At 34.5% G+C, this 42,411-nt stretch carries 44 protein-coding genes and 1 tRNA gene; 25 read left to right on the top strand and 20 right to left on the bottom strand.

The features are described from left to right. Positions 1-68 precede the first annotated feature (68 nt). Positions 69-1,754, bottom strand: coding sequence for a M23 family metallopeptidase (locus tag ACIQ6Z_RS01980; protein ID WP_396209257.1), 1,686 nt, complete (start codon positions 1,752-1,754; stop codon positions 69-71). Positions 1,755-1,946: 192 nt separating this feature from the next. On the opposite strand from ACIQ6Z_RS01980, the gene ACIQ6Z_RS01975 reads away from it, so the two are divergent. The 3 genes from ACIQ6Z_RS01975 (at position 1,947) to rny (ending at position 4,310) form a co-directional block, all read left to right on the top strand. Next, complete coding sequence (locus tag ACIQ6Z_RS01975; protein WP_396197158.1) at positions 1,947-2,237, top strand: hypothetical protein; 291 nt, start codon at positions 1,947-1,949, stop codon at positions 2,235-2,237. 7 nt (positions 2,238-2,244) lie between these two features. Further along, the gene (locus ACIQ6Z_RS01970; RefSeq protein ID WP_396197157.1) at positions 2,245-2,538 is read left to right on the top strand and encodes a cell division protein ZapA; all 294 of its coding nucleotides are present in this window, start codon (positions 2,245-2,247) and stop codon (positions 2,536-2,538) included. Between the two features lie 209 nt (positions 2,539-2,747). Further along, positions 2,748-4,310, top strand: a complete 1,563-nt coding sequence (gene rny / locus ACIQ6Z_RS01965; RefSeq protein ID WP_396209256.1) for a ribonuclease Y — start codon at positions 2,748-2,750, stop codon at positions 4,308-4,310. Between the two features lie 57 nt (positions 4,311-4,367). Here the strand turns inward: rny and xerA are convergent, their stop codons facing one another. Next, positions 4,368-5,267: a site-specific tyrosine recombinase/integron integrase gene (xerA, locus tag ACIQ6Z_RS01960; RefSeq protein WP_396209255.1), complete on the bottom strand. Its 900-nt coding sequence runs from the start codon at positions 5,265-5,267 to the stop codon at positions 4,368-4,370. Positions 5,268-5,342: 75 nt separating this feature from the next. Beyond that, complete coding sequence (locus ACIQ6Z_RS01955; protein ID WP_396209254.1) at positions 5,343-5,816, bottom strand: hypothetical protein; 474 nt, start codon at positions 5,814-5,816, stop codon at positions 5,343-5,345. Between the two features lie 370 nt (positions 5,817-6,186). Here ACIQ6Z_RS01955 and ACIQ6Z_RS01950 point away from each other — a divergent pair, with 370 nt between their 5' ends. Both ACIQ6Z_RS01950 and ACIQ6Z_RS01945 read left to right on the top strand, forming a co-directional pair. Continuing rightward, positions 6,187-6,597: a type II 3-dehydroquinate dehydratase gene (locus ACIQ6Z_RS01950; RefSeq protein WP_396209253.1), complete on the top strand. Its 411-nt coding sequence runs from the start codon at positions 6,187-6,189 to the stop codon at positions 6,595-6,597. A gap of 50 nt (positions 6,598-6,647) precedes the next feature. Further along, positions 6,648-9,113 (top strand): DUF5686 and carboxypeptidase regulatory-like domain-containing protein, encoded by a 2,466-nt coding sequence (locus tag ACIQ6Z_RS01945; protein WP_396209252.1) that lies wholly within the window; start codon positions 6,648-6,650, stop codon positions 9,111-9,113. Between the two features lie 31 nt (positions 9,114-9,144). On the opposite strand, the gene ACIQ6Z_RS01940 is transcribed toward ACIQ6Z_RS01945, so the two are convergent. From ACIQ6Z_RS01940 to ACIQ6Z_RS01925, 4 genes are all read right to left on the bottom strand, one after another. Beyond that, positions 9,145-9,912, bottom strand: a complete 768-nt coding sequence (locus tag ACIQ6Z_RS01940; protein ID WP_396209251.1) for a sulfite exporter TauE/SafE family protein — start codon at positions 9,910-9,912, stop codon at positions 9,145-9,147. 85 nt (positions 9,913-9,997) lie between these two features. Continuing rightward, complete coding sequence (gene murA, locus ACIQ6Z_RS01935) at positions 9,998-11,308, bottom strand: UDP-N-acetylglucosamine 1-carboxyvinyltransferase (protein ID WP_396209250.1); 1,311 nt, start codon at positions 11,306-11,308, stop codon at positions 9,998-10,000. Positions 11,309-11,313: 5 nt separating this feature from the next. Beyond that, a complete protein-coding gene (locus tag ACIQ6Z_RS01930; protein WP_396209249.1) occupies positions 11,314-12,015 on the bottom strand; it encodes a DUF4290 domain-containing protein in 702 nt (233 codons plus the stop codon). 4 nt (positions 12,016-12,019) lie between these two features. Continuing rightward, positions 12,020-12,304, bottom strand: a complete 285-nt coding sequence (locus tag ACIQ6Z_RS01925) for a DUF493 family protein (protein ID WP_396209258.1) — start codon at positions 12,302-12,304, stop codon at positions 12,020-12,022. Positions 12,305-12,431: 127 nt separating this feature from the next. On the opposite strand from ACIQ6Z_RS01925, the gene ACIQ6Z_RS01920 reads away from it, so the two are divergent. From ACIQ6Z_RS01920 to ACIQ6Z_RS01900, 5 genes are all read left to right on the top strand, one after another. Next, positions 12,432-12,971, top strand: a complete 540-nt coding sequence (locus ACIQ6Z_RS01920) for an AAA family ATPase (protein WP_396209248.1) — start codon at positions 12,432-12,434, stop codon at positions 12,969-12,971. Between the two features lie 39 nt (positions 12,972-13,010). After that, positions 13,011-14,909 (top strand): ATP-dependent DNA helicase RecQ, encoded by a 1,899-nt coding sequence (locus ACIQ6Z_RS01915; RefSeq protein WP_396209247.1) that lies wholly within the window; start codon positions 13,011-13,013, stop codon positions 14,907-14,909. After that, positions 14,896-15,843, top strand: coding sequence for a methionyl-tRNA formyltransferase (gene fmt, locus ACIQ6Z_RS01910; RefSeq protein ID WP_396209246.1), 948 nt, complete (start codon positions 14,896-14,898; stop codon positions 15,841-15,843). Before ACIQ6Z_RS01915 ends, fmt begins: the two co-directional genes overlap by 14 nt. Positions 15,844-16,021: 178 nt before the next feature. Next, positions 16,022-16,300 (top strand): HU family DNA-binding protein, encoded by a 279-nt coding sequence (locus ACIQ6Z_RS01905; protein ID WP_396161425.1) that lies wholly within the window; start codon positions 16,022-16,024, stop codon positions 16,298-16,300. A gap of 112 nt (positions 16,301-16,412) precedes the next feature. After that, positions 16,413-16,976: a YqgE/AlgH family protein gene (locus ACIQ6Z_RS01900; RefSeq protein WP_396209245.1), complete on the top strand. Its 564-nt coding sequence runs from the start codon at positions 16,413-16,415 to the stop codon at positions 16,974-16,976. On the opposite strand, the gene ACIQ6Z_RS01895 is transcribed toward ACIQ6Z_RS01900, so the two are convergent. After that, a complete protein-coding gene (locus ACIQ6Z_RS01895; protein WP_396209244.1) occupies positions 16,969-17,808 on the bottom strand; it encodes an aminotransferase class IV in 840 nt (279 codons plus the stop codon). The genes ACIQ6Z_RS01900 and ACIQ6Z_RS01895 overlap by 8 nt on opposite strands. Before the next feature lie 49 nt (positions 17,809-17,857). Further along, positions 17,858-18,250 (bottom strand): START-like domain-containing protein, encoded by a 393-nt coding sequence (locus ACIQ6Z_RS01890; RefSeq protein ID WP_396209243.1) that lies wholly within the window; start codon positions 18,248-18,250, stop codon positions 17,858-17,860. Positions 18,251-18,396: 146 nt separating this feature from the next. On the opposite strand from ACIQ6Z_RS01890, the gene ACIQ6Z_RS01885 reads away from it, so the two are divergent. From ACIQ6Z_RS01885 to ACIQ6Z_RS01860, 6 genes are all read left to right on the top strand, one after another. After that, positions 18,397-18,470, top strand: a tRNA-Met gene (locus ACIQ6Z_RS01885). 337 nt (positions 18,471-18,807) lie between these two features. After that, positions 18,808-19,029, top strand: a complete 222-nt coding sequence (locus tag ACIQ6Z_RS01880; RefSeq protein WP_396209242.1) for a hypothetical protein — start codon at positions 18,808-18,810, stop codon at positions 19,027-19,029. Between the two features lie 119 nt (positions 19,030-19,148). Beyond that, positions 19,149-21,347 carry a TonB-dependent receptor gene (locus tag ACIQ6Z_RS01875; protein ID WP_396209241.1) on the top strand — a complete coding sequence of 733 codons (2,199 nt, stop codon included), beginning with the start codon at positions 19,149-19,151 and terminating at the stop codon, positions 21,345-21,347. 53 nt (positions 21,348-21,400) lie between these two features. Beyond that, a complete protein-coding gene (locus ACIQ6Z_RS01870; protein WP_396209240.1) occupies positions 21,401-22,228 on the top strand; it encodes a DJ-1/PfpI family protein in 828 nt (275 codons plus the stop codon). 308 nt (positions 22,229-22,536) lie between these two features. After that, positions 22,537-23,070: a CIA30 family protein gene (locus ACIQ6Z_RS01865; protein ID WP_396209239.1), complete on the top strand. Its 534-nt coding sequence runs from the start codon at positions 22,537-22,539 to the stop codon at positions 23,068-23,070. A gap of 40 nt (positions 23,071-23,110) precedes the next feature. Next, the gene (locus tag ACIQ6Z_RS01860) at positions 23,111-24,055 is read left to right on the top strand and encodes a tRNA dihydrouridine synthase (protein ID WP_396209238.1); all 945 of its coding nucleotides are present in this window, start codon (positions 23,111-23,113) and stop codon (positions 24,053-24,055) included. A 2-nt stretch (positions 24,056-24,057) separates the two neighbouring features. Here ACIQ6Z_RS01860 and ACIQ6Z_RS01855 read toward each other — a convergent pair whose 3' ends face one another. Next, the gene (locus tag ACIQ6Z_RS01855) at positions 24,058-24,405 is read right to left on the bottom strand and encodes a hypothetical protein (protein WP_396209237.1); all 348 of its coding nucleotides are present in this window, start codon (positions 24,403-24,405) and stop codon (positions 24,058-24,060) included. Positions 24,406-24,454: 49 nt separating this feature from the next. Further along, positions 24,455-25,825 (bottom strand): histidine--tRNA ligase, encoded by a 1,371-nt coding sequence (hisS, locus tag ACIQ6Z_RS01850; protein WP_396209236.1) that lies wholly within the window; start codon positions 25,823-25,825, stop codon positions 24,455-24,457. A 169-nt stretch (positions 25,826-25,994) separates the two neighbouring features. Here hisS and ACIQ6Z_RS01845 point away from each other — a divergent pair, with 169 nt between their 5' ends. Beyond that, the gene (locus ACIQ6Z_RS01845) at positions 25,995-27,236 is read left to right on the top strand and encodes an ABC transporter permease (RefSeq protein WP_396209235.1); all 1,242 of its coding nucleotides are present in this window, start codon (positions 25,995-25,997) and stop codon (positions 27,234-27,236) included. Between the two features lie 46 nt (positions 27,237-27,282). On the opposite strand, the gene prmC is transcribed toward ACIQ6Z_RS01845, so the two are convergent. After that, positions 27,283-28,164 (bottom strand): peptide chain release factor N(5)-glutamine methyltransferase, encoded by an 882-nt coding sequence (prmC, locus tag ACIQ6Z_RS01840; protein WP_396209234.1) that lies wholly within the window; start codon positions 28,162-28,164, stop codon positions 27,283-27,285. 3 nt (positions 28,165-28,167) lie between these two features. Beyond that, entirely contained in the window at positions 28,168-28,701 is a 534-nt protein-coding gene (locus ACIQ6Z_RS01835) for a GNAT family N-acetyltransferase (RefSeq protein ID WP_396209233.1), read from the bottom strand. A 161-nt stretch (positions 28,702-28,862) separates the two neighbouring features. Between ACIQ6Z_RS01835 and ribD the strand changes: the two genes are divergently transcribed. The 3 genes from ribD to ACIQ6Z_RS01820 are packed head-to-tail and all read left to right on the top strand — an operon-like array spanning position 28,863 to position 31,122. Then, positions 28,863-29,906: a bifunctional diaminohydroxyphosphoribosylaminopyrimidine deaminase/5-amino-6-(5-phosphoribosylamino)uracil reductase RibD gene (gene ribD, locus ACIQ6Z_RS01830; RefSeq protein ID WP_396209232.1), complete on the top strand. Its 1,044-nt coding sequence runs from the start codon at positions 28,863-28,865 to the stop codon at positions 29,904-29,906. Further along, on the top strand, positions 29,899-30,504 hold the full coding sequence (locus ACIQ6Z_RS01825) for an HAD-IA family hydrolase (protein ID WP_396209231.1): 606 nt from the start codon (positions 29,899-29,901) through the stop codon (positions 30,502-30,504). Before ribD ends, ACIQ6Z_RS01825 begins: the two co-directional genes overlap by 8 nt. Beyond that, entirely contained in the window at positions 30,505-31,122 is a 618-nt protein-coding gene (locus tag ACIQ6Z_RS01820; RefSeq protein WP_396209230.1) for an IMPACT family protein, read from the top strand. It begins immediately after the preceding gene. Between the two features lies 1 nt (position 31,123). Here ACIQ6Z_RS01820 and ACIQ6Z_RS01815 read toward each other — a convergent pair whose 3' ends face one another. Further along, a complete protein-coding gene (locus ACIQ6Z_RS01815) occupies positions 31,124-31,525 on the bottom strand; it encodes an acyl-CoA thioesterase (protein ID WP_396209229.1) in 402 nt (133 codons plus the stop codon). 203 nt (positions 31,526-31,728) lie between these two features. Here ACIQ6Z_RS01815 and dnaA point away from each other — a divergent pair, with 203 nt between their 5' ends. The 3 genes from dnaA to ACIQ6Z_RS01800 are packed head-to-tail and all read left to right on the top strand — an operon-like array spanning position 31,729 to position 34,334. Then, the gene (dnaA, locus tag ACIQ6Z_RS01810) at positions 31,729-33,156 is read left to right on the top strand and encodes a chromosomal replication initiator protein DnaA (protein WP_396209228.1); all 1,428 of its coding nucleotides are present in this window, start codon (positions 31,729-31,731) and stop codon (positions 33,154-33,156) included. Further along, a complete protein-coding gene (locus ACIQ6Z_RS01805) occupies positions 33,157-33,603 on the top strand; it encodes a low molecular weight protein-tyrosine-phosphatase (protein WP_396209227.1) in 447 nt (148 codons plus the stop codon). Then, complete coding sequence (locus ACIQ6Z_RS01800; RefSeq protein WP_396209226.1) at positions 33,600-34,334, top strand: SAM-dependent methyltransferase; 735 nt, start codon at positions 33,600-33,602, stop codon at positions 34,332-34,334. The genes ACIQ6Z_RS01805 and ACIQ6Z_RS01800 overlap by 4 nt, the downstream gene beginning before the upstream one ends. Position 34,335: 1 nt before the next feature. Here the strand turns inward: ACIQ6Z_RS01800 and ACIQ6Z_RS01795 are convergent, their stop codons facing one another. From ACIQ6Z_RS01795 to dapF, 4 genes are all read right to left on the bottom strand, one after another. Beyond that, positions 34,336-34,977 carry a peptidoglycan-binding protein LysM gene (locus tag ACIQ6Z_RS01795; RefSeq protein ID WP_396209225.1) on the bottom strand — a complete coding sequence of 214 codons (642 nt, stop codon included), beginning with the start codon at positions 34,975-34,977 and terminating at the stop codon, positions 34,336-34,338. Between the two features lie 192 nt (positions 34,978-35,169). Next, entirely contained in the window at positions 35,170-36,210 is a 1,041-nt protein-coding gene (mltG, locus tag ACIQ6Z_RS01790; RefSeq protein WP_396209224.1) for an endolytic transglycosylase MltG, read from the bottom strand. A gap of 18 nt (positions 36,211-36,228) precedes the next feature. Next, on the bottom strand, positions 36,229-36,753 hold the full coding sequence (locus tag ACIQ6Z_RS01785; protein WP_396209223.1) for a GNAT family N-acetyltransferase: 525 nt from the start codon (positions 36,751-36,753) through the stop codon (positions 36,229-36,231). Positions 36,754-36,785: 32 nt separating this feature from the next. Then, on the bottom strand, positions 36,786-37,568 hold the full coding sequence (dapF, locus tag ACIQ6Z_RS01780) for a diaminopimelate epimerase (protein WP_396209222.1): 783 nt from the start codon (positions 37,566-37,568) through the stop codon (positions 36,786-36,788). A gap of 122 nt (positions 37,569-37,690) precedes the next feature. On the opposite strand from dapF, the gene ACIQ6Z_RS01775 reads away from it, so the two are divergent. Together ACIQ6Z_RS01775 and ACIQ6Z_RS01770 are read left to right on the top strand one after the other, a co-directional pair. After that, the gene (locus ACIQ6Z_RS01775; protein WP_396209221.1) at positions 37,691-39,064 is read left to right on the top strand and encodes a Do family serine endopeptidase; all 1,374 of its coding nucleotides are present in this window, start codon (positions 37,691-37,693) and stop codon (positions 39,062-39,064) included. Between the two features lie 125 nt (positions 39,065-39,189). Then, positions 39,190-40,638, top strand: coding sequence for a glyceraldehyde-3-phosphate dehydrogenase (locus ACIQ6Z_RS01770; RefSeq protein WP_396209220.1), 1,449 nt, complete (start codon positions 39,190-39,192; stop codon positions 40,636-40,638). Between the two features lie 40 nt (positions 40,639-40,678). On the opposite strand, the gene ACIQ6Z_RS01765 is transcribed toward ACIQ6Z_RS01770, so the two are convergent. Next, entirely contained in the window at positions 40,679-42,082 is a 1,404-nt protein-coding gene (locus tag ACIQ6Z_RS01765; protein ID WP_396209219.1) for an APC family permease, read from the bottom strand. Between the two features lie 90 nt (positions 42,083-42,172). Continuing rightward, positions 42,173-42,411, bottom strand: a 239-nt coding sequence (locus tag ACIQ6Z_RS01760) for a hypothetical protein (protein ID WP_396209218.1), incomplete at its 5' end; no start/stop codon positions are given.

Below are 42,411 nucleotides of genomic sequence, written 5' to 3'. Positions count from 1 at the left end.
CAAAAGTGATTGCAGAACACAAACAAAGAAAGAAAAATAAGCCGCTTTTTTTCAAAATATGAATTTTATTATTTAAAAAAGTAAGATTCAAAGGTAGTAGAATTTTGTAAACTATCGGTCACGACAATCTTTAAATCATTTCTTCCTGAAACGCAAATGCCATCGTCTAAATTGTGCAGCAGCTTATTTGTTTTATAATCATATTCTAATAAAATCCATTTTCCATTCAAATACCCCTTATATGAAGCAATATCAGAATGCAAATCGGTGGCACAAACACTTATTGTTTTTTGCTCTTTCAACGTTTTACCTTCCACAAAATTTACATTATAAATACGAGGTGGTGTAGTATCTTGTGCTAGCTTATAAGTACCCAAAGTTTTAATTTTGGTAGAAAAAGTATTCCCTTTGCGTGTAGTTTTATTAAATTCCAATTTATATCCTTCCAATGTAGCAATATAGGTTTTGCTCAATTGCTCTTCATTTAATCCGGTAACCTCATTAAAGGTCAGTGTAATGTTTTTGTGAACAGGAACACTATCATCGTGAAGTGTTACCACATCACCATTGACATCAAAATTCATATAAAAATTAGCATAAAAAGCATTTTCTGGCACATAAACCGATACTTTATTTTTTTCAAAAATAGATTCTGTTTTGGCTTTTACAAAAAAGGGTGTTTTTTGTATTGTTTTTTTTATAGAAGGCACCTGAGATCCATATTCGATAGGAATAATTAGTTCTATCTTATTTTGATGAAAATCATACAATTCTACACGATAAGTATAATTGGCATTGGGAACAATTTTTAATGTCCCGTCTTTATTATTACCGGCTACAATTGAAAGCGGATAATTGTTCAACTCAAATAATTTTTGAACACGTTGTCCCATATCATGAAAACGTTCGTAATCGATGAAATTATTAATATAACGCGATTCGTCAAAAGCAAATGTATCAAATCCATATTGATATTGTAACACCCCATTGAGGTAAGCTTTAACTTTATACAATCCGTTTTTGTTATAGGCATTGGTACAATAATCATAAGCATTGATACCAAAAGCAATTCTTCCATTCGCCTTTACTTTAGTGCAAAGGTACGTACCATCGGATTGCTTATTGAATGAAATATTGATGGGTTTTTGTGCATTATTTACCAACGTAGAATCGAGTGGATATACCACAACACCTTGGATAATGGGCTTTCGTTCGTCCTTAATTATTTTTTTAAATCCAAAATGCAAAGGATTAATAATTTGCTCCGATTTGGTATCTCTAAATTCAAAATGCAAATGCGGCGCTCCACTCCCCCCTGTATTCCCTGTAAAAGCAATGATTTCGCCTTTTTTAACCGGTAAATCTGCAGGATAAAAATACATTTCCACTTCAAACGAGCGCTCTTGATACTGCTTCTTTTTAATGACCTCTTGAATCGCACCGTTAGCATTTTGCAAATGGCCATATACAGAGGTATACCCATTGGGATGGGTAATATAGAGTGCTTTTCCGTAACCAAAGGGAGAGATTTTTATTCGAGAAACGTAACCGTCAGCGGTCGCATATACGGGTAATCCCTCTTTACCAGCAGTTTTAAAATCCAATCCCGAATGAAAATGATTACTTCGCAATTCACCGAAAGATCCGGAAATATCTAAGGGTATGGCTAGGGGCGACTGAAAGGCATCTTGGGGATAATTTTCTTGACTGAAAACAAAAAAAGGAACTAATAAAAAGGCTAATACAAATTTCATAACGCTGCAGTTTAGTGCTAAAATAGTAAAAAAAAATAAGTTTGCCACAAAAAGTAGTTAGGTAAAAACAATCGACTAATTGTCAATTACTTAGTGCAAAATAAAATTTAATTACAAAATTTAACAAAAACTGTTGCTATTTTTGAATACTAATGCTAACTTTGTGACTTATTGAAATGAATTTCATCGTTAATGAATGGATTATCCGAATTAATTGATTCTCTAGAAGTTAAGTTTTTCAAGCTCAATCAAAAGTTGATTCAGTTGGAAAAGAAAAACTCAGAATTACAAGAAGAATTGTTGCTTTCAAAAAAAGTGCAACAGCAACAGGCAGTTGACCTAACTTCTTTTCAAAATCAATTGGATACCCTTAAAATGGTGAATTCGTTATTAGGCAGTGAAGAAAATAAACGAGAAACAAAACTCAAAATAAATTCATTAATTCGAGAAATCGATTATTGCATAGCCCAACTTTCTGATTAGAAAGCATATGAGTGAGAAACTAAAAATTAAAATATCAATTGCTGACCGCGTATATCCATTAACAGTGGAACCCTCGCAAGAAGAAGGCCTTAGAAGTGCTTCTAAAAAAATTGATGCCATGATTAAACAGTTCGAGCAAAGCTATGCCGTAAGAGACAAACAGGATGTTTTAGCCATGTGTGCGTTACAATTTGCTGCACAAGTGGAACAAAAACAAATTACAACTTCTCAAACTAGTGAAACCGCTATGGTTAGATTGCAAAATCTAGATAAAAAACTGAGTGAGTTACTTGCAAAATAAATACGTTCTTACAACATAAATACGATACTGCCTACATTAGTATATATTTGATAAACTCAACACTAAGAATTTAAACGAGTGAATCTTTGCAACTATAACAGGCCCTTTAGTGGGAAGTTTGAACTGCGAGTTAGCTTAAATCTTGTATAACCGAGTTTATACAAACAGCTAATGTAGGCTTTTTTATATAATTTTTTTTTAAACATACCATGGATATAGTAAGTATAGTTATAGGGTTAGCGGCAGGTCTTGGAGGCGGTTTTGGCGGAGCAAAATTTTTAGAAAGAAGCAATGTTTCTAATCTAATTAAAAACGCTAAAAAGGAAGCAAGCTCTATTTTAAAGGATGCTAAAGTTGAAGCTGAAGCGACTAAAAAAGAGAAAATTCTTCAAGCAAAAGAACGCTTTTTAGAATTAAAAGCAGAACACGAACAAGTAATACTTGCGCGCGACAAAAAAACAGCTGAAGCCGAAAAAAGAACCCGAGATAAAGAATCTCAAATTTCGAACGAATTGGCAAAAGCAAAAAAAATAAACGACGATGCAGAAGCTAAAATCACAGAATACACCACAAAAATTGAGATTTTAGAAAAGAAACAACAAGAAATTGATCGTTTACACAAAAGCCAAGTAGAACAATTGGAAACCATATCAGGTTTATCAGCTGAAGAAGCTAAAAACCAATTGGTGGAAAGTTTAAAAGCAGAAGCAAAAACAAGTGCCATGTCGTTCATTCAAGATACGGTTGAAGAAGCCAAAATGACGGCGCATCAAGAAGCAAAAAAAGTAATCATCAGCACAATACAACGTGTAGGAACCGAAGAAGCAGTAGAAAACTGTGTATCGGTATTCAATATTGAATCGGATGATGTTAAAGGTCGTATTATTGGTCGTGAAGGTCGAAACATTAGAGCCTTAGAAGCAGCAACAGGTGTTGAAATCATAGTAGACGACACTCCAGAAGCCATTATTCTTTCTTGTTTTGATCCTGTTCGAAGAGAAATCGCACGATTGGCTTTACATAAGTTAGTAACCGACGGACGTATTCACCCAGCACGTATTGAAGAAGTTGTGGCTAAAACTGCCAAACAAATCGATGAAGAAATTATCGAAACCGGAAAACGTACGGTTATTGATTTGGGAATTCATGGACTTCATCCTGAATTGATTAAGGTCGTAGGTCGAATGAAATACCGTTCATCATACGGTCAAAACTTATTACAACACTCTAGAGAGGTCGCAAAGTTGTGTGGTATTATGGCCGCTGAATTAGGCTTAAATGTTAAACTAGCCAAAAGAGCTGGATTGTTACACGATATTGGAAAAGTACCCGATACTGAAAGTGAATTGCCTCACGCTATTTTAGGGATGCAATGGGCTGAAAAATACGGTGAAAAAGAAGAAGTTTGTAATGCCATTGGAGCACACCACGATGAAATCGAAATGAAATCATTAATCTCTCCTATTATCCAAGTTTGTGATGCGATTTCTGGTGCAAGACCTGGCGCAAGACGTCAAGTATTAGACTCTTACATCCAACGTTTGAAAGATTTAGAAGATATTGCCTTTGGATTCAACGGAGTTAAAAATGCCTACGCTATTCAAGCCGGTAGAGAATTACGTGTGATTGTTGAAAGTGAAAAAGTATCTGATGATGCTGCTTCCAACTTATCGTTTGAAATTTCTCAAAAAATCCAAACTGAAATGACCTATCCAGGCCAAGTAAAAATTACGGTAATTCGTGAAACAAGAGCTGTAAATATCGCTAAGTAACAGACTAATATTTATCAATAAATAAAAAATCGTATTATTCATTTAATACGATTTTTTTTATTTCCTCGGATGGTAATTGTGCAATACTTCCGACAAGAATTTTCGATCCAAGTGCATATAAACTTCTGTAGTTGTAATTGACTCATGCCCTAACATCATTTGAATGGAACGCAAATCAGCACCATTTTCAAGTAAATGAGTCGCAAAAGAATGCCGAAAGGTATGCGGACTAATTGTTTTGTTCAAATTGATTTTTAATGCCAAATCTTTTATTATGGTAAATATCATGGCACGCGTTAATTGTTTTCCTCTACGATTCAAAAACAACGTATCTTCAAAACTTTTTTGAACAGGCAAATGCACACGAATTTGATTTACATATAAAGCAATCAATTTAATCGTTGTTTTTCCTACGGGAACGAAGCGTTGTTTATTACCTTTTCCTGTAATTTTGATAAATCCTTCTTCAAAAAATAAATCGGACAATTTGAGTGTTATCAATTCCGATACCCGAAGACCACAACTGTATAATGTTTCAAGCATGGCTTTGTTGCGCTCCCCTTCTGGAGTGGATAAATCTATGGCCAGAATTAACGCATCAATTTCATCGGTAGCGAGTGTATCTGGTAATTTTCGACCGGTCTTTGGCACTTCTATTAATTCGAGGGGTGTATCGTTTCTGTAGTCTTCAAAAATGAGGTAACTGAAAAAACTCTTGAGGCCAGAAATTAAACGCGACTGACTTCGTGGATTTACCTGAGACGCCATTTCATAAATAAACTGTTGGATAACCTCTTCTGAAATTTGGATGGGCGAACAGTCGATTTCTTTTTGGATTAAAAACAACACCAACTTTTCAACATCGAATGTATAATTGGCAATGGTATTTTGAGACAAACCACGTTCCAACTTTAAATAATTTTGATATTCTTTGATATAGGAGGCCCAGGTTTTCATATTTCAAATATAAAGAAAATAGCAGAAAAAAAAATCCCGCTATAAGCGAGATTTTTTAATTATTTTAGTTACAAATTAGAATTTGTAATTAAATCCAAAGTTTAATGTGTTTAAAGATGAACCATCAAAAGAGATACCTTTATATCCTGCAAAAATCTCAAATTTTTCAGTTTGATATCCTAATTTAGGTTGATACATCATACCACTTTCAATTCCGCTTGGAGCTAAACCAACAGCGTAACCTAAATCAGCACCTGCAAAAATACTCTCAGAAAATGAATATTGTGCAGTTGCAGCTACAGGCATGAATGAAGCAGCATCACCACCACTTTTAGCATTATACATACTGTAACCAGTTGTTACACCTACAGCAAATTCATCAGAAACCGCCCAAGTATAAGCAATATCCAATCCTAAGTTTGTAGAATAAAAATCCTTGTAATCTCCCATAGGCATACCTAAGTTAACACCCGCTTTAAAACCACCGTCTTGAGCATTTGATGCTCCAAAGGCCATAACTGCAATAGCAGCAAATAAAACTTTTTTCATGATTATAATTTTTAAAGTTAATAATAACAAATTTATAGATTATTTTTGAAGTTATCAACATAGTTAAATAAGTTATTAACAAGTTTTCAACATATTCATCAAACTTCTGTTATTAAAAAAAGTCTTATTTTTCAGTAGTTTATATGAATTGTAAAAAATAAGTTATTAACAAACTACAACCTTGTAGTTGTACCTATATTGTGTAAAAAAACAGCAATTTATATAAGAAACTACATTCTATCTACTCTATTTCACACTCCAATTCGCCAAACTTTTATTAAAAAAACGGCTTTACTTACTCCTTTTTTCTAATTTTACAAAAACCAAATTAATTTGTAAAAGATCATCTTTTTAACCCAACATTACAACTATGAAATTACTCATTATTAATGGCCCTAACTTAAATCTATTAGGAACACGAGAAACGGATGTCTATGGGACAGAAACTTTTGAATCCTATTTTGAGAAACTTTGCACTCAATTTCCTGCTATCGAATTAAGTTATTACCAAAGCAACATAGAAGGTGAACTTATTTCGAAAATTCAGGAGGTTGGATTTAGTTATTCAGGTATTATTTTGAATGCGGGTGCTTATACACATACTTCTATAGGTATCGCCGATGCAATTAAAGCCATAACCACACCTGTAGTAGAAGTACACATATCAAATACCTTTTCCAGAGAAACCTTTAGACACCAATCTTTTATTTCGCCACACGCAAAAGGAGTTATTATTGGTTTTGGCCTTAAAAGTTATGTATTAGCCGTTCAATCTTTTTAATTTCATACAACCTTTTATTATTTATTATCGTCTATAACAATAAACCATTTATGCAAAAAATCTTACTTACCCTTACGCTATGTTATTCCTTAATTTCCTTTGCTCAAATAAAAGGCACGGTGAAAGATGAAAACGGAAAACCCTTACCTTATGTAAATATTTTTATCGAAAACACATACATTGGAACCACTACGAACGAACTGGGAAACTACGAACTCAATAGCAAAGACCAAAAAAACATACCCCTCATATTTCAACATTTAGGTTTCAAAACACAAAAGCACATTATTGCAAACACAAATATTCCTTATCAACTGGACATTATTTTATTGGAAGAAAATTATGAATTAAAAGAATTGGTCATCAATACTTCAGAAAATCCAACCAACGAAATCATTAAAAATGCTATTACAGCGCGAAAAAAGAACGCTGCCAAAACCGATAAATTTGAAGCTTATTTTTATTCAAGAGGAATTTTTAGGGTCAAAGATATTCCCAAAAAATTCATGGGAATTGAAATTGGAGATTTTGACGGAAACCTTGATTCAACGAGAAGTGGTATCATTTACCAATCGGAAACCGTTTCCAAAATAAAATTTGAAAAACCAAACAACTTAAAAGAAGAGATAATCGCTTCAAAAATAGCAGGAAACGATAATGGTTTCAGTTATAATACAGCATTAAACACAAATTACGATTTCTATGAAAATTATGTAAACTTTGGCATCAACATGGTGTCTCCTATAGCAAATAATGCCTTTAATTACTATAAATACAAATTAGAAAGCACTTTTTTAGATGAAAAAAGCCAGCTAATCAATAAAATTAAAGTCACCCCAAGACGTGATAAAGAGCCAGTTTTTGAAGGCTATATATACATAGTAGAAAATTCTTGGGCTATATACGGAATAGATTTAGACATCAAAGGATATCGTATGCAAGAGCCTATCATGGAGAACATGAAATTAACACAAAATTTTAGCTATAATGCTACAACAAAAATATGGGCAAAAAATATCCAATCCATAGACTTTAGTGCCGGAATTTTTGGTATGAAATTCACCGGAAAATTTACTCATGTATTTAGCAATTACCAATTCAAAGATGCCTTTGACAAAAAAACCTTTGGAAAAGAACTCGTTACTTTTGCTGAAAACGCAAACAAAAAAGAAATCAATTTTTGGGATACGGCCCGACCGGTGCCCTTAACATCAGAAGAAGTTAAAAACTACATACAGAAAGACAGCGTACAAACCATTCGGAAATCTAAAACTTACTTGGATTCAATTGACGCAAAAAACAATCGTTTTGAATTAGAAAAAATACTTTTGGGCTATACGTATAAAAATAGTTATAAAAAATGGAGCTTAAATTACCAAGGCATTTCAAATTTAGAATCATTCGGATTTAATACGGTTCAAGGATACAATTTAGATAGTGGTTTTTCGTATCGAAAATGGAACGATGAAACCGGAAAATACACCTATATTAGCTCGATTTTTAATTATGGCCTTTCAGAAAACAGACTCCGAGTAAAAGGCAATTACTTCCATCGTTTTAACAACCACAACAATGCTTACTTGTCAATTTCAGGGGGGAGTAGTATCAATCAATTTAACGGGGCAGAACCTATTAGCAGTATTGTGAATACTGTAAGTACATTGTTCTTTACGAATAACTTTATGAAGTTATATAACAAGGAATTTGCAGATGTTAATTATGGAAGGGAGGTAGCAAACGGTTTATTTATATCAGGCAAACTGATTTATGAAAATCGACGAGCTCTACTCAATACAACAGAATATACGCTCATAAAAAGTGACGATTTATATACTTCAAATGACCCATTACAACCTTTGAATTTTACGTCAACACCTTTCAATCCTCATCATATTTTCAAATTTCAATTGGGCACTAGAATTCATTTTGGGCAAAAATATATTTCCCGTCCCGACGGAAAAATCAACATTCAAAATGACAACTATCCGGTAATTAGTTTGAACTATGAAAAAGCATTTGGTACTACTCACAAAAACTATCGATATGACTTAATAAACGCGGTTGTAGACTATTCAAAAACAATAGGAAATAAAGGTGATTTTGAATTGCGAATTAAAGCGGGTAAATTCTTTGGTGCTAAAAATATTGCTTTCGTAGACTTTAAACACTTTAACGGTAATCTGACACATGTTAACATCATGAACAATTCATTAAATGCTTTCAATTTACTACCTTATTATAGTCATTCTACAAATGATGCCTATATTGAAACGCATATAGAGCATAATTTTAAAGGATACATCATGAATAAAATTCCGTTGTTGAACAAGTTACAGTGGAATTTAATTGGTGGTTTTCACCAAATAAATATTCCAAATTCCAAACCTTACCAAGAACTAACTATTGGCTTTGACAATATTGGTTGGGGTAAATTTAGAATGTTACGTATTGATTATGTTCGAAGTTACCAAAATGGTTTTCAAGGAGATGGCGTAATGTTTGGCTTGAAATTGTAAGACTAAAAAAGCACCTCAATGAGGTGCTTTTTTATTTTAAAAATACATCATATCCAAAACGAAGTAATGCAATTCCAACTACAATTAAAAAGAAAATTCGAATAAATCCGTTACCTTTTGAAATAGCTAACCGGGCGCCCAACCAAGATCCCGTTACATTGCTTAGCGCCATGGGAATAGCTATTGTCCATATGATTTTTCCTTTCAGGACAAATAAAGTAATGGAACCAAAATTAGTGGCCAAATTAACAAGTTTTGCATACATATTGGCTTGTAAAAAATCAAACCCTAAGATGGCAATAAATGCCATTATCAACAAACTTCCGGTTCCAGGACCAATAAATCCGTCGTAAAACCCTAAAAAAACACAAATAACAATACCGTAAATGTATGTTTGCTTTTGCGTTAATTTTTCGATTTGAAACTGTCCAAAATCTTTTTTGAAATAGGTATACAATAGCAACAAAATCAAAATGAAAAAAAGCAACGGTTTCATGAAATCATTTTGCATAATATTGAGCAAACTTGAACCCAAAAAAGCAAATCCAAACGACACAAAAGCCATAATTAAAAACAAGCTCCAATTTACTTTTGTTGTTTTTAAATACTGATACGCCGCCATACTTGTTCCACTAAATCCGGGGATTTTCAGAGTTCCTATAACAGATGCAATACTAATATTGGGCAAAAGTACTATGGCTATGGGCGTTTGAATTAAGCCACCACCTCCTACAATTGCATCAACAAAACCGGCTACAAATGAGGCAAGGCAAAGAAAAATAATGATATAGGTTTCCATTCTCCGTATTCAGTGATCTTAGTTTTACGTGTTCGACACTACAATTGGATTACGACAAACGCATTACCAAACACTGCACACTGATTTATACTCTTACAATATCGGCACCAATGGCTCGAAGACGTTCGTCTATGCGCTCATAACCTCTATCGATTTGCTCAATGTTTTGAATTGTACTTGTACCTTTAGCCGTTAATGCGGCAATAAGAAGTGAAATACCAGCACGAATATCTGGAGAACTCATAGATGTTGCTTTAAGTTGCGATTGAAAATTATGCCCCATGACTACCGCTCTGTGCGGATCACATAACATAATTTTTGCCCCCATATCAATTAACTTATCGACAAAGAACAAACGACTTTCAAACATTTTTTGGTGAATCAATACGTCACCGTGAGCTTGCGTACAAACGACAAGCACTATACTAAGCAGATCAGGTGTAAATCCAGGCCAAGGTGCATCAGCAATCGTAAGAATCGATCCGTCGATATCGGTCTTAATTTCATAGCCGTCTTTATGAGCCGGAATATAAATATCATCTCCTTTACGTTCTAATGTAATTCCTAATTTGCGGAACACATTTGGAATTTGCCCTAGATTATCCCAACTCACATTTTTGATGGTAATTTCGCTTCGCGTCATTGCAGCTAATCCGATCCAAGATCCAATTTCAACCATATCAGGTAAAATACGGTGCTCGCAACCGCCTAATTGGGTTACACCTTCAATAGTTAGTAAATTTGAACCCACCCCAGTGATCTTAGCGCCCATGGAGTTCAACATTTTACACAATTGTTGTAAATAGGGCTCACAAGCTGCATTGTATATGGTAGTAGTTCCTTCAGCTAAGACAGCTGCCATTACTATGTTTGCGGTTCCGGTTACAGAAGCCTCGTCTAAAAGCATGTAGGTTCCTTTTAATCTACCGTCTATTTCTACACCATAAAAATGGTCTTCTCTTTCATATCTAAAAGTAGCCCCTAAATTAATAAAACCCTCAAAATGAGTATCCAAACGTCTTCTTCCAATTTTATCTCCTCCAGGTTTTGGAATATAACCACAACCAAAACGAGCCAATAGCGGCCCCACAATCATGATCGAACCTCGCAAACTTCCACCTTCTTTTTTGAACGCTTCGGTTTTTAAATAATCTACATTGACTTCATCAGCCTGAAAAGTATAATCACCAGGACCATTTTTCTGAATTTTTACGCCTAAATTTCCGAGTAACGTAATCAATTTATTTACATCAATAATGTCTGGTATATTCGTTACACGAACCCTTTCCGAGGTTAGTAATACTGGGCATAAAACTTGTAAAGCTTCATTTTTAGCACCTTGAGGAGTAATTTCTCCTTTTAACGATTTACCCCCTTCAATTTTAAATGTTCCCATGCTGATTAACTATTTTTTTTGAATGTGTTTTTATTATTTTTATTGAGATGATTTTTACCGTTGGTATTCTTTTTTAGAATCCCGGGTTTGTTTGCCGTAAATTGTGTTTTATTGGATACTTTTTTATTAACTTTCATCAAATCTTGCGTGTTTGAAAGCTCTTCATTTGATTTGGAAAGGTTTAATTTACCGCCCGAAAGTTCCATCAAATGCTCAAAAATTACCTCATCAGTTACAGTGTCTTTATTCCAACTCAAGTAACATTTTTTCATATGGTTGGCAATAACCAAAACCAAAGCGTTTTTCAATTCACTATCATCCCAGCTATTTGCTACATCAATCATATATTTGATGTTATTCCCATAAAAGCGGTATTTAGGAAAATTTTGTGGATAATTTAGTCTATCGGGTTTTTGGGTTAATATGTCTTTAGAAGGAATCGGATAAGGCGAATCTACATCTAAATTAAAATCGGACATAATAAACAACTGATCCCATAATTTGTGCTGAAAATCGAGAACATCTCTCAAATGTGGGTTCAAAGATCCCATCACCGAAATTATATATCTTGCTGCTTTGTTTCGCTCTTCTCGATCTTCAATTGCAGTCGCCTGATCGATTAATTTTTGCAAATGTCTTCCATATTCTGGAATAATCAAATGGCTGCGTTGTGAATTGTATTCTAAATAACTTACTTCTTCTATCATAATTTTATAATGAAATAATGCCCTCTATGTCCGAAACAGCAATATATTTATCGATAACACTTTGTGCGCTTGGCATGGTCACACTAATCGAAACACTGGTAAATTTACCTGTTTTAGATTGTTGGGTAGTAATAACTGCGCCCATGTCGTTAAATTCGGATTCGATTTTCGCAATACCCGAATTGGATGAAGGTAAAATAAATTTATACAAATACTCTGAAGGCCAAAGTGTTGAGTTTGACAGTTCTTCTTTTAATCTACTATAGAAATCTTCTGTTTTCTTGTCCATCATCTTCATCGATATTAAAAAGCAAATATACTTTTTTATGTTCAGAATTATATTGTTACCACTTATAAAATTTAAAAGTTGATTAGATTTTTAAAAAAACTTACTTTTGTGCCTTATATTTCAGTTTATGAATAAAGAAATAGTGGTATTAATTGGCGGCCCAAGTTCGGGAAAAACAACCTTAATTGAAGCACTCAAAATAAAAGGACATACTTGCTATCCTGAAATTTCACGAGAAGTAATCAAAGAAGCGCAAGAACAAGGGATCGAACAATTGTTTCTTGAAAATCCGTTACTGTTTAGTGAGCTTCTCTTGGAAGGAAGAAAAAAACAATTTCTATCGGCACAAAATGAAACCGCATCTGTAGTCTTTCTCGACCGAGGAATCCCGGATGTTTTGGCCTACATGAACTACATTGGCGATGCCTATCCTGCCTTTTTCGATCAAGCATGCAAAGATCACCTGTACAGCAAAATATTTGTGCTTCCGCCTTGGAAGGAAATCTATATAAGCGATGCCGAACGCTATGAAAACTACGAACAGGCAGTACTTATTCATGAGCATTTGGTGGAAACCTATGAAAAATATGGGTATTCTATTGTTGATGTACCAAAAGATACAGTAGAAAATCGTGTTGATTTTATCCTAAATCGTCTTGCCAAATAAAACTTTTCGTACTTTAGTGTTTCTAAATGCCTATTTCACATGTCTGAACCCTTACAACTGCTTCAAAAATATTGGAAACACGACCGTTTTAGAACGCCACAAGAAGCCATAATTCAGTCGGTTCTCGAAGGGAAAGACACCTTTGCTTTATTGCCTACTGGTGGTGGAAAATCGGTTTGTTTTCAAATTCCAGCGCTGGTATTGGACGGAATATGTTTGGTCGTATCTCCCTTAGTTGCACTTATGAAAGACCAAGTGCAAAATTTACAACAGAAAAACATAAAAGCCATTGCCCTAACCGGGGGCATTTCACAAGACGAAGTGATTGATTTACTGGACAATTGCCAATTTGGAAATTACAAATTTCTATACCTTTCACCAGAACGCCTCCAACACGATTGGATTGTTGATCGATTAAAACAACTGCCCATCAATTTAATTGCGATAGACGAAGCGCACTGTGTAAGCCAATGGGGCCATGATTTTAGACCCGCCTATTTAAAAATTTCCGCTTTAAAAACTTCATTTCCCAAAACGCCTTTTTTAGCGCTAACTGCTACTGCAACAAAGCGCGTTCAAGACGATATTTGCCAACATTTAGCACTAAATGATCCCGCCTTTTTTACCAAATCATTTGCGCGTGAAAACTTGGCCTATCATGTTATTGTTACTGAAGATAAAAATTATAAGATCCAACAAATTCTTTCAAAAAACCCGCAATCAGCCATAATTTATGTGCGCAACAGAAGATCGTGTATTGAAACCGCACAACACCTTAATCAGTTGGGCTTTACAAGCACTTATTATCATGGAGGTCTTCCGCACAAAGAGAAGGAAAAGAACATGAAGTTATGGCTCAACAACGAGGCACAAGTCATCGTAGCCACAAATGCCTTTGGTATGGGCATCGACAAACCTGATGTGAAAACAGTGATTCATATTCAGTTGCCCGAAAATATTGAAAACTATTATCAAGAAGTGGGTAGAGCGGGAAGAAATGGCGAAAAAGCATTTGGAATAGTACTCACCAATGCTACCGATATTGAATGGACTAAAAATCAATTTCTTGCCACCTTACCCGACAAAAAATTTGTTAGAGATGTATATGTAAAACTGAATAATTACTTTCAGATCGCTTACGGAGAAGGATTTAATGAAAGTTTTGTCTTTAATTTGAATCAGTTTTGCGTGCAGTACCAATTTCCAACGCTTAAAACGTTTGCGAGTTTGCAATTTTTGGACCGTCAAGGTTTACTCACGTATCAAAATGAATCTTCCGAAAAAATGAGCCTCCAATTTATTATTTCGAGTAAAGAAGTGCTCCGATATTGTAGTCTGCACCCAGAAGACGAACCGATAATCACTTCAATTCTAAGAACATACTCCGGAATTTTTGATGTAGAAACTGCGGTAAATCCTACCTTAATTGCAAAAAAAACCTCTTGTTCAGATGCCATGGTTGAGAAAGTGATTCATCAACTTGCCGCAAGCAATTGCATCCTATTACATGCAAAAAGCAACGATAGCACGCTAACTTTTAATGAAGTACGAGAAGATGATTTAACAATCAATAGAATTGCAAAATTTTTAACCCATCAAAACCAGCTCAAGCAAGACCAATTTCAAAGCGTTTTGCACTACATTTCAGATACAAGTCAATGTAAAAACAAGTTACTTTTGGCTTATTTTGAAGAAAAGGTTGCAGAAAACTGTGGGATGTGTTCGTTTTGCATGAAATCCAAAGAAAATAATCCAAAAGAAACTACTGCATTAATTGAACATGTATTAAAAGAAGCCCCTTTGACTTCCAGAGAAATTGAAGAAAGACTGCAAATTTCCTCGGAAGCCATTATCTTTGCCCTACAATTATTATTAGAACAACACAAAGTTGCGATCAATTCGTACAATCAATATTACATACTGCATGGAAAAACTTAGAATTGTATTCATGGGCACCCCAGATTTTGCCGTTGGGATTTTAGACACCATTTACAACAGTAATTACGAAATTGTAGGTGTCATTACCGCTCCTGATAAACCTGCTGGTCGAGGTCAAAAGGTAAGCATTAGTGCGGTTAAAGAATATGCTCTTTCCAAAAAGTTGCACCTGTTGCAACCTACAAATTTAAAATCCCCCGATTTTTTGTTGGAATTAGAAGGTTTACAAGCCAATCTACAAGTAGTTGTAGCCTTTAGAATGCTCCCTGAAGTCGTTTGGAAAATGCCAAATTTGGGTACTTTTAATTTACATGCGTCTTTGCTGCCAGAATATAGGGGTGCCGCTCCTATCAATTGGGCCATAATTAATGGAGAAACCCAAACAGGTGTAACCACATTTTTTATCGATGATAAAATAGACACTGGTGCCATGATTTTACGCAAAGAAATTCCAATTGGAGCCGATGAAACGGCAGGTGAACTGCATGATCGTCTCATGCTACTTGGTAGTGAAGCAGTGATTGAAACATTGGCTTTAATTGAAAACCAAAAAGCAGTGACCACTATACAAGTCGAAAATCCAGATGTAAAAACAGCCTACAAACTCAACAAAAACAATTGTAAAATTGATTGGACCCAACCAGGAAGCACCATTAAAAATTTAATTCGCGGTTTATCACCTTATCCAGCCGCTTGGACTATTATCAAAGATGGAGACCAAGAGTGGCATGTTAAATTATATGCTGTTATGTTTGAATCCAACTCAGAAAGCAAAGCTGTTGGTTCAATTTATACTACTAAAAAAGAAATTGTAATCGTCACAAATGATGGATTACTCAAAGTGTCCCAACTTCAATTTCCTGGGAAGAAAAAAATGCTTGCACACGAATTGTTGAATGGGCACTCTTTTTCTGAAAATGCAATAGCCCTCTAAGCCTTATAAACACTAGAAAAAAGACTAAAAAAAAAGCTAAAATCATTAAGGTTATTAACATTTACCCTATTTTATCAACATTTTAGTCAAAATTTAATAAGAATACTTGCGTAGGTCAATTATACAGCTAAATTTGCTATCAAATAATTAAGTTTAACCAATTATAAATAACTTTATCATGAACAAATCAGAATTAATCGATGCAATGGCAGCTTCTGCTGGTATTACAAAAGCAGCTGCTAAATTAGCTTTAGAATCATTTTTAAGCAATGTTGAAGGAACTTTAAACAAAGGTGGAAGAGTTTCTTTAGTAGGTTTCGGATCTTGGTCAGTTTCTAAAAGAGCTGCTAGAGATGGAAGAAATCCTCAAACAGGAAAAACTATCAAAATTGCTGCTAAAAATGTAGTAAAATTCAAAGCTGGTGCTGAATTAGACGGAGCAGTAAACAAAAAATAATATTTTTTGATTATAACAGCAGAAGTCCCGATAGTATCGGGACTTCTTTTTTTTTCATCCTTTTGAATTTCTCATGTTATTTTGATAACTTTATAACATAAATTTTCAGCTTATGAAATCGATCACACTACAAAAAGGGCAGTTATTAATTGCTGAACCTTCATTATTAGGCGATTTTTCATTCAATCGTTCGGTACTTTTACTGACCGAACACAATGCTGTAGAAGGTTCTATCGGTTTTATCTTAAACAAACCGCTTCAATATTCCATTCATGATTTGATAGACGATATTGATGCATCCTTTGAAATTTATAATGGCGGACCTGTTGAACAAGATAATTTATATTTCATCCATACCATTCCAGCAATTATTCCCAACAGTATCGAAATTTCCAATGGAATCTATTGGGGTGGTGATTTTGAAGTGACCAAACAATTGATCAATGATAAGAAGATTTCAAAAGAACACATCCGGTTCTTTTTAGGCTATACTGGTTGGGGTGTTGATCAACTACAGGTAGAATTACAAGAAAAGGCCTGGATTGTAACAGAAAATACACTCAAAGACCAATTGCTATCCAAATCAAGCCATCATTTTTGGAAAGAAAAAATCATGGAACAAGGCGGCGAATATGTATTGTTTTCAAATGCACCTGAAAACCCTACACTCAATTGAGTTGCAAACTTTCATTTAGGCGTTTTACTAGTTCTCTCGAAAAATCTAGTCCATAGTTTTTCTTACGATATTGGGTAATCGGTTGAATACCAGAAATAACATTGGTAAGAAATAATTCATCTGCTTTTTGTAAATCAAAAGGTGAAATAACCTCTTCTCTTACTTCATATCCTTCCAGTTTTGAAAGTAAGGCAAGAACTTGTTTGCGCATGATACCATTGATACATCCTTGAGAAATGGGCGGGGTACTAATAACATTCCCCATTTTCATGAAAATGTTATTTTGCAAAGCTTCAACAATATTCTTTTCTTCGTTGAGTACCAAACAATTATCATAACTGTTCTCTTTTGCAAAAACAGATCCCACAACATGCAAGAGCTTATTGTTGGTTTTTAAGGTAGAAAGCAATTGTGTTGAAACGTGAAAATCTTTGTACAATTCGACTTCGTATACTTCTTTTTCTATTATATATTTTGCTATTTCAATGGGCATCGCCGTTACAACAAACGCTACTTCATTAGAAAGAGGCGCATAAAAACCACCTCCGGTTCTAAAAACAGAAAAACGTACGCGAAAGGCAGCGGATGCAGGAAACACCTCAATCAATTGGAGAATTTGTGCTTCAACATATTCCATAGTTAAAAGCATCGGAATCTCCATTCGACAAATACGCATGGTAGCCATGAGTCTAAAATAATGATCTTCAAGATACAATACTTGATTGTTAACCACTTTGATTGTTTCAAAAACGGCATCACCTACTAAAAATCCACGATTGGATTCCACGAAAACCGCACTATTTTCCTGAATAGTTCCGTTATAATTTACCATAAAAAAATCCCGATTAAATCGGGACAAATATACTTCAATAAAATGAATTTTAAACAGAACCTAAGACATGTTTTAAATCAGAAATTTGGTTTTCCCAAAGTAATTTTGACTCTTCCAATTCGTCTTCATAAGCAAAATCGGTTATCATGATTGAAACATCTTTTGTAATTTCGTCTTCCATGATTTTCAATTCGAAAAAATAATCGGTTTCACTATCACTATCATCCATCCACTTGAATTTAATGCGCTCGCCTGATTTTTTGGAAGCCAACCTCGCTTTTTCTTCCGAATCATTCCAAATGAATGTAAAATATTCGCCTCTTGAATTTACATTATCAGCAAACCACTCCGAAAGCCCCGAAGGAGTAGATATATATTGATACAATAATTGTGGCGAAGACTGTATTGGGAATTCTAATTCGTATTTTACTTTTACACTCATGGGACAGATTTTAATGAGCGAAATATATAGAGAATTTATTGAAAATACAAAAAAAGATTTTAATTTATTTGCAAAATAATATTTGCAAAGAATATAAATAGTTTTATATTTGCACCCGCATTCAAATAGGATGTTAGACCACTTTTGGCGAGGTAGCTCAGTTGGTTAGAGCGCAGGATTCATAACCCTGAGGTCACGGGTTCAACTCCCGTCCTCGCTACAGAGACAAACCCTTAACATTTAATATGTTAAGGGTTTTTTTTATTAAAAAAAACCTGCTATTAACCTACTTTGGAGTAAGGAAAAGAGTAAGGAACATTCTTTTTTTTATTAAAAAATTAATATAGAAAATACATTTTAATATTTTGTGAAATATTACCTTTGTATCCGATTTGAAAAAGATACTTGTCATATTACTCACTTTACTCGTTTTTATTCAACCTTTAAGCAAGGTATGGATTTTTGTATCTTTCAAAATAAACCAAGATTATATCGCAAAAAACCTTTGTGAAAACCGTGCTAAACCAATACTAAAATGTAATGGTAAGTGTCAGTTGATGAAAAAACTGAAACAAGCAGACAAAGACGAAGAAAAGCAAACACCGCAGACAATTAAAGAAAAATTAGAGGTGTTGTATTGTCACAATCAGGCAAATTTTAATGTTTCCCAAAAATTTGATTTTGAAGTCAAAAAACAATCGTTTTTTGGTTATAAATTTCAAGATTATTCATCGTATCAATCTACTATTTTTCGTCCTCCAATATTCAATTTGATTTAAAGCAATTCTTTGGTGAACCAAAGTAATTTTACCACTTGCGTAAAGCAATGTGGCTTATTTGGTATGGCATACACTTATCCAAATAGGCATTGTTAATATTAAATCAAATAAATACTAAAATGAATATTAGAGGAATGATTTCGGCAATAGGAATATTGCTAACGAGTAGTGCTGTCTATTCACAAACAACCATAGACACCACAAAAACAAAACAATTAGAGGAAGTTATAGTAACGGCTAATAAAAGAGAGGAAAGTATTATTAAAGTAAACACTTCTATTACATCTCTCTCTTCAAAAAAATTAGAAGACACTAGAACTTGGGGTTTAAGCGGACTTACTGCTTTAGTACCAAATTACAACTACCAAGAGTTAGGGGTTTCATTTCAGCAAATTCAATCTATTCGTGGGATTCAAGTGTTTAGTGAAAATCCTGCAGTTTCTACTTACATTGATGATGTAAACAATATTGATATTTTAGCAAATGGTTTTGCGTTTACTGATATTGAAAGAATTGAAATATTGAGAGGACCACAAGGAACTTTATATGGTAGAAATGCAATGGGTGGAGTAGTGAATATCATTACTAAAAAACCTACCAACCAAACGAATAGTTTTGCTGAAACAAGCTTTGGGAATCTTGGCTTACAACGCTATAGCACAGGTATTAAAACTCCTATTATTAAAGATAAATTATATTTTGGTTTAAATGGTTTGTACCAAACTCAAGATGGATTCTTAAAAAACAACATCTCAGGTACTTCTGCAACAGATACCAATCTTAACGGGAAATCCGTTGGAGGAGAAAAAAATCTGTATGGAAATATGTTTTTAAAATGGTTAGTAAACAATCGTTTTCATCTTACTTTAAACTTAAAAGGTCAACAGGACAAGAGTAATAATTCAGGATTTATGGTTTCTCAATTTAGCGATACCTATGCATTTGCAAATCCTGATGTAATTAATTTATCAAGAATTCAAAGTCACGAACGCAATATTTTAAACACTTCATTAGTAGCTAAATATAATGCTGATAAATTCACAATTACCTCAATTTCTGCTTTACAAACCATTTCTTTTGGATTTAAAGATTTAGATTTCCCAGGAATTTATCATTCTTATTATGACGGAAAAATTGGTGAATTACTTCCTCCTCAAAAAGTATGGAGTCAAGAGTTGAGAATTAATTCTCATTCAGACAGTAAGTTTCAATACACGGCGGGTGTTTATGCATTTACTCAGAAAGGTTATGAGCCTACAACAAATACCGCTTATGAATTATCGGATGCAGAAGCAGCAGCTTTTAGTTTACCAAGTGGTACTTATTTAATCAACAGAAATAGAAGTAACAACTCTGGACTTGCTGGTTTTGGAGAAATGAGCTACCAGTTAACAAACAAATTAAAAGCCACCGTAGGTTTGCGTTATGATTATGAAAAGCGTGAAGCAACCTTTAATGGATTTGGTGATGCAATGCTTTTTAATGGTGTAGTAACAGACATCAACCCTAACATCACTGCAGATGGAAATTATTCTGCAATTTCACCTAAATTTTCGGTGAATTATTCAGTAAATGAGCTTTCAAATATTTACGCAACCTATACAAGAGGATTTAGAGCTGGTGGTATTAATGCAAGTTCTTTACCTGCAGGAGTAAGACAAACATTTGACCCAGAATATTCGAATAATTACGAAATTGGTTATAAATCTTTCTTGTTAGATAAAAAACTTAGCATTGGAGCTTCTGCCTTTTTAATTCAGTGGAAAGATTTACAATTTTATAATTTGGTAGCTCCATTTACTTATGCAAGAGAAAATGTTGGCGATGCGCAATCTATGGGAATAGAATTAGAAGTTTCTGCTTTACCAGCAAAAGGACTACAATTAGACGGTAGTTTCGGATTTAACCCAACGGAATACAAAGGATTTGATTTGAAACGCGTTAACTTTGGTACCGGAGTAGAATCTACAACAGCCATTGGTGGTAATAAACTTTCTAATGCACCAACTCATACCCTATTTTTGGGCGCACAATATGAATATTCGATTAACCAAAAGTTAAAAGCAATTGTTCGTGGTGAAATTCGTAATTTAGGAAAACAATATACTGATATTCAAAACCAAATTGAACAACCTTCTTATACACTTCTTAACTCAAGAATTGGTTTAACTTACGGCAAATACAGTTTGTTTATTTGGGGACAAAATCTTACTAATGAAAGGTATTTAGCTTACGGAAACCCTGACAGTAGTTTTGGTCGTCAATCTCGAATGGCACAACCAAGAACATTTGGTTTAACATTGAGTGCAAAATTTTAATTAATCATTAAGCCAAAGGTTATATCCCTTTGGCTTAATTAAATTTGAGACATATGAAATCGACAATAAAAATTTCAACTTTAGTACTTTTACTTATTATTTCTGGAATAAGTTTTGGACAAAAAACAAATCCCGATAGTTTAGTTATCGGAACTGCTGACAAGCACGAAAAAATGATGGACATTCTTTATACTCCAACAAAAGTTCCTATCAAAAAAATCGGTATTTTATTATATGATGGCTACAATACTTTGGATGCAATGGGACCTTATCATACATTGGCTGAAATTATGGGTGCTAAGACCTATTTTATTGCAAAAAATAGAGGAATGGTAAAAAACCAAAGAGGTTTAGAAATAAAAGTAGATAGCTCGTTTGCAGATGTGAAGTCCTTAGATATTTTGGTGATACCTGGCGGTGCAACTGAAACAATAATGCTAACTCAAGACACTGAAACAATCAATTGGATTAAGCAAATTGACAAGACAACCAAATACACAACGAGTGTATGTACGGGCGCTTGGGTTTTGGGTGCAACTGGATTGTTACAAGGAAAAAATGTTACTTCAAATTGGTATAGAGGTGAAGAAATGATGAAAATGTATGGTGCAAATTTTAAAGAGGAGCGTTATGTAAATGACGGGAAATATTGGACTTCAGCAGGAGTTTCTGCTGGTATAGATATGTCGTTGGCAATTATAGATGACTTATTAGGTAGAAAATATACTGAAGCAGTTATGTTAGATTTAGAATACGACCCTAAGCCACCATACAACGCAGGAACACCAAAAAAATCAGACCCATTAGTTGCGGATATGATGAAAGAGATGTATGATATGTTAATGTTGCCTTTAATTGAAAAAGTAAAAGCAAAGAAATAAACAAACTTAAATTTTATATCCATTCTGGAGTAAGGAAACGGAGTAAGGAATTATAAAAAAAGACGCAATAAACGCTTGATATTACTGTGTAAATTAAAGGGGGACACAGGATGAAAAATTTTCATAACCCTGAGGTCACGGGTTCAACTCCCGTCCTCGCTACAGAATTTATCAAATATTAAAAACGGATTATACATAGTAATCCGTTTTTTTTTATGACTTGTAATTCAATTTAAAATAAACGCTTCTTAACAGTTTGCTAAAATTTTAGCGATTAATGTATAAATAGTTACATTTACAATAAAACCATGAAATTACTATTTTTACTACTTCTGTTTCCAATATCCATGAATGAAGGTTTACTTTTTGATTTTAATAAAAACACCAATGCTAAAGAATGGCAAATCTTAGATGATACTGTTATGGGCGGACGTTCGTATGGTAAATTCAAAATTGATGACCAAGGGAATGGCCTTTTTTATGGCGATGTTTCTACTGCAAATAATGGCGGATTTTCATCCGTTCGCTACCAATTGAAGCGAAAGAACATTAGCAACTTCACAAAAGTTGCCATTCGATTAAAAGGAGATGGTAAAGCCTACCAATTTCGAATTAAAGCGGATAAGAACGCTTACTTTTCATACATTACAACTTTTAAAACGACTGGAGAATGGGAAACTGTCCTACTCGATTTAAATGATTTATATCCTTCTTTTAGAGGACAAACCTTAGACCTTCCAAATTTTAATAAAGAGACGATAGAAGAACTAGTGTTTTTAATCGGAAACAAGAAAAATGAATCGTTTGAACTCCTCATCGATACTATTGAATTGGTAAAATAAATTACCGAAAACAATAAAATATATCTACTATCTTTGTAGCATGAGCCTAACTTTACTTTCTTCACCGCTTCAAGGATTTACGGATTTTAGATTTCGCAATGCTTTTCAACAGCATTTTGGAGGCATCGATACCTTTTATGCGCCCTACATCAAACTGAACGGTAAATTGATTATAAAAGGTTCGTATGAGCGAGATATCCTTCCCGAAAATAACACCACACTCGAAGTTATCCCACAAATTATTACCAATGATGCCGAAGAATTTTTATTTGTAGCCAACTATGTGCAGCAAGTGGGTTACAAAGAACTAAATTGGAATTTAGGCTGCCCTTATCCTATGGTAGCAAAGTGTGGCATGGGTTCTGGTTTGATTCGCAATACGTCACAGATTGAACATATTTTACAGCGAGTACACGAGGAAACCAATATTGTTGTTTCTTTAAAAATGCGAATGGGCTATGATAATGCCACCGAAATTTTAGATGTCTTTCCGATCTTAGACCGATATCCCATTAAAAATATAGCCATTCATGCCCGCATTGGAAAACAATTGTATAAGGGAGGAGTCGATTTAGATTCGTTCCAAAATTGTTTAAACCATACAAAACACAAAATTTATTATAACGGCGATATTACATCTGTATCTAAATTTAAAGAATTACAAGAGCGATTTCCTGCTATTGACCATTGGATGATCGGAAGAGGTTTAATTGCCGATCCATTTTTGCCAGCAATGATTAAAAATAACACCACAGAATATCCCAAAAATAAATTGGAAATATTTGAAGCTTTTCACGAGACAATATATCATGATTACGATGCCTATTTATCAGGTCCTACGCCTATTCGCATGAAAATGCTAGGGTTTTGGGAATACTTCTCAGAATCGTTTTCCAATCCACAGAAAACGTTTAAAAAAATTAAAAAAGCCGGAAACAGTAAAAATTATAAAGCAGCGGTGAAGGAAATTTTTAAAAACGGATAAATCTATAGTTTAAATCGATTGCCTAATTTTTTTCCAATCAAATAAGCAATTCCAATTCCTAAAATGAGTATCCAAAGATTTATGAAAATATAAAACGTATAAGCCATTGAATGTTCAATCGAATTGTAGCAGTACGTTTCAAGTAAAAAACAAAAATCGGTGGATTTTGTTGTAAATTGAGATAAAATAAAACTTAACGATAGTGATATCCCTACAGCCGAAACACCATACATTACATTTTTATTATACGCTTTTTTTCCTATGGGAGCAAATACATTTCGTTCCTTTTCTGAACGTTTATTGTTTTGCAAAGACCAAATTACTTTTTTTGCTTCGTCGTTGACATTCATACAATTACAATAACCGCTTAATCGGAATTTAGCAAAGATCACATTTAATTTAGGAAAGCAATGTAACTAAAGTAGCCAAATCTACCTTTTGTTGTTCACCGGTTTGTAAGTTTTTTAATCCATATTCCATACGTTCCATTTCGGAAGCTCCAACAAGTACTGCAAAAGGAATTCCTCTTCGGTCGGCATGTTTGAATTGTTTGTCAATTTTTACAGCATCGGGATACAATTCCACCTTAATGCCCTTTTGACGAAGCACAGCAATAGCTTGCATCGCATATAAAGCTTCACGGTCACCAAAGTTCAAAAACAAAGCTTTTGACGTCGCTAACACCGTTTCTGGAAACAAACCAACTTCTTCCATTACTAAGGCGATGCGATCTAATCCGAAAGAAATTCCAACACCCGACATGTTTTTCAATCCGAAAATCCCTGTTAAATCATCATAACGACCACCACCACCAATAGATCCCATGGCAATACCTTCAGGAGCAGCTACTTCAAAAATGGCACCCGTATAATAATTTAAGCCTCGTGCTAACGTTACATCCAAATCCAAAAATGCAGTTTGTAATCCTAAAGCCGAAACCTGATCACAAATGAATTGCAATTCTGCTACACCTTTTTTTCCTTCTTCGGAATTGGTCAACAAAAGAGCTAATTTTTCTATTTTTTCATCAATTGTCCCGATAAAATGAAACAAGGGTTGCACTTTTTCAATAGCCGCTGGCGAAATACCTTTTTCCAACATTTCTTTTTTAACGCCATCTTCCCCTATTTTGTCTAATTTATCAAGAGCCACCGTAAAATCAATCAATTTATCAGAAGCACCAATAACCTCAGCAATTCCTGATAAAATCTTACGATTGTTGATTTTTATGGTTACACCTCCTAAACCTAACTGACTAAAAACAGCATCGTACAATTGCACCAATTCCACTTCCTGCCAAAGTGAATTTGAACCCACCACATCGGCATCACACTGATAAAACTCTCTAAAACGCCCTTTTTGAGGACGATCGGCACGCCAAACGGGTTGGATTTGGTAGCGCTTGAACGGAAATTCAATTTCGTTTTGGTGTTGTACCACATACCGAGCAAACGGAACCGTTAAATCATAGCGAAGTGCTTTTTCTGAAATTTTACCCGTTAATTGTTTATAGTTTATGGCTTGTAATTCTTCCTGAGGAACTTTATCCAAATAATCTCCCGAATTCAATATTTTAAAAATCAAACGATCGCCTTCTTCTCCGTATTTTCCCATCAAGGTTTCCGAATTTTCAAACGATGGCGTTTCAATGGGCTGAAACCCAAATTTCTCAAAATTTGTTTTAATCGTAGAGAAAATATAATTCCGCTTCGCTACTTCTGCAGACGAAAAATCACGGGTTCCTTTAGGTATACTTGGTTTTTGTGCCATTTTTCTAATGTGTCAATTTGAAAATATGTCAATCAGACGATTCATTTCTTTTGTTGTGCAAATATCGGATATATTACTGACTTCAAAAAATAATAAGACTAATTACTAATCACTTTTTACAAATTACTTTTTTAATGTAACAAAATAAATTATTTGTAGTCTTATAATCATGATCGGATTATTCAAAGAAAATACAAAAATCGCACTTGACTCGATAAAAAGTCAGGCGCTACGTACTTCCCTAACGGTATTAATTATTGCTATCGGAATTTGGGCCTTAGTAGGTGTTTTAACCCTTGTTACAGCTTTAGAAAATTCATTATTGACCAATTTTGCCTCTATGGGTGCTAATACTTTTTCCATTAGTCAGTATGATTTTTCTTCTGAAATCAATCAAAATGATGCCGATCAACGGGTGAATCCCATTATAAGTTATCCACAAGCCAAAGCCTTTCAAGACAAATATTCCTTTCCCTTTACCACCACCTCACTATCCTTTACAGCAGGTTCTGCCATTGAAGTAAAATACCAAGACAAGAAAACTGATCCAGAAATTACTGTAGTAGGTATTGATGAAAATTTTTGTCCGAATAAAGGATTAGAAGTAGTTAAAGGTCGAAATATGAATTCGTTTGACGTAGCCAACAACAACTATGTTTGCGTTTTGGGTTCTGATTTTGAAAAAGGTTTGTTTGCGAACATGAATCCTATTGATAAAATTATATCTATTCGTGGTGCCAAATTTAGAGTGATTGGTGTTTTGAAAGAAAAAGGTTCCACTTTTGGCAACAGTCAAGATTTACGCGTATTAATACCCACACAAGTGTCACGGTCCCTATTCTCAGCTCCCAATATCAATTACGATTTGGACGTCATGGTAAACAACGAAGCGGTATTGAATGAAGCGGTAGATGATGCTAAAATGACCATGCGCCGTGTGCGCAAACTGAGTCCGGTTGAAAAAGACAATTTTGGCATTGAACGAAGTGATGATTTACGACGCACGCTACTTGATCAAGTTGCCTTTTTAAGTGTAATTGCATGGGTGATTGGATTACTGACTGTTTTTGGATCTACCATTGCTTTAACCAATATTATGTTGGTATCTGTTACCGAGCGCACAAGAGAGATTGGAGTTCGAAAATCATTAGGTGCTAAACGCTCCACTATTGGATGGCAATTTTTAACCGAAACCTTTGTAATTAGTCAATTGGGCGGATTATTGGGGTTGATTTTAGGAATAGGAACAGGTTATTTAATTGCCTCGTTACTGAAATTTTCATTCAGTACGCCTTGGTTAGCTATAATTGCTACCGTTATTACGACTATAGTAGTTACCATTATTTCTGGATTGGTACCCGCCTTAAAAGCGGCTAAATTAGATCCTGTGGAAGCGTTAAGATACGAGTAGGTAGTTGGTAGTTAGAAGTACAAAATTACTTTTTACTTTTCACTCTTTACTTTTCACTTTTTACCATTCGATCATTACCATACATATCTTTTTTTAATTCTATATTTTTAAACCCCAGATTTTGAAGCAATTCAACCGTTTCTTTGCCTAAGTATTGATTGATCTCGAAAAACAATAATCCGTTTGGCGATAAGTATTTCAATGCCAATTGTGCAATTTTCCGGTAAAAAAGTAAGGCATCGGTATCTTCCACAAACAAAGCTAAATGCGGTTCATAATCCAACACATTTTTCTTGATTTCTTGTTTTTCCAAATTACGAACATACGGCGGATTTGAAACGATGATATTATAGGATGACTGGTGTTTGGTGATGGGTGATGGGAGAATTAATAAATCATCAACATCCAATATATTCGCTTGAATAAAATTAATTTCAACTTTATTTAATTCAGCATTCCTTTTGGCTACTTCTAGAGCCTTTTCAGAAACATCAATTGCAGACACATTGGCTTGTGGAACATTTGCTCTTAATGCAATGGGGATACAACCTGTTCCAGTTCCAATGTCTAAAATGGTAATTGGTGATGGGTATTGGGTAATGGGTGAATTCAAAATCCAATCTACCAATTCTTCGGTTTCTGGTCTTGGAATTAGTGTGTTTTCATTGACTTCAAATTTCATACCATAAAACCAAGCTTCACCTGTAATGTATTGAATGGGTTTTTCTTGTTGTAATTGAGCTAAAATGGCATTCCATTTTTCAACATCATATTCTGAAAGTACAAAATTAGGATGCAAAGCTACTTCTACCCGCTTTAGATGATGCAAATATTCGGTCAAAATGAAAAAGAAACTTTCAATTTCTTGTTCGTCTTGAATACTTTTAAGAGCATCAAAAAAGTGAGTTTTGTATTGTTTTAGTAGCATTGCTTATACTATATTTTTAGTCATCCAAATTTCACAACTACTATGCCCTGTATTTCCCATTGGGCCATCAATAGGCTCAAAACCTAATCTCGCATAAAGCTTTTGAGCGGCTGTCATAAACGATAAGGTTTCCAAATAACAAAGTTCAAAATCTTGATTTTTGGCAAATTCCAAACATTGCTTGATAATTCTTTCCGCATAACCCGTTCCTCTTATTTCAGGAGCGAAATACATTTTTTGCAATTCGCAAACCGAATCAACTCCATTTTCCAAAGGCGCAACACCACAACCACCGACAACTTCTCCATCTTTTTCCACCACATAATATACCGAACGAGGTGCTTGATACACTTCGTACAAGCTATCTAAAATAGGATCAGCATAGGCTGTGCCAACTTTTGGCGCATTTAATTCATGAAAAATAGCACGAATTACCTTAGCAATTGATTCGTTGTCTTTTTGTTGGATTTCTCTAATTAACATAGCAATTATATTGGTGGTAAAATTACATAAATTAAGTTGAGATTGTTTTAACATATAAGCTATTTAAGTTTTTTTGCCTTTTGAAAAGATTTAAAAAGCACATAAAAGAAAATTAAAAGCTTATATGAACATGTTGATTAACTTCTTAAAATATATTTATACTCATATGACTTATATGTTTAATTTTATACTTTTAAAAATAGTACTTTTGTAGTATGACGAACCACGAAATATACATGAAGCGCTGTATTCAATTGGCCAAAAATGGTTTGGGTACTACCTACCCTAATCCGATGGTCGGAAGTGTTATCGTACACGACGGAAAAATCATTGGCGAGGGTTGGCATAAAAAAGCAGGCGAAGCCCACGCCGAAGTCAATGCAGTGTATGCGGTACAAGACAAATCACTGTTAAAAGAAGCTACGATTTATGTAAGTTTAGAACCGTGTAGTCATTTTGGAAAAACACCACCTTGTTGTGATTTAATTCTTGCAAATGAAATTCCGAATGTGGTTATTGGCACCCTCGATCCCTTTGCAAAAGTGGCCGGAAACGGAATCAAAAAATTAATTGAAAACGGAAAAAATGTAACCGTTGGCATTTTAGAAGACGAATGCAATGCGCTGAATAAACGCTTTTTCACATTTCACCAAAAGAAAAGACCTTATATTATATTGAAATGGGCGGAGACCGCTGATGGCTTTATAGCACCAATATCGAAAGAAACAAAAAGCCCCGTTTGGATTTCGAATCCCTATTCTCGACAAGTAGTACACAAATGGCGAACCGAAGAACAAGCTATACTAGTGGGAACTCAAACGATTTTAGATGACAATCCTAGTTTAACGGCAAGAACCTATAGCGGTACAAATCCCATTCGTATCGTTTTAGATAAAACTGGAAAAATTGCTGCACATTATGCCGTTAAAGACTTCTCGAATCCGACTATCATATTGACCGAGAGCAAAAAATTTACTTCAACTGAAAATTGTATCTATGAAAATGTTATCTTTGATAAAAGCCTAGCACATTCCATTGCGACTATTTTATACCGTCATGACATTCAGTCGGTTATCATAGAAGGAGGTGCAAAAACCATACAATCTTTTATAGATGCCCATTTATGGGATGAAGCAATGGTTTTTACTGGACAAATAAAATTTCAAGACGGAACTCAAGCCCCAAAGTTCAATGGAAATTCAATCCAACGTTTTGACATCAAGGATGACCAACTTAATATTTTCAGAAATTATGATTGATGCAATTATTTTTGACTTTGGTGATGTCTTTATTAATTTAGACAAACAAAAAATTGATGCCGAATTTAGAAAATTAGGTTTAACAGAATGGCATGCCGATTTGGATGCACTGAACAAACAATATGAACGCGGGAAAATTGACGAAGTAACCTTCTTGGAGGGGTTTCAAAAACATATACCTCATGCAGATTTAATCAGTATTCGCAATGCCTGGAATTCTATTTTGGCTGATTTTCCGCTGTATCGACTTGAGTTTCTTCAAATGATTGCTTCAAAATACCGTTTATTTTTATTGAGCAATACCGATCATACTCACATAGAAAAATTTGAACACAATGAAGGACTAACCTTTGCTAGAGATTTCTATAGCTGCTTTGAAAAAGTATATTTTTCTTACGAAATTCAAATGCGCAAACCTGAAGAAGATGCGTTTAAATTTGTACTAAACAATCACAATTTGAATCCGAAAAAAACACTATTTGTTGATGATAAAACAGAAAATACAGATGTGGCTGAAAAACTAGGCTTAATTGTTTGGAATTTAGAAGTTGGAAAAGAAGATGTTGTCGATTTATTCTCAAAAAAATTCAGCTTTTAATTGGACACCTTAATAAACGATACCTACAAAACTATTGAACAAGCAAGCCAAGAAATTTTGTTTAAAGAAAAGAACAGTAAATTTTATGGTTATGCTTTTCCCGTTATTTCAGAAGAAGAAGTCAAAGTACACTTAGAGCTTTTGAAAAAAGAGCATTTTTCAGCTCGGCATTGGTGTTATGCCTATCAAATAGGAACTGAAAAAATACAATACCGCGCCAACGATGATGGCGAACCAAATAATAGTGCTGGCATGCCAATTTACGGACAAATACAGTCGTTTGAAGTTACCAATATATTGGTAGTGGTTGTTCGTTATTTTGGCGGAGTAAAATTGGGCGTGGGCGGATTAATTTCTGCCTACAAAACAGCCGCACAATTGGCACTTGAAGATGCTGAAATCGTTGAAAAAACCATTGACAAACAATTTATCTTAACTTTCGGCTACGCACACATGAACAAAGTAATGCGCATTATTAAAGAGAAAAATCTTACCATTGTGGCCCAAAAAATGGAACTCGATTGTGAAATTGTGGTGGCCACCCGAAAAAAAAACGCCCAAATTATATGGGACACTTTTGAAAATTTATACGAAGTTCAACTTCATGAATTAGATTAACTTATAACGCCTTTAATTTTTCTAATACATAGTCAGGAGGCAAAATTGGACGGCCAGATTTCATATCGACAAAGACCAACATTGAATAACCCGTTGTTAATAACTCACTGTTTTCGTTGTAGATCTCGTAATCAAATTCAATCTTTACAGTAGTCTGACTTTTTAAAATAGTCTTCACTGTTAACAAATCATCATAGCGTGCTGGTTTTTTATAATTCATTGAAAGTGAAACAACCGGCAACATTACACCATTTTCTTCCATCCATTTGTAAGAAACCCCCATATTTCTAAGCCATTCTACACGACCCATTTCAAAATATTGTGCATAATTACCATGATAAACCACTCCCATTTGATCGGTTTCTGCATAACGCACACGAACTTGAAATTGATATTCTTTCATATTGAAATATATTTTTTTTAATTTTACCCGAAATGAATTGTTGACTTACAATTTTTTTTTTTAAAAATCAATAGAAAAAAAATTTTTTTTAAAGAAATTTGTTCACATATTTGCTATCCCAAATAATGTACAAAAAATCCCTATCCTTTTTGTAAGATAACCTGTACAAAAATAACAATAACAATTCAAAAGTAATCGAATTTATGACAAAAACTGCGCAATCGGTATGGAATAACTGTCTTAGTTTCATAAAAGACAACATTCAGGATCAAGCCTATAAAACTTGGTTCGAGCCAATTCAGTCAGTTGAGTTAAATGATAACGCATTATCGATTCAAGTACCTAGTAAATTTTTCTATGAATGGTTAGAAGAGCACTATGTAAAATTGTTGAAAGTAGCGCTTACTAAAGAATTAGGTCCAAGCGCTAAGTTATTGTACAAAATCAAAATGGAAAACACTTACGGAAACAAGCTACCATTTACAGAGCAAATTCCGAGTTACAATAGAACTGCAGTAAAACCACAAGAAGTTGACGTGCCTATTGTGAATAAAAATCCAGAATTGAAAAATCCGTTTATCATCCCTGGCATTCGCAATTTAAAAATTGAATCCCAATTAAACGCCAATTACAGTTTTGATAATTTCTTAGAAGGTGATTCCAACCGATTAGCCAGAAGTGCAGGTATGGCTGTTGCCAATAAGCCAGGAGGCACCTCCTTCAATCCGTTATTAATTTTTGGTGGTGTAGGATTGGGAAAAACCCACTTAGCACATGCCATTGGAGTAGAAATTAAAGATAAATATCCTGAAAAAACCGTATTGTATATTTCGGCTGAAATTTTCACGCAACAATATATTGATTCGGTGAAGAAAAATACACGTAACGATTTTATTCACTTCTATCAACTCATCGATGTTTTGATCATTGACGACGTGCAATTTTTGTCGGGTAAATCAGGAACACAAGATGTATTCTTCCATATTTTCAATCACTTACATCAAAACGGCAAGCAGGTAATACTTACCTCAGACAAAGCTCCTGTTGACATGCAAGATATTGAGCAACGCTTGTTATCGCGTTTCAAATGGGGATTATCGGCAGAATTACACCAACCCGATTATGAAACACGCATTTCCATTCTCAAAAATATTTTATTTAGAGACGGTGTTGAAATGCCTGATGAAATTATAGAATACGTTGCAAAAAACATCAAATCAAACGTTCGTGAGCTTGAAGGTGCCATTATTTCATTGATTGCTCAATCTTCTTTCAACAAACGTGAAGTTACGATTGATTTGGCGAAACAAGTTGTAGAAAAATTTGTTAAAAACGTAAAACGAGAAATTTCTATCGATTACATACAAAAAACAGTTTCAGATTACTTCCAATTGGATTTAGAAACGTTACAATCGAAGACTAGAAAGCGTCACGTTGTGCAAGCTCGTCAACTCGCTATGTTTTTTGCGAAGAAATTCACAAAAGCATCTTTGGCAAATATTGGTTCTCAAATTGGTGATCGTGATCACGCAACTGTATTGCACGCATGTAAAACTGTAGACAACTTAGTAGCTACAGACAAACAATTCAAAAAATTCGTTGAAGATATCAACAAGAAATTATCGCTATAAATGCCGATGAACATCTTGATGGTTTGTTTAGGTAATATTTGCAGATCTCCTCTAGCAGAAGGTATTTTGCGCACAAAACTCACTACCGATTTCTATATAGACTCAGCTGGTACAGGCGGATGGCACGTAGGACAATCGCCAGATGTACGTTCGATTGAAACTGCGAGAAATTACAACATAGACATCAGCCATCTAAAAGCAAGAAAATTTTCGGTTTCAGATTTTGATACTTTTGATCATATCTTTGTAATGGATCAATCGAATTATAAAGACGTTCTCCAATTAGCACCAGATGGTATAGCAAAATCTAAAGTATCGTTAATTTTAGGCCCTTCAAAAGAAGTACCAGATCCCTATTATGGCGGTCAAGATGGTTTTGAAAAAGTATATCACTTATTAAATCAAGCTTGTGAAGAAATTGCAAAAAAATTAAAAGTTATACCATGAAATCAAGCGCATTTGGCAAACTATATTTAATTCCATGCACACTTTCCAATCCAGGAGAAACTACAGTAGTGCCAGAAGATGTTTTGCCACAACAAATCAAAAGAACGATTGATTGTATTGATCACTACATTGTAGAAAATGAAAAAACAGCGCGTAAGTTTATCAAGAGTATACATCCTGAAAAAAAACAACCCGAATTAAAAATAAACGTATTAAACAAGCATACCGAAATTTCTGCGCATTATGATTTCATTCAACCGCTTTTAAACGGTGAAAATATGGGACTAATGAGCGAATCAGGATGCCCTGGTATTGCCGATCCCGGTGCTGTGATTGTAAAATTAGCACATGAAAAAGGAATTCAAGTGGTACCTTTAGTAGGGCCGAGTTCTATCCTATTGGCGCTAATGGCCAGCGGAATGAACGGACAAAGTTTTGCATTTAACGGCTATTTACCTATTGATAAACAAGATAAGAAGCAAGCGCTTAAAATGTACGAACGTTTGTCTCTGGAGAAAAATCAAACCCAATTATTTATTGAAACACCGTATCGCAATACCAAATTAATGGAAGATTTGGTACAATTGCTGCAACCAAGTACACTTTTATGCGTTGCTTGTGATATTACCTTACCTACAGAGTACATAAAAACCAAAACGATTCAGGAGTGGAAAAAAGAAAAGGCCGATTTACATAACCGGCCTTGTATATTTATTCTTCACAAAATATAAATTATTCTAAATTAACTTTAGCCTCAGGATCTGCTTTGATGTGTGAAATATCATATCCAGAAAAACTTCTGATATAACTGGATATAGAAGTACCAAATCCGTCTCTAAATCCTCTTCGCCCGTTACTTCTCAAATATTTTTTAACGGAACCCGCACCGCCCAAATGAGCAGCAGCTAACAAGCCAGATTCTGTAATTTCTACACCATTAATGATTCTACCCGAATATTTTTCGATTTCCTTTTTTAAGATCCACTTGTGACGAGCAATTAAAGCCTTGAAAGCTTTATCCTGCCAATTGCCATTATGTAAAAACTCTTGAAAATCATAAATTCCTATTGTACGTAATGCACTTTTTCCGAATTGATATTTACCCATATATCCGTAAGGATTAACTAAGTGTAACATACCTCTTGACTCTTTATAAGCCATTTTTTGGGCAAAACCAAAGAATGTTTTCCCTACAAGTGGTACTCTAATTCCCACATCTTCGTTTTCAAACTGATTGGGTACATGGTAAACCATTACCTCGTTGTCATCGATATGAAAACCTTCTATTTTCTCTAGCTCAACGGTTATAAACCCTGAAGAAACTACTAATACTAGGAGTGTCAATCCTAAAATGTATGACCCTTTTTTTATCATCAAATGTTATTTCTCAGCGTCTGTCACCCATCTGAAATTACCGGGTCAAATATACAAAAAAAATTATAGTATTGATTTACAGAATGTTAATATTTTCTAAAAAGAAAAACTACATACCTAAATAAGAAATTTCAAACCCAAAAAAACAGCACCGAAAAAAGGGTTTCGAATGCCCAACAAAAAAAGAAACCATTAGAGTTTAATGCCTAGTTTAGTTACCCATTCGGCATATTTCTTCGCGTTGACCATATGCGCTTCATAGGTCGTTTCAAACGCATGATATCCAGGTCTATTAGGGTCGGCACAAAAATAAATATAGTTGTGCTTTTCAGCATTAAGTACTGCATCAATAGCCGAAATATCTGGCATAGCTATTGGTCCGGGCGGCAGCCCTTTGTTGATATACGTGTTGTAGGGTGATTTTACGAATAAATTACTACCTCCTACTCTTTTAATTATTTGATCAAAATCACCCGACTTTTCTTTTAGGGCATAAATTATGGTTGGGTCAGCTTGCAATGGCATATCTTGTTGGATTCGGTTCAAATAAGCACCGGCAACACGTGGTCTTTCATCTGCTTTTACCGTTTCTTTATGAACAATTGAAGCCAAAGTATACACCTGTGCGGGCGTCATATTAAGTGCTTCAGCTTTGGCTAAACGTTCGGTATTCCAAAATTTTGTATGCTCTTTTGCCATTTTCTTAGCCATTTTCTTAGCCGAAGTATTCCAATAAAATTCATACGTATTGGGAATAAAAAGGGTCAATGCCGTTGCTGACGTCAATCGTTTTTCTTCCAAAAAAGCAGCGTTTGTAAATGCTTCAAACAATGCAGTAGTATCGGGTTCTAATTGTGTAGCCAGACGCTGCATCAGTTTTTCTAACGTTTCTTGATTGTTAAACGCTACTGTAACCGGAACATTCAAGCGCAAACTTCTGACCATATCAAAACTCGTCATGTCTTTTTTAAACAAAAACTTTCCAGATTTTACATTTGTACTGTAATTTCTAGAGGTTGCTACAAAATCAAATTTTTCAAAATCAGCTACTAATGGAGATACAATTTCTTTAACTAGTTCATAGTTTGCATCACTAGGAATGTATACGAATACTTCTTCCTGTGAAAATTGAGTATTTGGTGTAAAAGCTTTTATATAAACATATACCCCAATAATTGAAGCTATTACGATTCCTACAACCGATACTATAGCCAGTATTTTTTTTGTATTCAAAAGAGATGAATTTATAAGTTATTGAATCAATTGGAAGAGCAATTCGTCTTTATAAAGATTATTTACTCTGTTCCAGTCTTTTTTTATTCCAATTTTTTGGAAGCCAAATTTAGTAAAAAGTTGCAAACTAATTTCGTTATCACTTCCAATATTTGCATATAATTGATGCAATTGTAATTGTTGGAACGAATACTGGATTACTAAAGCTAAGGCTTCCGATCCAATACCCTTAGTGCGTTGGGCTTGCGAACCAATTACTAAACCAACACCCGCTCTATTGTTTTTTGGATCAAAATCAAAAATATCAATCAAACCTATAGTTTCGCTTGTTTCATTCAAACAAATAGCCAAACGCAACTGTTTTGCTTCATAAATGTCTTGGTGTGCATTTTCTAAATATTGTCGAATTAAAAAACGACTGTATGGCGTTTGCGTATTGCTTACTTCCCAAACGGATTCGTCATTTTCTAAAGCATAAATAAAATCCAAATCCTCAGGCTCTAATGCCCGTAAATAAATTATATGTCCCGATAGTGTTACCATAGTTTTAGTTGAGAATATTGGAAAATATAATCTTACAAGTCAATTGTTCCTTCAAAAACAAAGGTGGCCGGCCCAATTAAAAATACATCCCTATAATTACCCTCTTGTTTTTTAAAGTGTACTTGTAACGCTCCACCCTCTACTTTCAGATCAATTATAGAACTATTCGTTTTACCCGATTCATACATCGCAATGGCGACAGCAGTAACTCCCGTACCGCAAGATAAGGTTTCATCTTCAACACCTCTTTCATAGGTGCGAACAGCAAAATGATTCTCACACAACGGCTCCACAAAATTTACATTACTTCCCGACGCTCCATATAAATCTGAATATCGAATTTTTGCCCCTTCTGCTTTTACTGGAAAGTTTTTCAAATCCGACACCAATTGAACATGATGAGGCGAACCCGTATTTAAAAACGTATAGCCGTCATGAACAGCCACCGAATGCACATCTTTCATTTGTAAAGATACCCATTGCTCCGTTGTAATTGTTGCATAATGATAGCCGTCAACCGCTTCAAATTCTGCAGCATTTTGAATGATACCCAATTGTTGTGCAAAGGCTACCAAACATCTTCCACCATTACCACACATACTACTTTCATTTCCATCCGAATTGTAATACACCATTTTAAAATCATAGTTAGCATGATTTTCCAGGAGAATCATACCATCGGCACCTATACCAAAACGTCGATCGCATAATTTTTCGATCAGTTGTGAATCTTCTTTTGGAAATAATTCCAACCGATTGTCTACCATGATAAAATCATTACCGGTGCCTTGGTATTTATAAAAGGTAAGTTGCATGACTCATTAATTTTCACAAAAGTACAAATATTAATAAGATGTTAAACAATGTTAATCGTGCGTTAAAGTGATTTTTAGAAAAAAATTTGTTTTTAAATTTGAGTATCAAAAATGAAAAACCTATGAAAAATTTTGGAAGTTTACTAGCAGTATCACTCTTAAGTGGAGCCGTAACATTAGGTACTTATAAATTCTTTTTGGAACCTAATGTCACAGGGAAAATTACCCTTGCCAACCCAAATTATATTAAAAACGTTGGTTTGGGTGCTGAAAACATTGATTTTACAACGGCAGCAGAAAATACAATTCATGCCGTGGTTCACGTAAAAAACAAAACTGTTTCCAAAGTACCTTATTTGGATTTCTTTTATGGGTATCGAGGCGACCGAGAGCAAACTCAAATTGGTACCGGTTCAGGAGTGATTATTTCCGAGGATGGCTATATTGTAACCAATAATCATGTTATTCAAAATGCTACAGAATTAGAGGTCACCTTAAATAACAACAAATCCTATAAAGCAAAATTAGTGGGCACCGATTCAAAGATGGATATTGCACTATTAAAAATTGAAGCCGATGAAAAATTACCTTATACCATTTTTGGAAATTCAGACGAGATTAAAATAGGCGAATGGGTTTTAGCAGTAGGAAATCCGTATAACTTAAATTCAACGGTAACGGCAGGTATTGTATCGGCTAAAGCACGAAACTTAGCCAATGATGGTATACAATCGTTCATACAAACCGATGCGGCTGTTAATCCCGGTAACAGTGGTGGAGCATTGGTAAACACTCGTGGGGAATTAATAGGTATTAACACTATGATCTCATCTCCTACCGGAAGTTATACCGGATATTCATTTGCTGTTCCTTCAAACATAGCATTAAAAATAATTGAAGATTTAATGCAATTTGGAAATGTTCAACGTGGAGTACTAGGTATTGAAGGAGGCGAATTAAATTCAAATTATGCAAAGGAAATAGGTGTAAAAGTAACGCAAGGCTTCTACATCAATAAAGTAACCAAAAATTCAGGTGCTGAAAAAGCAGGCTTACGAAAAGGAGATATAATCGTACAATTAGACGATAAAAAAATTAATGGTTTTGCCGAATTAACCGCATACATTAATACAAAAAGACCAAATGATATTGTACAAGTACGCATTATTAGAGATGAAAAAGACAGTATTATTCCCGTCAAATTGTCAAGAAAAGAGTTATTAAATTATGAATTCAACGGTATCGAATTTGAAGACCTAGATAGCGCTGAAAAAAAAGAATTCAACCTTAAAGAAGGGGTTAAAATCAAATCGATTTCCAATTCGGAATACGCTGAATATGCAGACATGTTAAATGGAGCTATTATTTTGAGTATCGATGGGCAAAAAATAAAAGACATGGAAGCGGTTTCGAGTTATTTGGCTAAAAAGGAAAACCAAAAAGCACGTTACCAAATTATCACAAAAAGCGGACAAATGTATAGCATCATCATGTAGTTGTTAATTCAAAAAAACACCAAAACCAGTCTACAAAAAAAAGACTGGTTTTTTTATGAAAAAAATTTTACGAAAACGTTTGAAATCTATACTTTTGCACTCGTAAACACACAATTACTACTTTCATGAACCAAACAACTTTGTACGAAAAAGAAATTGCTTTTCAGGCAGACAGAAGAAAAGCGGGTGTCGAATTTATTAAAATCATCAGTGACTTATGGTTTGACAAATCGATCGAATTGGTATTGTTCCGCAATCAACTGATCGATAAAAACGTCAGCGAAATCATCAACTTACATGAATATGCTGTTGCATTTGTTGGCAAACCAATTAATGTATTTGATTCGGTTGAAATTGCTAATGCTATTGCTGATTTAGATTTACCCCCTTCAAGAATTGACATTGGAAAATTAACGTATGAATACCATTTAGAAGACAACAAATACCACGATGCGAAAGCGTTTGTTATCGACAAATTGAAAAAAGCCAAAAATTTTCAAGAAATCAAACCAAAGGATGTGGTTTTGTATGGATTTGGTCGAATTGGTCGATTGTTAGCCCGTGAAATGATGTCTAAAATTGGAAAAGGACAACAATTACGTCTACGAGCTATTGTTACAAGGGATAAAAATGATGCCATTTTATTGGAGAAAAGAGCATCTTTATTACGATATGATTCGGTACATGGCGATTTTCAAGGTTCGGTAATTGCAGATCCCGAAAACAATGCCCTACTAATTAATGGCACAACAGTGCATATTATTACGGCAAATTCACCCGAAGAAATTGATTATACTGCGTATGGCATTGAAGATGCATTAATCATTGACAACACGGGTGCTTTTACAACGGAAGAAGCTTTAAAAAGACATTTGACATCAAAAGGTGCAGATAAAGTGCTATTAACAGCTCCTGGAAAAGGAGTTCCGAATATTGTATATGGTGTAAATCATGAAGCATACAATCCAGATGACGTTTCGATTTTCTCGGCTGCTTCATGTACGACAAATGCTATTACACCTGTATTAAAAGCAGTAGAGGACACATTGGGAGTGGTTAAAGGGCATTTAGAAACCATTCATGCCTATACGAACGACCAAAATTTAGTAGACAATATGCACAAAAAATACCGTCGTGGTCGTGCAGCCGCTTTAAATATGGTCATTACGGAAACCGGTGCTGGAAGTGCTGTAGCGAAGGCCTTACCTAGCTTAGCAGGAAAATTGACTTCCAATGCTATTCGCGTACCAGTCCCTAATGGTTCATTGGTCGTGTTAAACTTAGAAGTTGGTAAAAAGACCAGCATTGCTGCTATAAATAACATCATGAAAAAATATGCCTTGGAAGGCGAATTAGTAGAGCAAATAAAATATTCTTTGAATAACGAGTTGGTTTCTTCTGATATTGTTGGCACCTCGGCACCCGCTATATTTGATAGCAATGCTACAATTGTTTCTGGAGATGGAAAAAACATAGTACTCTACGTTTGGTATGACAACGAATATGGGTACAGCCATCAAGTCATTCGCTTAGCAAAATATGTTGCCAAAGTAAGACGCTACACGTATTATTAATACATAAAAAAGCCAGAATTAATTTCTGGCTTTTTTAAAATTATTTTTTCTGAGTCAGGTAATATATTGGAATTCCCGTGAGCATGATTAACACACCCCAACCACACGTAGCAAACTTAGTCAATAATAAAGAAACACTCAAGGCCAATGCAATAACAATATAAAGCATTGGTAAAAAAGGATAGCCAAAAGCTTTATAAGGACGATCGGCATAGGGACGTTTTTTACGTAAAATAAAAATTCCATATATCGTAAGGATATAAAATATCAAAACGATAATTACAACGAAATCCAGAAGATCACCATATTTTCCTGTTAAACATAAAACAGAAGCCCAAAAACATTGAGCCCATAATGCCCAAGAAGGAACGCTAGCTTCGTTTAAATTGGCAGCCTTCCTAAAGAACAAACCGTCTTTTGCCATGGTATAATACACACGAGCACCTGCCATAATTAAACCATTATTACAAGCAAAAGTTGAAATCATGATCATTATTGCAATGAGTGTAGTTCCAATAGCACCAAAAATATTTTGAGCAGCAACAACCGCTACACGATCAGAAGGAGCTGTAGCAATATCTTGTAAAGGTACTACGGCAAGATACATTACATTTGCCAACACATAGATCAAGGAAACGATAAAGGTGCCTAAAAACAAACTTAACCCTACATTTCGCTGCGGATTTTTTATTTCACCCGCAATAAAAGTAACTCCATTCCATGCATCACTGGAAAATACTGATCCCACCATCGCCGCAGAAACTGCTGAAATTATTGTGGTTCCAGCAATTGCTGACCAAATACCTGTGTCTTTGTCTAAAGATTGTAAATCAAATGCGTTTTCCCAATTGGCATTCCAAATTTCGGCTTTAGCTCCATAGGTAAATCCAAACACAATTAAACCAATCAATGATAGTATTTTAATTATAGTCAACACGGTTTGTAGTAACTTACTATCTTTAACCCCTCTACTATTCAAATACGTAAGAAAAACAATCGTAATTATCGAAACGATTTGAGCCGCATTGATATCCACAATACCCAATTCCAAAAGAATATTTTCATCACTTAAAGGGGCGTATAAATACGATGCAAATTTTGAAAAAGCCACACCCACGGCTGCAATAGTTCCGGTTTGAATCACTGCAAAGAAACTCCAACCGTATAAAAAAGCGATTAATTTATTATAGGCTTCTTTTAAATATACATATTGCCCCCCTGCTTTTGGAAACATGGCGCTCAGTTCGCCATAACTAACGGCGGCCACTATTGTAATCACACTTGTAAGCAACCAAATAGCAATCAGCCAACCGGCAGAACCTACCTGACGAACAATATCGGCACTTACAATAAATATTCCCGAACCAATCATAGAACCAACTACCAGCATGGTTCCGTCCAACAAGCCTAATTCCTTTTTAAATTCCTTTTCGCTATTTTCCATAGTTTATTTATAGTTTGTATAAAGATAAAAAAAGAATTGAAACAAAAAAACTCCCACTAAAGTGGGAGTTTTTATTAAATGATTCAGTATTTATCTCACCAATAATTTATGTGGTGGGGCAAACTTTGTTAAGTTAATTCCTTCTACAGCTTTTTTATATTCTTCAATAGATGGTGTTCTACCCAAAACAGTAGATAATACTACAACAGGAGTAGATGATAATAAAGATTCTCCTTTTTTCTCAGCAGAATCTTCAACTACCCTTCCTTGGAACAAACGAGTAGAAGTTGCCATAACGGTATCTCCTTTAGAAGCTTTCTCTTGGTTAC

It is taken from the genome of Flavobacterium sp. (assembly GCF_044376915.1).
GTDB lineage: Bacteria > Bacteroidota > Bacteroidia > Flavobacteriales > Flavobacteriaceae > Flavobacterium.
The sequence above is the reverse complement of the archived record's forward strand: the minus strand, read 5'-3'. Positions and strand labels throughout refer to the sequence as shown.

What these genes read in the sequence shown, in the direction of transcription:
- ACIQ6Z_RS01930 (WP_396209249.1), bottom strand. Translation starts at nt 12,015, where the DNA reads ATGATAGAAGAAGTAAGTTATTTAGAATACAATTCACAACGCAGCCAT.
- ACIQ6Z_RS01815 (WP_396209229.1), bottom strand. Translation starts at nt 31,525, where the DNA reads ATGAAAGAATATCAATTTCAAGTTCGTGTGCGTTATGCAGAAACCGAT.
- ACIQ6Z_RS01970 (WP_396197157.1), top strand. Translation starts at nt 2,245, where the DNA reads ATGAGTGAGAAACTAAAAATTAAAATATCAATTGCTGACCGCGTATAT.
- ACIQ6Z_RS01875 (WP_396209241.1), top strand. Translation starts at nt 19,149, where the DNA reads ATGAATATTAGAGGAATGATTTCGGCAATAGGAATATTGCTAACGAGT.
- ACIQ6Z_RS01880 (WP_396209242.1), top strand. Translation starts at nt 18,808, where the DNA reads ATGAAAAAACTGAAACAAGCAGACAAAGACGAAGAAAAGCAAACACCG.
- ACIQ6Z_RS01895 (WP_396209244.1), bottom strand. Translation starts at nt 17,808, where the DNA reads ATGGTAAATTATAACGGAACTATTCAGGAAAATAGTGCGGTTTTCGTG.
- dnaA (WP_396209228.1), top strand. Translation starts at nt 31,729, where the DNA reads ATGACAAAAACTGCGCAATCGGTATGGAATAACTGTCTTAGTTTCATA.
- ACIQ6Z_RS01940 (WP_396209251.1), bottom strand. Translation starts at nt 9,912, where the DNA reads ATGGAAACCTATATCATTATTTTTCTTTGCCTTGCCTCATTTGTAGCC.
- ACIQ6Z_RS01870 (WP_396209240.1), top strand. Translation starts at nt 21,401, where the DNA reads ATGAAATCGACAATAAAAATTTCAACTTTAGTACTTTTACTTATTATT.
- ACIQ6Z_RS01825 (WP_396209231.1), top strand. Translation starts at nt 29,899, where the DNA reads ATGATTGATGCAATTATTTTTGACTTTGGTGATGTCTTTATTAATTTA.
- ACIQ6Z_RS01915 (WP_396209247.1), top strand. Translation starts at nt 13,011, where the DNA reads ATGTCTGAACCCTTACAACTGCTTCAAAAATATTGGAAACACGACCGT.
- ACIQ6Z_RS01785 (WP_396209223.1), bottom strand. Translation starts at nt 36,753, where the DNA reads ATGGTAACACTATCGGGACATATAATTTATTTACGGGCATTAGAGCCT.
- ACIQ6Z_RS01925 (WP_396209258.1), bottom strand. Translation starts at nt 12,304, where the DNA reads ATGGACAAGAAAACAGAAGATTTCTATAGTAGATTAAAAGAAGAACTG.
- ACIQ6Z_RS01845 (WP_396209235.1), top strand. Translation starts at nt 25,995, where the DNA reads ATGATCGGATTATTCAAAGAAAATACAAAAATCGCACTTGACTCGATA.
- ACIQ6Z_RS01900 (WP_396209245.1), top strand. Translation starts at nt 16,413, where the DNA reads ATGAAATCGATCACACTACAAAAAGGGCAGTTATTAATTGCTGAACCT.
- ACIQ6Z_RS01770 (WP_396209220.1), top strand. Translation starts at nt 39,190, where the DNA reads ATGAACCAAACAACTTTGTACGAAAAAGAAATTGCTTTTCAGGCAGAC.
- ACIQ6Z_RS01865 (WP_396209239.1), top strand. Translation starts at nt 22,537, where the DNA reads ATGAAATTACTATTTTTACTACTTCTGTTTCCAATATCCATGAATGAA.
- ACIQ6Z_RS01920 (WP_396209248.1), top strand. Translation starts at nt 12,432, where the DNA reads ATGAATAAAGAAATAGTGGTATTAATTGGCGGCCCAAGTTCGGGAAAA.
- ACIQ6Z_RS01855 (WP_396209237.1), bottom strand. Translation starts at nt 24,405, where the DNA reads ATGAATGTCAACGACGAAGCAAAAAAAGTAATTTGGTCTTTGCAAAAC.
- ACIQ6Z_RS01805 (WP_396209227.1), top strand. Translation starts at nt 33,157, where the DNA reads ATGCCGATGAACATCTTGATGGTTTGTTTAGGTAATATTTGCAGATCT.
- fmt (WP_396209246.1), top strand. Translation starts at nt 14,896, where the DNA reads ATGGAAAAACTTAGAATTGTATTCATGGGCACCCCAGATTTTGCCGTT.
- hisS (WP_396209236.1), bottom strand. Translation starts at nt 25,825, where the DNA reads ATGGCACAAAAACCAAGTATACCTAAAGGAACCCGTGATTTTTCGTCT.
- murA (WP_396209250.1), bottom strand. Translation starts at nt 11,308, where the DNA reads ATGGGAACATTTAAAATTGAAGGGGGTAAATCGTTAAAAGGAGAAATT.
- ACIQ6Z_RS01795 (WP_396209225.1), bottom strand. Translation starts at nt 34,977, where the DNA reads ATGATAAAAAAAGGGTCATACATTTTAGGATTGACACTCCTAGTATTA.
- ACIQ6Z_RS01955 (WP_396209254.1), bottom strand. Translation starts at nt 5,816, where the DNA reads ATGAAAAAAGTTTTATTTGCTGCTATTGCAGTTATGGCCTTTGGAGCA.
- rny (WP_396209256.1), top strand. Translation starts at nt 2,748, where the DNA reads ATGGATATAGTAAGTATAGTTATAGGGTTAGCGGCAGGTCTTGGAGGC.
- ACIQ6Z_RS01905 (WP_396161425.1), top strand. Translation starts at nt 16,022, where the DNA reads ATGAACAAATCAGAATTAATCGATGCAATGGCAGCTTCTGCTGGTATT.
- ACIQ6Z_RS01890 (WP_396209243.1), bottom strand. Translation starts at nt 18,250, where the DNA reads ATGAGTGTAAAAGTAAAATACGAATTAGAATTCCCAATACAGTCTTCG.
- ACIQ6Z_RS01945 (WP_396209252.1), top strand. Translation starts at nt 6,648, where the DNA reads ATGCAAAAAATCTTACTTACCCTTACGCTATGTTATTCCTTAATTTCC.
- prmC (WP_396209234.1), bottom strand. Translation starts at nt 28,164, where the DNA reads ATGCTACTAAAACAATACAAAACTCACTTTTTTGATGCTCTTAAAAGT.
- ACIQ6Z_RS01950 (WP_396209253.1), top strand. Translation starts at nt 6,187, where the DNA reads ATGAAATTACTCATTATTAATGGCCCTAACTTAAATCTATTAGGAACA.
- ACIQ6Z_RS01860 (WP_396209238.1), top strand. Translation starts at nt 23,111, where the DNA reads ATGAGCCTAACTTTACTTTCTTCACCGCTTCAAGGATTTACGGATTTT.
- ACIQ6Z_RS01975 (WP_396197158.1), top strand. Translation starts at nt 1,947, where the DNA reads ATGAATGGATTATCCGAATTAATTGATTCTCTAGAAGTTAAGTTTTTC.
- ACIQ6Z_RS01775 (WP_396209221.1), top strand. Translation starts at nt 37,691, where the DNA reads ATGAAAAATTTTGGAAGTTTACTAGCAGTATCACTCTTAAGTGGAGCC.
- ACIQ6Z_RS01765 (WP_396209219.1), bottom strand. Translation starts at nt 42,082, where the DNA reads ATGGAAAATAGCGAAAAGGAATTTAAAAAGGAATTAGGCTTGTTGGAC.
- xerA (WP_396209255.1), bottom strand. Translation starts at nt 5,267, where the DNA reads ATGAAAACCTGGGCCTCCTATATCAAAGAATATCAAAATTATTTAAAG.
- ACIQ6Z_RS01835 (WP_396209233.1), bottom strand. Translation starts at nt 28,701, where the DNA reads ATGTTAAAACAATCTCAACTTAATTTATGTAATTTTACCACCAATATA.
- ACIQ6Z_RS01800 (WP_396209226.1), top strand. Translation starts at nt 33,600, where the DNA reads ATGAAATCAAGCGCATTTGGCAAACTATATTTAATTCCATGCACACTT.
- ACIQ6Z_RS01980 (WP_396209257.1), bottom strand. Translation starts at nt 1,754, where the DNA reads ATGAAATTTGTATTAGCCTTTTTATTAGTTCCTTTTTTTGTTTTCAGT.
- dapF (WP_396209222.1), bottom strand. Translation starts at nt 37,568, where the DNA reads ATGCAACTTACCTTTTATAAATACCAAGGCACCGGTAATGATTTTATC.
- ribD (WP_396209232.1), top strand. Translation starts at nt 28,863, where the DNA reads ATGACGAACCACGAAATATACATGAAGCGCTGTATTCAATTGGCCAAA.